Genomic DNA, 57264 nt, shown 5'->3' with positions numbered 1-57264 from the left:
GGATGTCGGTCAGCAGGTGATGGTTCTCACAAGCGTAATCGCCGTTGATCTTGTTGTAGCCGCACATGATCGAGGCGATGTTGCCGTTCTTGACCAGGGATTCAAAGCCCGGCAGATACAGCTCGCGCAGGGCGCGCTGATCGACGATCACGTTGAGGTAATGACGGTTGGCTTCTTGCTCGTTGGCGACGAAATGCTTGCTGCCGGCCTGAATGCCCTGGGCCTGGATGCCGTTGGCAATGGCAGGGCCGAGCACCGCACCGAGGAACGGGTCTTCGCCGCTGACGTGCTCGGCGCTACGGCCATTGAGCGGTGTGCGGTACATGTTCATGCCCGGAGACAGCATCTGCTGGCCGCCGGAAATGCGCGTTTCATAACCGATCGCCAGACCGAATTCCTTGGCGCGGTTGATGCTCCAGGTCGCAGCCAGCGCGGATTGCGCCGGGTACTGGGCGCCGAAGGTGGCGTTGTTGACGTGTACGCCCATCGAGGAGTCGTAGGCAACGGTGCCTTCCATGCCCCATTTGGCCAGGCGTGGAATCATGCGGCCGTCGTCGACGCGGGTGAAATTGATCTTTTCGGAGACGTTCATGTTGTCCAGTACCGCGCTGACGCGGGCTTCGACTTCATTACCGCTCACCGGTCCCGCCGCCAGAACCAGGCTGGCCTGGGAAACGCTGAGAGCCAGCAGGCTCAGTCCCAATGTGTGCTTGAGAGCGCTCATGGTTGCTGCTCCTGGTTCTGGTTCTGGGTCTCGGCCTGGTCCGGGGCATCGTCGATTGCCACCGGCGCGTCGAGCAATGCGGAGGAGGTTTTCGCCGCCGGCAATTCAACCTTATCCGCGCCGGTGATCTGCTCGCGCTTGGCGTCGATCTGGGTGCGTACTTGCTGGCTGGTGGCAGCCTGAGCAGAAGTTGAATCCGCAGCCATCACTGAAAAAGTGCTGGCGCAAAGAACTATCGCGCTGAAAACGGACAGCATGGGTCTAGTCATCGATCAATTCTCGATAAGGGGGTATTTGGAATAGGCACGGCGGATCAGGTGCAGGGACGTAATCTGGCCGAACACTAAGTGTGACCAAGGCATATGAAAGTTCAAAGCTTTAAAAAATATTTTTTGAAAATCGCTAAATGACGGCGGCGTCGGACAGATCTGCTTATCTGGATGCCTGGCAACCCCTACACGTATTGTCCAAATATGGCAAAGTGCGATAGTTAATAGCGTAAAAATAACAATATAAGCAATATATCGTCGATATAGCGAGGATATCGTGCTGACTTTACCCATCCTAAAAACCTAGTTGCAATTAGGTTTTAGCTTCTGGTAAGCTTGCCTCCTGCTTGATTCATGTCATATCCATAGTTCGTTTAGTTGCCGGGAAAACAATGGCAGAAGTCTAACTTCTGTAGCGCGAAAGCGTGCACGGTGAATAAGCGGATTTGAAACTGGAGTGGCGGCATCGGGTTGTCTCTGTACTCTTTAATAGCTCGCGCTGTACGCAGGGCTACAACTTCTCAGAAGTCATCATGTATGTCGTTATATACCGGCGTGGATATACCGACGGCCACTGCCTTGTGCGAGCGGTTGTCGGAAGTGGCGGGGTTGAAAGCTTCCGATATAGGCCGTGCCCGCAAGCTGTGCCTGGCCGAAACCGGCAGCGATGATGACCTGATCGCGATGCTGCTGCGCCTGGGTGCCGTGCGGGACGAGGAAGTCGCCAACGCCTGCGCATTTCTGCTCGGCGCACCGCGCCTGGACCTGGAAAACTGCGCCGAGCCTGTGGCGCTGGGCGGCGAGCGCTTTGCCCGGCACTACGGCGTGATCGGCCTCGATGACAACAGCGGCGCCATGGCCGTGGCATTCAACGCGCCGGTATCCGCCGACGCCGTGGAAGCGGTGCGCTATTTCTGCGAGCGTCAGGTCTCGCTGATGATCGGCACGTCCGCCGATGTGAACACCCTCATCGAACGTGTCTACGGTCAGGGCCGCAGTGAGATGGGCGCGCTGATCGAGTCGCTGGACGACGACAGCGGCTCGGATGACGACATCGAGCACCTGAAGGATCTCGCTTCCGAAGCGCCGGTCATTCGCCTGGTCAACCTGATCCTGCAAAAGGCGGTCGAATATCGCGCCTCGGATATCCATGTCGAGCCGTTCGAAAACCAGTTGAACGTGCGCTATCGCATCGACGGTGTGCTGGAGCACGGCGAAGCGCCGCCGGCCGGGTATGCCGCTGCGGTCATCTCTCGACTCAAGATCATGGCGCGCCTGGACATCGCCGAACGCCGCTTGCCCCAGGACGGCCGGATCATGCTGCGCATCCAGGGCCGCGAGCTGGATCTGCGGGTGTCGACGGTGCCCACCAGTTTTGGCGAGTCGGTGGTGATGCGTCTGCTGGATCGCCAGACCGTCAGCTTCGATTTCCCCAGCCTGGGTATCGACGGTGCGCGCTTGCAGACCTTCCTCGATTTGCTGGAAACACCCCACGGCATTCTGCTGGTGACCGGCCCCACTGGCTCGGGCAAGACCACCACGCTGTATACCGCCTTGTCCCGGCTCAATACCGACGAGCGCAAAATCATTACCGTCGAAGACCCGGTCGAGTATCAGTTGCAGGGCATCAATCAGATTCAGGTCAAGCCCGCCATCGGCCTGGACTTCCCGACCGTGTTGCGCTCCATCGTGCGTCAGGACCCGGACGTGATCATGATCGGCGAGATGCGCGACCTGGAAACCTGCCGCATCGCCATTCAGTCTTCGCTGACCGGCCATTTGGTGCTTTCGACCCTGCACACCAACAGCGCGGCGGCGAGTATCACCCGCTTGCTGGACATGGGCGTCGAAGGCTACCTGATCGCGTCCACCGTCAAGGGCATCCTGGCCCAGCGTCTGGTGCGCAGGCTCGACCCGGCTACACGCATCGCCTTCGATGCGCCGCAAGAGCTGATCCGCCTGCACGGCCTTGAGCAGTACACCGACGAACGCCCGATTCGCTTGTACCGCGCTGATCAGGATGCGGCCGGCGGTGGTTACCACGGGCGTAGCGCGATTACCGAATTGCTGGTGATGAACGAAGAGCTGCGCGGCCTGCTGATGCGCCAGGCCGATGCCGCGACGCTGGAGCAGGCGGCGCGCCGCTGCGGGCTGGTCACGCTTTATGAAGACGGCCTGCGTCAGGCGTTGAGCGGTATCACCTCACTCGACGAGGTGCTGCGCGTCACGCGCGGCGACTGACATGTCCCACTACCACTACCGAGCCCTCGACGCCCAGGGCGTTCAGCATCAGGGTCGCCTCGAGGCGGCTGGTGAACAGGCCGCCGCCCTGCAGTTGCAGCGCCGCGGGCTGGTGGTGCTGCGTTTGCATCAGGCGGCTGAAGGCAGCCTGCGCGGTCGCTCGGCCGCCTTGCTCAACGGCGCGGCGCTGGTCAGTTTCACCCAGCAGCTGGCGACTTTGCTGGGTGCCGGCCAGCCGCTGGAACGCTCGCTGGGGATCTTGCTGAAGCAATCCACCGACAAGCCGCGCCACGCGCTGATCGAGCGCATTCGGGACCAGGTCAAGGCCGGCAAACCGCTGTCCCAGGTGCTTGAAGAGCAGGGCGGACAGTTTTCCACGCTGTACATCAGCCTGGTGCGCGCCGGTGAAGCCGGTGGTGCGCTGGATGAAACCCTGCGCCAGCTCTCGGACTATCTGGAACGCAGCCAGAAGCTGCGCGGCGAGGTGATCAATGCGCTGATCTACCCGGCTTTTCTGGTAGCGGGCGTATTGGGTTCTCTGGGTTTGCTGCTGGCCTACGTGGTGCCGCAGTTCGTGCCGATCTTTCGCGACCTGGGCGTGCCGGTGCCGTGGATCACCGAGGTGATTCTGGCCCTGGGCGAATTCTTGAGTGGCTACGGGCTGGCGCTGCTGGGCGGAATCATCGGCCTGGCCTGGCTGGCCGTGCTGGCCCGGCGTAATCCGCAGCGGCGTCAGCGTCACGACCGGCGTCTGCTGCGCCTGCGTTCGTTCGGGCCGTTGCTGCAAAAGCTGGAGGCGGCGCGGTTGGCGCGAACCCTCGGCACGCTGCTGGGCAACGGCGTTGCGCTGTTGCAGGCGCTGGTCATCGTGCGCCATGTGAGCAGCAACCATGCCATCCGTATTCAGCTCGAGCAGGCCACCGACCGGGTCAAGGGCGGTGGCCGGCTTGCCGAGGCTTTCGGCGACGATCCGCTGTTGCCGGAACTGGCCTTGCAGATGATCGAAGTCGGCGAACAGTCCGGCCAGTTGGGGCAGATGCTGCTCAAGGTCGCCGAGGTGTTCGATGTCGAGGTCAAGCGCGGCATCGACCGCATGCTGGCGGCCCTGGTGCCGATTCTCACCGTGGTGATGGCCGCGCTGGTGGCGGTGATCATGCTCGCCATCATGCTGCCGCTGATGAGCCTGACCAGCAATATCTGAATTTCGAAACGAGGATTTTTTCGCCATGAACATGAGCCGTATCCGCTTCAAACCCGTGCGTCGTCAGGGTGGTTTCACCTTGCTGGAAATGCTCGCGGTAATCGTGCTGCTGGGCATCGTCGCCACTATCGTGGTGCGCCAGGTCGGCGGCAACGTCGACAAGGGCAAGTACGGCGCGGGCAAGGCGCAGCTGGCGAGCCTTGGAATGAAGATCGAAAGTTACGCGCTGGACGTCGGCTCACCGCCCAAGACCTTGCAGCAGCTCGCGGAAAAGCCGGGCAACGTTTCGGGCTGGAGCGGCCCTTACGCCAAGCCGTCGGACCTCAAAGACCCGTTCGGCCATGCGTTCGGCTATCGCTTCCCCGGCCAACACGGCAGTTTCGACCTGATCTTCTACGGCCAGGACGGCCAGCCGGGCGGCGAAGGCTACAGCGCCGACCTGGGCAACTGGGAGTAACCGGCTTGCATCACGCCCAGCGCCGCAGCCGTGGCTTTACCCTGTTCGAGTTGCTGGTGGTCATCGTGTTGATCGGCGTGGCGGCGGGCATCGTCGGCGTGGCCGTGAATCGCGGCATGCAGGCCAACGCCGAGCGCCAGGCGCTGAGCCATATCGTCGATGCGTTGCGGGCCGCGCGGGTGCAGGCGATCGTCAGCGGCCAGCCGGCCCGGACGCTGTTCGACCTGCGCCAACGCAGCGTGCAGGCGCCGGGCACGCGAGCCTTTCACTGGCCCCGCAGCCTGGACGTCGAACTGCACACCGCTGAACAACTGGGCGCGGCGTTCGAGTTCTATCCGGATGGCGGCGCCAGCGGCGGGCATATTCTGGTCAGCCGCGATCAGTCGCGTTGGCGGATCGATGTTTCCTGGCTGACCGGAGTCGTTGAGTTGCACACACTCCAATGAAGCGCCAGACCGGTTTCACCTTGCTGGAAATGCTCGCCGCGCTGACGGTGCTGGCCCTGTGCGTCAGCGTGCTGCTCGGTGCATTCGGCCAGAGTGCCCGCGCCATGCAGCAGGCGCAGCGCAGTGACCGCCTGAGCCTGGCGGCGCGTTCGCTGCTGGACGAACTGGGCGAGGGCGCCTTGCAGCCTGGATCGAGCACTGGCCGCTGGGACGGTCTGCCCTGGACGCTGGAGGTGCAGGACCAACCGGTGCCGCCCGGCGCGGTGCGTTTGCTGCGGCTGAACCTGACGATTCATGACGGCGCGCATCAGGTGCGGCTAAGCACCTTGCGCGCCCTTGGCCGCGGTGTGATGCGATGAAGCGTCAGGCCGGGTTCACGCTGCTGGAAATCCTCATGGTGCTGACCCTGCTCGGCGTGCTGCTGAGCCTGGTGGCCGGTGCGATTCTGGGGGCCAACCGCGCAGTGGCCAAAGCCCAGCGTTTCGCCGGGCAACTGGATGAAGTCCGCGCCGCGCAGAATTTCCTGCGCGTGGCGATCAGTCACGCGTTGCCCCTCGGCATCCCGGATGAGCAGCACCACAAGCCGGTGATCTTTCTCGGCGGCCCGGCGGCAATGACCTTCTACGGCCCGCTGCCGACATCCTTGGGCGGTGGATTGCATCAGCAACGGGTGCAATGGGCAGGCCAGCGCCTGCAAGTGGATTTCGCCCGATTGGGCGAGCACGGTACACAGCCGTTCGGTGAGCCCCAAGTGCTGCTGCGCCGGGTGCAACGCGTGCAGTTCAGCTATCGCGGCAGCGACCCCAAAGGCCAACCGACCGCCTGGCTGAGCGAATGGCCGTGGCCGTCGCGCCTGCCACGGGCGGTGCGCATCGATGCGTCGCTGGGTGGCGGTGCGAAGTGGGTGCTGCAACAGGTGGAGCTGCGGCTGGACCTGTCCGGCGAGGCCCATGCCAGTGATGGGCTGACGCCATGAGCGGCCAACGCGGCGCGGCGCTGCTGGTGGTGTTGTGGGTGCTGGCGTTGCTGGGCACCTTGCTGGCCGGCGTCGCCAGCCTGGTGCATGTGCAGAATCGGCAGGCCTTGTGGCAAAGCCAGCATACCCGCGCCCTGGTCATCGCCGAAGCGGGCGTGGCCCTGGCGGTGGAAGCCTTGACCCGCCGCGATCTTCGCGCCCGCTGGCGGCCCGATGGTCGTGAGCAGTTCCAGCGTTTCGATGACAGCGAGTTGCAGATCAGCGTGCGCAGCGAACGCGGCAAGCTGGACCTCAACAGCGCGCTGTCCGGCGACTTTGCCCGACTGTTTCAGGCCTGTGCTGCCGGACCCGGCCCGGCAAAGGCGCTGGCCCGGCAACTGGATCGGCGCCGTGCCGAGTCAACGCCGTTGCGCATGCTCGAAGAACTGCGCGAGCTGCCCGGCATGACTCAGGCGCTCTATCAATGCACCTTGCCTTACGTCACGGTCTGGTCCGGCGAAGACCGGCCGCTGCCGGACCTGGCCGCGCCGCTGTTGGCCCACGCCTTGAACATGCCGCCGGCCCGCGGGCTGCCAACCGACGGCGGCCAGACCTTTTCCATTTCCAGCCGTGCCCGCTTGCCCGGCGGCCATGACGCCACCTTGCAGGTGACCCTGATGTTGAACCCACCGAAGGAGGGCGCCAGACCGTATCGGGTCCTGCGCTGGCAAGAATGAACGATTTTATCTCCACCCGGTTTGCCGCACTGCGCACGCAACACCTGCGCCTGCTGCGGCACTGGACCGGCAGCCCGCTGCAACAGGCGTGGCGCGCCTGGCTCGAGGAACTGCACGGTCTGCTGCCGGCTGCGCTGCGTGTGCGCCTTGCCGCTCGGCGTGTCGCACGGGTGACCTGGCCGCTGCCGCACGCCTTCGCTGTGCCGTTGCCGCAGGTGCTGGTCCTCGACACGCGCCAGGTGCTGATCCAGCGCCTGAACCTGCCCCTGGCCGCGACCCGCGATCTGCCGCGCATGCTGGGCTATGAAATCGACAAGTACACCCCGTTCCCCCGTGATGAGGTGGCGTTCGCCGCCCGGGTCGAGAAGACCGTCGCCGGGCGCGCCCACGTGCTGCTGGTCAGTATCGCCCGCACCCGGCTCGACGAGATCCTCGACGCTTGCCGCGCCACAGGGCTGGTGCTCGCCGGGATCGACGCCTTGGGTCGCGACGGGCAAGCGCTGGGCGTCGATCTGCTCCCCGATGAGCTGCGGCCCCGACGCGGAGGGCAGTCGCGGCTTGACGGTTATCTGGCCTGGTTCTGTCTGGTTTTACTGCTGGCGCTGATGGTCATGGCGGTCAGTGCCCGTGAGGCCATGGTGCAAACCATGCGCACTGAAGTCGCGGCCCAGCGTGAACAGGTCAGGCAGCTGCAAACGTTGCGTCAGGAACTCAGCAACACCCAGGGCGCCGCCGGTTACCTGATGCGCTTGAAAGCGGCACGGCCGGGCGTCAGTGCGTTACTTACCGAGCTGACCTCCTGCGTGGGCAACGACACCTGGATCGAACAGCTGGAAGTCGGGGACGGCGCGGCTAAAGGCGAGGGCAGCGAACTGTCGTTTTCCGGGCAGAGCCGACACGCCAGCGCCCTGATCGGCCTGATGAAAAATTGCCCGTCTCTGGACAGCGTTCAGTTTCAGGGCGTCATCCAGCCAGACCCACAAACCGGCAAGGACCGCTTCTCTGTCCGTGCCCGACTCAAGGAGGACGCCCACCATGCGCCGACCATTGACCCGTCGTGAACGTCGCATCGCGGCGCTGGCGGTCCTGGCGTTGCTGCTGTGGATCATCTGGTCCCTGCTGATCGACAGCTGGTTCACCGGCCCCCTCGGCGAGTTGAATGCCGAAGCCGCCGGCTTGCGCGAACAGCAGCAGCGCTACGCAGGCCAGCTCGCTCAGTTGCCGGCACTCCAGGCCCAGCTGCAGCAGGCGCGCCAGGATCCGGCGCGGCGCAGCAGCCTGTTCGACGGCGACGACCCCAGCGCGGTGGCCGCCGACCTGATGCAGCATGCGGTCGACACGGTGAAGGCGCATTCGAGTACCAGCGCCGGCTGCGAAGTCACCCAGCGCATGCCCATGGTTCCCGAACCGGTTCCGGGCGAGGCCTGGCGACCGGTCAAGGTCAGCCTGACGCTGGAATGCGCCATCGAGCCGCTGCTGCGTGTGCTGCGGGATTTCGAGTACAGCCAGCCGTACCTGTTCGTCGACAATTTCACCGTGCGCCGTGCCGCCAGTGCCCCGGCGCTGGGCGGAGCCGGACGTCTGCAGGTCAGCCTGCTGCTGCGCGGTTACCTGCAAGCCGGTGCGGTAGCGGAGCCACGCCCATGACTCGCATGAGCCTGAGGTTTCGTGCCTCGACCCTTGCGCTTTCAAGCCTCGCGGCGCTGTTGATCGCGGCAGTGATCTGGCTCACCACCAGCATGAGTCAATCCGTCACATGGCTACCGGCCATACAAGCGCCTCACACTCCGCGCCCGTCCGGGCCGGTGGCGGCGATGCCCATGCTGGCTGATGAACAGTTGCAGGCTGCCTGGCAGCGCCCACTGTTCAGCCCTGACCGCAGCCCCGATCTCGCAAAGTCGGTCGCCGGTGCCACGCGTCTGGAGGGCTTGAGTCTGAGCGGTGTGATTCTGGACGGTTCAGCGCAATGGGCGCTGCTGCGCAACCAGGACAAGCACACCGTGAAACTCAAGGTGGGTGACACCCTCGACAACGGCTGGACCCTGAGTCAACTGACGGCGCGGGTCGCCACCTTCACCCGCCAAGGGCAGTCTCAAAGCCTGAGCCTGCCGGTGCTGCGCTTACCGCCGGCCACCTCACTGCACACACCTTCTTCCATTACACCTCCACTTCTATCGGCGCCATGAAAAATCACCTTTGCATTACCCCGGTCGCTTCATTGCGCCTGCCCCTGTTAGGACTGGCCGCCGCCATGGCGGTCAGCGGCTGTACCTTGCCCGGCCAGGCGCTGGACAACGATCCAGCCTTGCTCAACGAGGCGCTGGACGGCACCGGTGCCCAACGGCGTCCCGTGGCCGAGCCGGCAGCGGCCGACGTCGTTGCGACACCGGCCAGTCCCGCGCCGATCTCGATGCCGCCGCAGCGGCAGATCATCAGCGGCAGCCAGCGCTTCGTAAAGGCACCACGGCCCGCCGTTGCCGAGGCCCAAGCGGCGGAAGGCGATATCGTTTTCAACTTCACCGATCAGCCGATCGAAGCGGTGATCAACAGCGTGATGGGCGACCTGCTCAAGGAGAACTACAGCATCGCCCAGGGCGTGAAAGGCAATGTGAGTTTCTCGACGTCCAGACCGGTCAACAAACAGCAGGCGTTGTCGATCCTCGAAACCCTGCTGTCCTGGACCGACAACGCCATGATCCGCCAGGGCAACCGCTATGTGATCCTGCCGGCCAATCAGGCCGTGGCCGGCAAGCTGGTGCCGGAGATGCCCGTGTCGCAGCCGTCCAGCGGGCTGTCGGCGCGTCTGTACCCGCTGCGCTATATCTCGGCCACCGAGATGCAGAAGCTGCTCAAGCCGTTCGTGCGGGAAAACGCCTTCCTGCTGGTGGACCCGGCGCGCAACGTATTGAGCCTGGCCGGCACCGCGGATGAGTTGGCCAACTACCAGGACACCATCGACACCTTCGACGTGGACTGGCTCAAGGGCATGTCCATCGGTGTGTTCGGCCTGCAACGCGCTTCAGTCGGCGAACTGATGCCGCAACTGCAGAAACTCTTCGGTCCCGACAGCGGCATGCCGCTGGCCGGCATCGTGCGCTTCATGCCCAACGAGCGCACCAACTCCATCGTGGCAATTTCCGCCCAGCCTGAATACCTGCGCGAAGTCGGGGACTGGATTCGCACCATCGATGAAGGCGGCGGCAATGAGCCGCAGATGTACGTCTACGATGTACGCAACATGAAGGCCACCGACCTGGCCCGGTACCTGCGGCAGATTTACGGAAGCGGTCAGATCAAGGAAGAGACGGCGGCCAAGGTCGCGCCGGGCCTGCGCACCACCACGCTGTCGTCGGCGGCCGGCGGTTCGACTGGATTGGGCAGCAGTTCCAGCCAGGGGCTGGGCAGTATCGGCGCGCAGAACACCGGTAGCACGGCACAGGCGGCCGGCGACGACGAAGAATCCGAGCAGGGCGAGGACAGCGGCGAGTCCGGCGACGACAGCAGTGGCAGCCAGTCTTCGGCGAAAAGCCTGGATCAGAGCGTGCGCATTACCGCGCAGAAAAGCAGCAACCAGTTGCTGGTGCGCACGCGGCCGGCGCAGTGGAAGGAAATCGAATCGGCGATCAGAAGGCTCGACAACCTGCCGCTGCAGGTACAGATCGAAACCCGGATTCTGGAAGTCAAACTGACCGGCGAGCTGGACATGGGGGTGCAATGGTACCTGGGTCGCCTGGCCGGCAACTCCACCAGCACCACCGTCGCCAATACCGCCGGCAGCCAGGGCGCGCTGGGCGGTGGCGGAGCGGGGCTGGGTTCCACCGACTCGCTATTCTACTCGTTCGTCAGCAGCAACCTGCAAGTGGCGCTGCATGCCCTGGAAACCAATGGCCGCACCCAGGTGCTGTCGGCGCCGTCATTAGTGGTGATGAACAATCAGCAGGCGCAGATTCAGGTCGGCGACAACATTCCCATCAGCCAGACCACGGTCAACACCAGCACCTCGGACACCACGCTGAGCAGCGTCGAGTACGTGCAGACCGGGGTAATCCTCGACGTCATGCCGCGAATCAATCCCGGCGGCCTGGTGTACATGGACATTCAGCAGCAGGTCAGCGACGCCGATACCACGACCACCGACAGCAACGGCAACCCGCGCATCTCCACACGTTCAGTGTCTACGCAAGTGGCGGTGCAGAGCGGCCAGACCGTGCTGCTGGGCGGGCTGATCAAGCAGGACAATGCCGAATCGGTCAGCGCCGTGCCGTACCTGGGCCGAGTGCCGGGGCTGAAATGGCTGTTCGGCAACACCAGCAAGTCGAAGAACCGCACCGAGCTGATCGTGTTGATCACCCCGCGGGTCGTGACCAGCGCCAGCCAGGCCCGTCAGGTGACGGATGACTACCGCCAGCAGATGCAGCTGCTCAAGGCGCCGGGAATGGATACGCGGCTGCGCTAGGCAGCCGGGCTGCCCCCGCCAGACCCGCAGCGGCTGGCGAGAGCGATGCAACGGGCTGTCAGGTCTTGAACTTGCGTACCAGGCCGTCCAGTTCGTTGGACAACGCGGCCAGGCTGCTGGAGTCGGCGCGGGCCGAGTCGGACAGTTGCGCGATCAACTGCGCGTCGCCATGGATCTGGCTGATGTGGCGGTTGATGTCCTCGGCCACTTGATGCTGTTCTTCGGCGGCGGTGGCGATCTGGGTATTCATGTCGCGGATCACGTCCACCGACTCGCGGATCTGCCCGAAGCTGTTGCGCGCCTGGCCGATCTTGGTCACCGACTGCTGGGAAACATCCAGGCTGGCGTGCATCTGCTGCGCCACCGAAGCGGTGCGCTTGGCCAGGTTGCCCAACAGGCCGTCGATTTCGGCGGTGGAGTCGGCCGTCCGCTTGGCCAGCGCCCGCACCTCATCGGCCACTACCGCAAACCCGCGGCCCTGCTCACCGGCACGTGCCGCTTCGATGGCGGCGTTGAGCGCCAGCAGGTTGGTCTGCTCGGCGATGGACCGGATGGTGTCGAGGATCGACTGGATATCGTTGCTGTCTTTCTCCAGCTGGCTCATGTCCTTGGCCGAGCGGGCGATTTCCTCGCTGAGCTGGTCGACACTGCGCACCGCGTCGTCGATCTGGCGCTGGCCTTCTCGGGCCTGCTGCTGACCGCTGTCGGCACTGTCGGCGGCCTGGCTGCAGGAGCGGGCGACTTCGTTGGAGGTGGCGACCATCTCGTGAAACGCGGTCGACACCATGTCCACGGCTTCGCGCTGCCTGCCCGCAGCTTCGGCCATGTCGTTGGAGACGCGGATCGAACTGTGAGAGGCGTCGAGAATCTTGGCGGCGGCCTGGCCGATGTGCTGGATCAGGCTGCGAATGGCCGACAGAAACTTGTTGAACCAGCCGGCCAGTTGAGCGGTTTCGTCCTTGCCGCGCACGGCCAGGTTCTGGGTCAGGTCGCCTTCGCCCTGGGCAATGCCTTCCAGGCCGGTGGACACACTGTGGATCGGCCGCACGATGACGCGTGCGAAGCTGGCACCGACGATGGCGAACACCAGCGCCAGAATCGCGGCAATCGCGCCGATCAGCCAGGTCAGGCGGGTGGCGTCGGCCATCACTTCCTGCTGCTTGATCAGGCCGATGAAGTTCCAGCCCAGTTCATCTGAAGGGTAGACGTTGGCCATGTAGCGCTCACCGTTGAGCGTCACTTCCACCAGGCCGCTGGTGGTCTTGGCCAGCTCGGCGAAACCGTCGCCCAGTTCGCCCAGTTTCTTGAAGTTGTGTTCCGGTTGTTGCGGATCGACCAGCACCGTGCCGTTCTTTTCCATCAACAGCAGGTAACCGCTTTCGCCGAGTTTGATCTGCTTGACAATGGCGGTCAGCTTGCCGAGGGAAACGTCGATGTTCACCACGCCGCCGGGGCTGCCCAGGGTGTTGGGGATCGCGCGAATGGTGCTGACCAGTACCGAATCATCGCCGGCCCAATAGTAGGCGTCGCTGCGCACGGTCTTGCCGACGTTGGCCATGGCGGTCTTGTACCACGGCCGAACGCGCGGGTCGTAGTTGGCCATTTTCGGGTCTTCCGGGGTCATGACGTAGGTGCCGTTGACCAGGCCGTAGGACACGAAAGAATAGGCCGGGTGGGCCTTGGCAATGCTGGCGAAGAACTCGGTGGCCAGCTTGTCGTTTTCCGACTGGGCCGTCGGCGTGGCGCCCATGTAACTGCGGAAATCGCCGCCGGCACCGGAGATCAGCGGATGCGAGGCGATGAAGTTGACGTTCTGGCTGATACCGTCGAAGAACAGCTGCATGGCGTTGTCGACCTGGCGAATTTCACGTCCGCTGCTGTCGACGAATCCATCGGTGGCATCCTGGCGCAGGTTGACGATGACAATCGCTGCCACCACCAGAATGGGCAGGCACGCAATCACTGCGAACGCCCAGGTCAATTTCTGTTTGATATTCATTTGAGCTCCGCAATTGTGGCTACTGCCAAACGTATCGATCGCTGCGTGGACGCAGTCTGTTCACCCAAACGCTCGCCTGCGAGATGTCTGATGGTGTACCTAAGCCTTCGGCCCCGAACGGGTTATCTTTAAGCGCCCGACCGGCGTTTCGTCGTTTGTTTTCGGGGGTTTGCTCAGGGTCGATAACCGAGTTCTGCACTGATTTTTGCACTGTATTCGAGCAGAAGGCTCTGGAATCGGTGAGTGGCACCTTCAGGGTCCATGACGGCATCGGGTCCGGACAGGTTGATGGCGGCGACGACGTGCCCGCCGTGGTCCTTGATTGCGGTGGCAATCGCCGTCGAGTAGTCGGAACGATGCAGCACCCAGCCCCGCGCACGGTCCTGGTGCACCATGGCTTGCAGATCCGGCAATGTACGCGGTGCCGGCGCCGGATAATCGTCCAGGCGAATATGCTGATAGAGGCTGTTGAGCGCTTCATCGTCCAGGGCCGTGAGTAACATTCGGCCCATGGCCGTGCAGTGACAGGCGATGCGAGTGCCCACCGGGATATTGACTGACAACCGCTGCGCGGCGAAGGCGCGATACAGGTAGAGGCTGTCGGTCTGCTCGCGAATGCTCAGGTGGCAGGACAGGGACGTGCGGTCGCGCAGGCCGTTGAGGTGCGGCATCGCCACCTCGACGATGTCGCGACTGGCCAGGTAGCTGAACCCGTCGCTGATGACCCGCGCGCCCAGCTCGTACTGGTTGTGGCTCTTGTTCAGGTAGCCCATCCGGGTCAGGGTGAACAGAATTCGGTACACCGCCGAGGTGCTCACCGCCAGCCGCTCGGCGATCTCGTGAATGCTCAGCGAGCGGGTCTGCGCATTGAACATCCCCAGTACGCTCAGCCCACGGGCGAGTGCCGGGACGCTGTAGTCGGTTTCTTTTTCTGCGATGTCGGAGGTTGGCATGTGTGGCTCCTGATTCTCTTCACCAGCGGCCTGGTGGTGCCTGTGGGAGCCAGCCTGCTGGCGAAGGCGTAGTTCCAGGCGACCCGAATACTGCGTTCGCGCCGACCTCTTCGCCAGCAAGACGGAACGCCGCCTCGGTGCCCCTATATAAAGCGGTCACAGCTCAACCAGCTGCCCGTCAAACTCCGCCATGGCGTCCAGCACCGCTGCCTTGAAGTACTCCAGGGACATGCGGTCGAACAGCAGGTGGAAGGCAGGTTGGGCCGCAGTGCCGGTGTTGATCACGATCACGTTGATCCGCGCGGCGGAAGTCTGGGCTACAGCGCCCGGCGCGAATGCCTGGGGGCGCAGGTCTACTCCGCACAGCTTGGCCATCACCTGCGCGACACAGATGCCACTCAGACGCAGCCAGGCGTGGCTGTCTTCCCTTGGCAGCAGGTAGTTGGCCTGGTGGTCCAGCTCCCAGCGCGCTTCTTCATCGGCAATGCGCCGGCCGTTGTCCCTCAAACTGCCCAGGATCAGGTACTCGGTCTGCGAAAGGCGCGCCACCTGGCTGCCGTCGGCCTGTATCACCGCCCGATTGGGCGTGTCAGGCAACTCAAAGCCGCGTGCCGACAGATACTCGGCACTCTGCGCGCCGCGAAAACCGACCCGGGGCACGGCAGTCAGGTCGACCAGGGCGCACAGCTGCAACGCACTGAGCCCGACTGGATGTTCTGCAGTGAGACTGGACATGGTTCAAAGCTCCTGACGCTGGTTCTGGGGATCGAAGAAAGGCAGTTTCACCACCGTGGCCCGCACCACCACGCCGTCCTCGACACGGATCGGAATCTGCTGGCCGGGCTCGCTTTGATCGAACGCGGCGTAAGCCAGACCGATGATCTTGCCCAGGGTTTGCGAGTATTCGCAGGACGTGACATTGCCGCTGATGTCCGGCCCTTTGAGGACCAGATGGCCTTCCAGCGGCAGGGGACCGGCCTTGGGCAGAGTGAAGCCCACCAGTTTGCGGGTTTGCGGCTGCGCTTCGAGGATGTCCAACGAACGGCGGCCAACGAAGAACGGCTTGTTGCGACTCACCGCCCAGCCCATGTCGATCTCGGCGGGATGGGTCATGCCGTCGGTGTCCTGACTGATGATCATGTGGCCTTTTTCCAGGCGCAGCAAACGCTGGGTCTCGACGCCGAACGGGCGCAGGTCGAACGCCTTGCCGGCTTCCATCAATGCATCCCAAAGCTTGAGGGCATGCCGCGCCGGTACGTGGATCTCGTAGCCCAGCTCACCGACAAAGCCGACCCGCAGCAAACGTGCCTTGATCCCGGCCACGGTGCCTTGGCGCACCGCCAGGTAAGGAAAGCCTTCGGCGCAAAGGTCAAGATCGCTGCACACCTTCTCTAATACCTTGCGTGAATCCGGCCCGGCGAGATTGACGGCAGACATGGCAGCCGTGACGTTGGCGATGTCCACGTCCAGGCGCCATTGCGCATTCCACTTGAGCATCTGCTGATAAATCCGGTCCACGCCGCTGGTGGTCGCCGAGACGTAGAAGTGGTTGTCGGCAAAGCGCGCACACACGCCGTCGTCGATCACCACGCCCTGTTCGTTGGTCATCAACGCATAACGTGAGCGGCCGACCGGCTGCTCGAGGAACGCGAAGGTGTACATGCGATTGAGCAGCTCGGCGGCATCCGGGCCGCGCACGTCCAAACCACCCAACGTTGACACGTCGATAATGCCGACCTTGGTGCGCACGTGATGGGCTTCGGCCTGCATGCAGGCATCGCGCTCTGACGGCTTGCCGTAGAACGCCGGCCGTTGCCAGATGCCGGCAGGCATCATCTTCGCACCTGCTTGAAGATGGCGGCCGTGCATCGGTGTTTGCCGGTAGGGGTCGAAAGCTCGTCCGGCCACATGGGCCAGTTTCTCGGCTTCGAACGGCGGGCGGGCGGTGGTTACCCCGGTTTCGCTGACGCTGCGCTGGGTCGCCGATGCCACCAACCGCGCCGTGGGCAATGCCGAATGGCGACCTTGCGACGGACCCATGCCGACGGTGGAGTAACGCTTGACCAGCTGAATGTCGCGGTAGCCGATGCGGGTGGCGTTGACGATATCGGCGACCTGCAGGTCTTCATCGAAATCGACGAAATCCTTGCCCTTGGGATGTGGGAAGATCGGCCAGGCAAAGTTGACTCGGGCCTCAGCACGCATCGGTGCAGCCTGTGTGTCGGCCTTCAGGCCCAGCGCGGCGAGAGCTGCGGAGCTGGCGTTGATGGCATCGCCGAGCACGTTGTCCAGTGCATGAAAGCCATGGGCGGAACCGGCGACGCTCAGGTTCTGCGGCAGGCCGCTCAGGGTGAACGCCGAACTCTGATCGTCATAGCTCAGCTTGCCGCCGGCCTGGCACAGCAACTGATAGACCGGCATATAGCCGCCGGACATGCACAGCAGGTCGCAGTCCAGGGTCACGCCGGTGCCGGCGACCTGGCCTTGGCCGGTGATCTGCCGCAACTCGACGCCACTCACATGGCGCATGCCTTTTTCGTGCAGCGCTTCGTAGACCGTCGTGTTCAGATGCAGGCCAATCCCGCGCTTTTCCAGCGCCAGCTGCAAGGTGCGGTCGGCGGGCGTGGCACGCATGTCGACAACGGCCGCCACGTCGACGCCTTGTTCGTGCAGGTCCAGCGCCGCCAGATAGCCATCGTCGTTGCCGGTCAGGACCACCCCGCGCTTGCCGGGCTTGACCGCGTACAGCTTCATCAGGCGTTGCGCGGCGCTGGTCAGCATGACACCCGGCAGGTCGTTGTTGCGGAATACGACCGGCTGGTCGAATGACCCGCTGCATACCAGGCATTGGGTCGCGCGCACTTTGTACATGCGTTTGCCCTGAATCACCGGCAGGTAGTTGTCGGTGAACCAGGCGTTGCAGGTGGCTTGTCTGAGCACGCGGATATTGGCGTGGGATTCGACTGCATCCACTAGCTCGGCGCGCAATTGATTGGCACGAACGCCCTCGATATCGAAGCGCGCGTAGGTCAGCGACCCGCCGAGAATCGGTTGTTGTTCGATCAGCAGCACTTGGGCTCCGGCATTGGCGGCGCTGAGTGCGGCTTGCAGCCCTGCGGGTCCGGCGCCGATGATCGCCAGATCGGTGAACAGATAGGCCTTGTCGTAGTATTCCGGGACAAACTTCAGATCCAGCACACCCAGGCCGGCCTTCTTGCGAATCAGCGGTTCCCAGACTTTCCACATGCCTTTGGGCTTGTAGAACGAACGGTAGTAGAAACCCACGGGCATGAATTTGGAGAACTTGCCCAGCCACGCGTCCTTGTCGTTGTCCAGCGAACCGCTGAAATTCTGGCCCGTGGCCTCCAGGCCCTGGGTCAGGGCGAAAGTGTCGGCCAGTACATTGGGCTCGCGGGGCAGCTGGATCAGGCTGTTGGCGTCCTGGCCGGCCATGGTCAGCGGGCCGCGCGGGCGGTGGTATTTAAATGAGCGTGAGAGCAGGAATCGACCGTTGGCCAGCAACGCACTGGCGATGCTGTCGCCGTGCAGTCCTTGGTAGGGCTGGCCGTCGAAGCTGAACGCCAGCGGCTGGTTGCGGTCGATCAGCAGGCCCATCGGCGCGGGCAGGCGGGTTGGCGTGCTCATCCTGCGATCTCCCTGGAAGCGGCTGGGGCAAAGTCGACGCGGGCGGTGAACAGCTCGCGTGGGTCGAAGGTGCGAATGATCTCGTCGCTGCCGGTGTGGCGCTCGGCCAGGAACCAGTAGCTGGACGGGTTGTGCATCCACCACTCACGCACCACGCCCAGCGTGTCTTCACTGTTAAACACGTAGTCGGCCCATTCGGCGTCGGTGCAGGTCTGTGGGTCCGGCATGCGCTTGAACTCGCCGCCGTAGCTGAATTCGCTGATGTTGCGGGGCCCGTTGAGCGGGCAGGTCATGACTTTCATGTATGTTCCTTGCTCAGTGGCTGGCCGCGGTGGCGCCCATTTCGTTGACTTGCTCAAAGGTGGAAAAACGCTCCAGGCCGAACGGCTTGATCAGCTCCGGCACCTTGCCGCCGCTGGCCACCAACTCAGCCATGGTTTTGCCGCAGATCGGCGTGGCCTTGAAGCCCCACGTGCCCCAACCGGCGTCCAGGTAGTAATTCTTCACCGGCGACAGGCCCATGATCGGGCTGTAGTCGGGCGTCATGTCGGTAATCCCGGCCCATTGACGCATCAGCTTGGCGTTGGCCAGGAACGGGAACATCTCCACGGCATGGGCGAGCAGGCTTTCCTTGAGATCAAGGGTCGAGCGGGTGTTGAACAGCGGGTACGGGTCCGAGCCGCCGCCGAACACCACTTCGCCACGACTGGTCTGTTGCACGTAGCAGTGCAGGGCGGACGAACTCACCAGCGGGTCGAGAAACGGCTTGAACGGCTGGGTGACCATGGCTTGCAGCGGGAAGGTCTGGATCGGCGAGCGGATTCCGGCCTTCTTCATCATCTGCGAACTCATTCCGGCCACGGCCTGTACGGCGCAGCCGCATTGGATCGTGCCGCGATTGGTCTTGACCGCTGTGACGGTGCCGTTTTCGATCACCAGCTCCTGTACTTCAGTCAGCTGATGAATTTCCACACCCCGCTTGGCCGCCTGCCTGGCGTAACCCCAGGCCACTGCGTCGTGCCTCGCGGTGGCGCCGTCCATGTGCCAGAGTCCGGCGATCACCGGAATGTGGCCGGGGTCGAGGTTGAGGCTCGGCACCAGCTCGCGGATCTGCTGGCGGTCGATCATCTCGGTGCGCCCGCCGAAGTGCTTGTTGACCTCGGCGCGTTGGCGGAACGAGCGTACCGTGGCATCGGTGTGGGCCAGGGTCAGTTGGCCGCGATGGGAATACATGATGTTGAAGTCGAACTCGTTGGACAGCCCTTCGAACATCCGCACCGATTCGGCGTAGAACTTCACGCCGTCGCTGGTCAGGTAGTTGGAGCGGATCACCGCCGTGTTGCGCGCCGTGTTGCCGCCGCCCAGGTAGCCCTTTTCCAGCACCGCGATATTGCTGATGCCGTGGTACTTCGACAGGTAGTACGCGATCGCCAGGCCGTGGCCGCCACCGCCGATGATCACCACGTCGTAGGATGATTTCAGTTCCCTGGGCGCAGGCAGGTCCACGTCCACCGGGTATTGCGAGCTGAGCCCGTACTTCAATAGGTTGAAAGGCATACGGCCTCCGATTGGCTGCGTTGCACGAGCGCCTGCTGTCGGGCAGCAATGACGGTGTTTTGCATCAGGAATGCGATGGTCATCGGACCGACGCCGCCGGGCACCGGGGTGATGGCCGAGACCACCGGCAGGACGCTGTCGAAATCGACGTCGCCCACCAGACGGCTGCGACCGTTTTCGTCGATGCGGTTGATGCCGACGTCAATGACCACAGCGCCCGGTTTCAGCCAGTCGGCGCCGATCATGCGTGGCTTGCCGACGGCGGCGATCACGATGTCGCCCAGGCGGCACAGGGCTTTGGCGTCCACGCTGCGCGAGTGAACCACGGTCACCGAGCAATGGGCCTTGAGCAGCAGCGCGGCCATGGGTTTGCCGACGATGTTGGAACGGCCGATCACCACCGCGTGTTTGCCGGTCAGGTCGCCGCAGGTGTCTTCGAGCAACTGCATGCAGCCGCCGGGCGTGCAGGGCGTCAGCACCTCACGACCCTGGCTGAGGCCGCCGACGTTCTCGCTGTGAAACCCGTCCACATCCTTGCCCGGCGCAATGGCCTGCAACACGCGGGTTTCTGCTATATGAGCCGGCAACGGCAGTTGCACCAGAATGCCGTTTACCGAGGGGTTGGCATTGAGTTCGGCAATGAGCGCCAGTACCTGCGCTTCGGAGCTGTTTGCCGGGAGCCGATGTTCCAGCGAGGCAATACCGCTTTCTTCGGCACGCAGGATCTTGTTGCGCACGTAAACCTGGCTGGCCGGGTCTTCACCCACCAGAACCACCGCCAGGGCCGGTGCGATGCCGTCGGCCTTGAGCGCCTGAACTTCATCCTTGAGCCGCTGCAACACGCGGGCTGCGGCGGCCTTGCCATCGATCAGTCGGGTCGTATTCACCGGAAAATCACCGTTCTGTCCGTGTTGAGAAAGACGCGGTGTTCCAAGTGGTACTTCACCGCCCGGGACAGCGCGATGGTTTCGGTGTTGCGGCCGGCCGCCACCAGATCGTCCGGCAGGTAGACATGGTCGACCCGCTGCACTTCCTGCTCGATGATCGGGCCTTCATCCAGGTCGCTGGTGACGTAATGCGCCGTGGCACCGATCAGCTTCACCCCGCGCTCGTAAGCCTGGTGATAAGGCTTGGCGCCCTTGAAGCCGGGCAGGAACGAGTGGTGAATATTGATCGCCCGACCTGAAAGCTGACGGCACAGATCGTCCGAGAGGATTTGCATGTAGCGCGCCAGCACCACCAGTTCGGTGCCGGTTTCGTCGACCACCTTCATCAGCGCGGCTTCCTGTTCGGCCTTGGTGTCCTTGGTCACCGGCAGGTAGATGAAGCGAATGCCTTCCCGCTCCGCCATGGGCCGCAGGTCGAGGTGATTGGAGACGATGGCGGTGATGGTCATGTCCATCTCGCCCTTGTGGTAGCGGTAGAGCAGGTCGGTCAGGCAATGGTCGAACTTGCTGACCATCAGCAGCACGCGCATCGGCTGGCGCGTATCGTGCAGTTCCCACTCCATGGCGAAGTCACTGGCCACCGCGTCGAAACCGGCCTTGAGTCGTGCAATGTCACCGGCGTGGCCGTCGTTGAAGCGAAACACCGCACGCATGAAGAATCGGCCGCTGAACTCGTCATCGAACTGGGCCATTTCGCCGATGTAACAGCTGTTGCCGGCCAGATAGGACGTGACGGCGGCAACGATCCCGGATGTCGCCGGGCAGCTGATCTTCAGGATGAAATGGTTCTTTTCGTGTTGCATGGCTTGTCCTCGGAAAGTGGCGGCAGCGCTGCGCAGGGCGAAAGATTTGATCTGTGAATGGTCTTTTTGCAGGCAAATTAAAATTCCTGCTGAGAATTAAATATTCACGAAGGCTGTTTTATAGGCGAAAGAAAATCCAGCGTCCAGAGATTTCTGGAAACTTTCTTTATTGAAGGGAATATTTTTGAGGGATGTTCTGTATCAGGCAGCGAACGGCGATACGTTTACTGGCGGTGGCGGCGAGGCATTCAATGTCGAGGTGATCCGATAGAATCCCTCGCCAGCAAGACGGATCCCCGCCCGCTGGCTACAAGAATCATTCCCCCTGCGCACCGTAATTCATGATCGAAAGCATCCGAATCGGCACCTGCACCAGTTGCTCTGGACCGTGCGGAATGTCCCCGTCGAAAGTCAGGCTGTCGCCAGCCTCCATCCGATACAACTGATTGCCGTGGCGATAAATCAGCTCGCCCTCCAGCAAATGCAGGAACTCAGTGCCGGGATGGGAGAAGGTTGGAAACTCCTCGCTGGCGTCATCCATGGTCACCATGTACGCCTCGAAACTCTTCTTTGGGCCGCGAGTGTGGTTGAGCAGATGGTACGTGTGGCCTTTCTCGGTGCCACGCCGCACCACCTCCAGCCCCTCGTCGGCCTTGACCAGCAGCGCGCTGCTGCCTTGTTGGTCGTACTGGCTGAACAGTTTGGACATGGGCATGCCCAGCACGTCGCACAGACGGCTCAGGTTATCCAGGCTGGTGGAAACCTGAGCGTTCTCGATCTTGCTCAACATCCCCTGACTGATGCCGGCGATGCGCGCCACGTCGGACAGTTTCAGTTCCTGCGCCTGACGCTGCCGCTTGATCTGGATCCCGAGGTACTGCTCGAGCTTCAACTTCGGTGGAGATTCGGTTTCGTTGGTCATCGGCTGTGCACGTTTTCCGTTCGATAATTTTTATTTCGCACCACGAATGTGCAAATGGCGCTGCCGAACAGGGCAGGTCGCCGGTTTTATTCCCAAGGGGAAATCCAGTTTCCCATATAAACAGCAGAATTTCGCCTCTCTCTCGTATTCGACGTTTGGCATACCAAAGTGGCAAGGGCTTTGCATTCCTGTAGTGAAAGTAACTTTCCTGATCGGAATAACCGTCCGACAGGCTTCGCAGCCGGACTTCTTACCTTTCCCGTTCTGCTTTCATCTGGAGACCAGCCACATGTTGCCACCAGAAACACAGCGTCTGATCGAAGAGCACGGCATCAAGTATGTGCTCGCCCAGTTCGTCGACATTCATGGCTCGGCCAAGACCAAGTCGGTGCCGATCTCCGGTCTGGAGATGGTGATCGAGGACGGTGCCGGGTTCGCCGGGTTCGCCATCTGTGGCATGGGCATGGAGCCCCACGGTCCGGACTTCATGGCCAAGGGCGATCTGTCCTCCCTGACCCCGGTGCCTTGGCAGCCGGGTTACGGGCGGGTGGTGTGCATTGGCCATGTCGAAGGCAAGCCTTGGGCTTATGACAGCCGTTATGTCCTGCAAAAGCAGGTCGAGCGCCTGAGCGACCGTGGCTGGACGCTAAATACCGGGCTTGAACCCGAATTCAGCCTGTTCAAGCGCGACGGTGCCGGTTGCCTGCAACTGGTCGACGCCAGCGATGGCCTGGACAAGCCGTGCTACGACTACAAAGGCCTGTCCCGTTCCCGGGCCTTCCTTGAACGCCTGACCGAAGCGCTGCAGCCGGTGGGTTTCGACATCTATCAGATCGACCACGAAGACGCCAACGGCCAGTTCGAGATCAATTACACCTACAGCGATGCCCTTGAGTCGGCAGACCGGTTCACCTTCTTCCGCATGGCCGCCGGAGAAATCGCCAACGACATGGGCATGATCTGCTCGTTCATGCCCAAACCCGACCCCAGGCGCGCCGGCAATGGCATGCACTTTCACCTGTCGATCAGCAGCGCCGGCAACAAGAACCTGTTTCACGACGCCAGCGATCCGAGCGGCATGGGCCTGTCGAAAATGGCCTATCACTTCGCCGCCGGCCTGCTGGCCCACGGGCCGGCCTTGTGCGCCTTCTCCGCGCCCACCGTCAATTCCTACAAGCGCCTGGTGGTGGGTAACTCGCTGTCCGGCGCGACCTGGGCGCCGGCGTTCATCGCCTTCGGTGCCAACAACCGCTCGGCGATGATCCGCGTGCCTTACGGGCGCCTGGAATACCGCCTGCCCGATGCCGGTTGCAACCCGTATCTGGTCAGCGCCGCGATCATCGCCGCCGGCCTTGACGGCATCGACCGCCAGCTGGAAGTCGATCAGGTCTGCAACGAGAACCTTTACAAGCTGAGCCTGGAAGAGATCGCCGCGCGCGGCATCAAGACCCTGCCGCAATCGCTCAAGGAGGCCTGCGATGCGCTGGAAGCCGATCCGCTGTTCGCCGAAGTGCTGGGCAACGAGATCGTCGGCGAGTTCATCAAGCTCAAGCGCATGGAGTGGGTGGAATACAGCCGCCATGTCAGTGATTGGGAAGTGAAGCGCTACACCGAATTTTTCTGACCGCCGCTCTTTTTTCGACGTCCTGCGCGTGGCAGGGCGTTTCCGCCCAGGAGTTTTAGTTATGTGTGGAATCGTGGGTCTTTACCTGAAAAACCCGGCGCTGGAGTCCCAGCTCGGCAAGCTGTTCGAACCGATGCTCGAAGCCATGACCGACCGTGGCCCGGACAGCGCCGGGTTTGCGATCTATGGCGATGAAGTGGCCGAGGGCTGGGTCAAGCTGACCTTGCAGGCAACCACTGACGATTACGATTTCCAGAGCCTGATCGGGCAGCTGGAAGGTCGGCTGGCCGCGTCGCTGGACTGGTTTCAGAACGCCAGCGCCGTCGTGTTGAAGATCAATGCCGAGCAAGCTGCGGTGCGTGCGGCACTCGCCGACCTGGCACCTGAAGTGCGCATCATGAGCGCCGGCCAGAGCATCGAGATCCTCAAAGGCATGGGCTTGCCGCGGGAAATTTCCCAGCGTTTCGGGCTGGCCGCCATGAAAGGCAGCCACATCATCGGCCACACCCGCATGGCCACCGAAAGCGCCGTGACCATGGAAGGCAGCCACCCGTTTTCCACCGGTGCCGATCTGTGCCTGGTGCACAACGGCTCGCTGTCCAACCACTTCCGGCTGCGCCAGAACCTGCGCCGCGAAGGCATTCATTTCGAAACCGAGAACGACACCGAAGTGGCCGCCGGTTACCTGGCCTGGCGCCTGCAGCAGGGCGACACCCTCAAGCAGGCGCTGGATAAATCCCTGGAAGACCTGGACGGCTTTTTCACCTTCGCCATCGGTACCCGCAACGGCTTTGCGGTGATTCGCGATCCGATTGCCTGCAAGCCGGCCATCCTCGCTGAAACCGACGATTACGTCGCCATGGCCTCGGAATATCAGGCGTTGTCCAGCCTGCCGGGCATCGAGAACGCCAAGGTCTGGGAGCCGGTTCCGGCCACCATGTACATCTGGGAACGCGAGTCGGCTTAAGGAACGCACTTATGAAAACCATCGATCTGTCCATTTCCACCGTGCGTGAGCTGAATCAGGCGCTCCATGATCAAGTCAATAACGTACAGGACCGCGAGTGGGTGGTGACCCACGCTGACGGCGCCCACAACCTGGCGGTCGGCGTCAACGAAGCGGTGTCCATCGATATTCAGGGCCATGCCGGCTACTACTGCGCGGGCATGAACCAGAAAGCCTCGATCACCGTACACGGCAACGTCGGCGTCGGCTGCGCCGAGAACATGATGTCCGGCGCGGTGCGCGTGAAAGGCAGCGCGTCCCAGGCCGCCGGTGCCACGGCTCATGGCGGGCTGCTGGTCATCGAAGGCGACGCCGGAGCCCGCTGCGGGATTTCCATGAAAGGCATCGACATCGTGGTCGGCGGCAGCATCGGCCACATGAGCTGCTTCATGGGCCAGGCCGGTCGGCTGGTGGTGTGCGGCGACGCAGGCGATGCCTTGGGCGATTCGTTGTACGAAACGAAAATCTTCGTCAAAGGCAAGGTCGAGTCCCTGGGGTCGGACTGCATCGAGAAAGAGATGCGCGCCGAACACCTGGAAGAATTGCAGGAGCTGCTCAACCGCGCCGGCTTCAACGAGAAGGCTGCGGACTTCAAGCGCTACGGCTCGGCCCGTCAGCTGTACAACTTCAAAGTCGACAACGCCTCCGCGTACTGATTTCAGGAGCATTACCATGAGCGACCAGAACACCCCAAAAGCAGCTCCTGTCCTGCGCGAGTCGGCCACCTTCGACCGCCTGACGATCCAGGAAATCCAGCGCGCCGCCGAGACCGGCATCTATGACATTCGCGGTGGCGGCACCAAGCGCAAGCTGCCGCACTTCGATGACTTGCTGCTGCTTGGCGCCAGTGTTTCCCGTTATCCGTTGGAGGGCTATCGCGAGAAATGCGGCACGGACGTGATCCTCGGCAACCGTTTCGCCAAGAAACCATTGCACTTGAAAATCCCGGTGACCATCGCCGGTATGAGTTTCGGCGCGCTGTCGGCCAACGCCAAGGAAGCCTTGGGCCGTGGCGCGTCCATCGCCGGTACCAGCACCACCACTGGCGACGGCGGCATGACGCCCGAGGAACGCGGCCAGTCGCAGCATCTGGTTTACCAGTACCTGCCTTCACGCTACGGCATGAACCCCGACGACCTGCGCAAGGCCGATGCCATTGAAATCGTGCTGGGGCAGGGCGCCAAACCCGGTGGCGGCGGCATGTTGCTGGGCATGAAGGTGACCGAACGGGTTGCCGGGATGCGCACCTTGCCGGTCGGCGTCGATCAGCGCTCGGCGTGCCGTCATCCGGACTGGACCGGCCCGGACGACCTGGCGATCAAGATCGCCGAGATTCGCGAGATCACCGATTGGGAGAAGCCTATCTACGTCAAGATCGGCGCCAGTCGCCCGTATTACGACGTGAAGCTGGCGGTGAAGGCCGGTGCCGACGTGATCGTGCTCGACGGCATGCAGGGGGGCACCGCTGCGACTCAGGAAGTGTTCATCGAACATGTGGGCATTCCGATTCTGCCGGCGATTCCCCAGGCGGTTCAGGCGTTGCAGGAAATGGGCATGCACCGCAAGGTGCAGTTGATCGTCTCCGGCGGCATCCGCAATGGCGCCGACGTGGCCAAGGCCATGGCGCTGGGGGCCGACGCGGTCGCCATCGGCACGGCGGCGCTGATCGCGCTGGGTGACAACCATCCGCGTCTGGACGAGGAACTGAAGAAGATCGGCTCGGCGGCCGGCTTCTATGACGACTGGCAGAACGGCCGCGATCCGGCCGGGATCACCACCCAGGACCCGGAACTGGCCAAGCGGCTGGACCCGGTGGAAGGCGGTCGTCGCCTGGCCAACTATCTGCGGGTATTGGTGCTGGAGGCCCAGACCATGGCTCGGGCCTGCGGCAAGTCGCATCTGCATAACCTCGACCCCGAGGACCTGGTAGCGCTGACCGTGGAATCCGCCGCCATGGCCCGCGTGCCGCTGGCCGGTACGTCGTGGATTCCGGGTAGTCAGTACTAACCAGGTCCGCTTCTACACTCATGTTCGTTGCAATTGCTGTAGGAGCCACCTTGGTGGCGAATGCCTGCGTTTCGCCACCAAGGCGGCTCCTACAGTGCTGATTTCAAATGACGAGAGCCGCAAAGGCCGCATAACCAAAACCCATTGCTTTCTGCCAGACACTTTCCATTCCCGAAGCAGGAGCGTTGAACATGGTTAATCGTCTACCTGGAAAATCCCTTCTTTTATTACTCATGCTCTGCGCAGGCATCCCGCTGGCGCAGGCGGCCGAAACCCCGACGCTCAATACCGGCAGCACGGCTTGGATGGTAACCGCTGCCGTGCTGGTGCTCTTCATGTGCCTGCCGGGGCTGGCGTTGTTTTATGGCGGGCTGGTGCGGGCCAAGAAGATGTTGTCGCTGTTCACGCAATGCTTCGGCATTGCCGGGGTGGTGGGTGTGTTGTGGGTGATCTACGGCTACAGCATGGTGGTCGACAGCAGCAACATGGTCGCCGGTGAAGTCAGCTTCAACAGCTTCGTCGGCAGCCTGAACCGTGCGTTTCTGGCGGGCATGACGCCGGACAGTCTGGTAGGTGAGATCCCGGAGGGTGTGTTCGTGACTTTCCAGATGACCTTCGCGATCATCACGCCCGCGCTGATCGCCGGTGCCTTTGCCGAGCGCATGAAATTCTCTTCGGCCCTGGTGTTCATGGCGGCCTGGTTCACCCTGGTTTATGCACCGGTCGCGCACATGGTGTGGGGCGGGGCGGGCGCGCTGATGCACAACTGGGGCGTGCTGGATTTCGCCGGCGGCACCGCCGTGCATATCAACGCCGGTGTCGCAGCGTTGGCAGCGTGCATGGTGCTGGGCAAGCGCAAGGGTTATCAGAACACGCCGATGCCTGCCCATAACCTGAGCCTGACGATGGTCGGCGCGGCGATGCTGTGGGTCGGCTGGTTTGGTTTCAATATCGGCTCCGGCGGCGGCTTGAGCGGCACCTCCGGCGTAGTGATGATCAACACTCAGGTCGGCGCGTGCGCCGGGATTCTGGGCTGGATGTTCACCGAATGGTTCAAGGTCGGCAAGCCCAGCGCGTTGGGCCTGGCCTGCGGTGCGCTGGCCGGTTTGGTGGGGATTACACCGGCGTGCGCTTACGTGGGTGTCGGCGGCGCGTTGGTCATCGGCGTACTGTGCGGGGTGTTCTGCTACCTGAGCGTGACCGTTCTGAAACAGCGCCTGGGCTATGACGACAGCCTGGATGTGTTCGGCCTGCATGGCGTGGGCGGGATGATCGGTGCGGTATTGACCGGCGTGTTCTGCGTGCCGTCACTGGGTGGTCTGGTGCCCGACGTCAGCATGGGCGAACAGGTGATTGCGCAAATCAAGGGCGTGCTGTTCACCACGGTGTATTGCTTCGCGGTGAGCTGGGTGATTCTCAAGGTGGTCAAGGCTGTCATGGGCTTGCGAGCGCACGACACCGTCGAAGAGATGGGCCTGGATCTGGCCGAGCATAATGAGCGGGCATACAACCATTGAAGATGGCCGGTAGGAGCCAGCAAGCTGGCTCCTACCGATGTTCATTTAGCGAAATGCCGGGACCACATGCTTGATGAACAGCTCCAGAGACTTCTTCTTTTGCGCATGAGGCAGGCTGTTGTCGCACCAGAAGCTGAACTCATCGACGCCCAGTTCCTGGTAGTAGCGAATGCGCGGGATGATGTCCTCCGGAGTGCCGATCATGGTGTTCTTGCGGATGCTGTCCAGCTGGAATTCGGGACGCTCGGCGAACTTCTCTTCCGGGCTTGGCGCCAGGAAGCCGTTGACCGGCGTGGTCTTGTTACCGAACCAGGCATCGAAGGTGCGATAGAACTTCGAGATCGCCGTGGCGCCGACTTTCCAGCCTTCAGGCTCGTCTGCGCTGTGCACGTGGGTGTGACGCAGCACCATCAATTGCGGACGCGGCACGTTCGGGTTGTTGGCCAGCGCGGCTTCGAACTTGTTCGTCAGATCCACCACTTCCTCATCGCCCTTCATCAGTGGCGTGACCATTACGTTGCAGCCATTCTGTACTGCGAAGTTGTGGGAATCCGGGTCGCGGGCGGCGATCCACATCGGTGGCGCCTTGATCGGTTTGGGCACGCTGGTGGACGTGGGAAATTTCCATATCTCGCCGTCATGGGCGTAGTCGCCTTGCCACAGGGCACGGACGACCGGCACCATCTCGCGCAGTGCCTTGCCGCCTTCGGAAGCAGGCATGCCGCCGGCCATGCGGTCGAACTCGACCTGATAAGCGCCACGGGCCAGGCCCACTTCCATGCGCCCGTTACTGATAACGTCCAGCAAAGCGCATTCACCGGCGACCCGCAGCGGATGCCAGAACGGCGCAATGATGGTGCCGGCACCCAGGTGGATGGTGGTGGTTTTCCCGGCCAGATACGCCAGCAGCGGCATCGGGCTTGGGGAAATGGTGTATTCCATCGCGTGGTGCTCACCGATCCATACGGTACTGAAACCGCCTTGTTCGGCCATCAGCGTCAGCTCGGTCAGGTCTTCGAACAACTGACGATGGCTGACACTTTCGTCCCAGCGTTCCATGTGCACGAACAACGAAAATTTCATGACACTCACCTCGGTTCAATCATGGCGCCCAGGATCAGGCGCACGAGTTTTCAGTATGGATGCAGGCGCGGTTCAAGCCAGTTCCGGCAGCGCGCCCATCTGGCCGCGGCAGTACACCAGCGGCGCCGCAGGCTGTTCGGGCAGGATCAGATTCTTCACCGCACCGACCATGATCGCGTGGTCGCCGCCTTCGTACTCGCGCCACAACTCGCATTCGATGATAGCGGTGGCGTTGGCCAGCAAGGGGTTGCCCAGCTCACTCAGCGTCCAGGCGATACCGGCGGCCTTGTCCTTGCCTTTGCGGGCAAACGCGTAGGCTTCGGCCTGTTGCGTGCCGGACAGCAAGTGAATGGCGAAGCGTTTGTTCTTGATCAGGGTCGGGTAGGAATCCGAACTGTAGTTGGGGCAAAACAGGACCAGGGCAGGGTCCATGGACAGCGAGCTGAACGCACTGGCGGTCAGGCCGACCACGTCGCCGTCGTCGTTGAGTGTGGTGATGACCGTGACGCCGGAGGGAAACGAGCCCATGACGTTCTTGTAGGCAGTTGCGTCGATCATTTGCTACCTCTGCAGGCTGTGCCGGAGCGATGAATTATTGTTGTCTGATGGTATACCGTAATACTTTCAAGGCAAGCATTTTTTCGTCTGCCCGATGATCCACCTCCGTAGCCCTCGACCTGTAAGGGCCTGCACTGGACCCGAAGATGCGGCTCTTTTCGACCCTTGCGGTTGGCAAAGAAACACGACTGTCGGGGTTGCATTATTTTGGCATACCATAATATGGTGTAATCGACGCAGTGGATGACCTGATCGACTACCGGTGCTTATTATCCTGAGCGCCGGCAGCCCGATCCGGAGTCACTGCATGGTTTTGGCTCAGCACAACAACAATCAGGCGAGACAATGTTTTTTTCCTATCCCGATACAGTGGTGCACGCCACCACGCGCCGTGGCGCTTCTCAGTTGCATAGCAATTTTCTCCTGCCAGGACTCCAGGTCTGACGCCTGACTCCACCCGTGCGTGAAGCCTCGGGACTGCATGGCCATTGACTCAAGATCCTCGCGCTGCGGACAGGCGTTCGCGCACCCGGCTGATCGTCAAAGGCTGGCATGAACCGAAGCATTCGTTTTCCGGCATCTTGAAAAAGGTGCATGGCCATTGGTTTCGAGATCGTGAATATGTCCCAGAACAGCGCAGCCGCTCCCCTGATTGAAAACCATACCGTCGACTATGTTCCGCTTGCCGAGCGCCACGGCAAGGCGAGGGACCTGTTCACCCTGTGGTTCAGCACCAACATCGCGCCGTTGCCCATCGTCACCGGCGCGATGGCGATCCAGGTATTCCACCTCGACTTTTTCTGGGGGCTGCTGGCAATCATCGCCGGCAACCTGATCGGCGGATTCGTCATCGGCCTGGCGTCGGCTCAAGGGCCGCGCCTGGGCATTCCGCAGATGGTTCAGAGTCGCGGCCAGTTCGGACGCTACGGCGCGTTATTGATCGTGTTCATCACCGCGCTTATCTACGTCGGGTTCTTCATCTCCAACATCGTGCTGTCCGGCAAATCGATCCAGGGCATCGCGCCGTCGGTGTCGCTACCGACCGGGATCATCATCGGGGCATTGAGCGCCACCGCCATCGGCGTGATCGGCTACCGCTTCATTCATACCCTGAACCGCATCGGCACCTGGGTGATGGGCTCTGCCTTGCTCGCCGGCTTCAGCATGATCTTCCTTAATGATCTGCCCCAGGATTTCTTCCAGCGCGGCGGCTTCAATCTGTCCGGATTTCTGGCCACCGTCTCGCTGGGGATCATCTGGCAGATCAGCTTCTCGCCGTATACCTCGGACTATTCGCGCTACCTGCGCTGCGACATCGGCGTCAGCAAGCCGTTCTGGGCCACATATCTGGGCGCGACCCTGGGCACTATTCTGTCGTTCAGTTTCGGCGCCACCGCAGCACTGGCCACGCCCGAAGGCACCGAAGCGATGGCGGCGGTCAAGCAATCGACCGGCTTGCTGGGCCCGGTGCTGATGGTGTTGTTCCTGCTCAACATCATCAGCCACAACGCCTTGAACCTGTACGGTGCAGTACTTTCCATCGTCACCTCGATCCAGACCTTCGCTGGGCAGTGGACGCCCAGTGTCAGAGTGCGAGTGATCCTGTCCACGATCGTGCTGGCGGCCTGCTGCTTCATCGCACTGTCCGCATCCAGCGACTTCATCAGCCGGTTCATCGGCCTGATCCTGGCGCTGCTTATCGTGCTGGTGCCATGGGCATCGATCAATATCATCGACTTCTACCTGATCAAGCGCGGCGAGTACGACATTCAGTCGATCTTCCGGGCCGACGGCGGAATCTACGGCTGCTTCAACCCCCACGCGATCATCGCCTACGGCATCGGCATTCTGGTGCAGGTGCCGTTTGCCAATACCGCTGTATGGGTAGGCCCGTACGCCAACTATATAGAAGGAGTGGACCTGTCCTGGCTGGTCGGCCTGGCGGTGACTTGCCCGCTTTACTACTGCCTGGCGACTCGTGGCAAGACTCAAACCGTTAAAGCCGCGCGCTTGCGCTACAGCGACTGATCGGCCTGCCTTGAAGCCGAAACGCCCTGGGCCTGAGCCTGGGGCGTTTTCGTTCGGCTCAATGCCACGCAAAATAACGACGGCTTGTGCCGTCGTCAAAACCAGAGGAGGTGTGAAGCGGTTGCCGGTTAGAACAGCGAAATCGGATAGTCCACAATCACGCGGTATTCGTCCGTACTGCGTTGCGCTTCGGTGCGGAACGAGCCGAAGCGCAAAGCGGCATTCAGGCCTTTGGCCGGGCCGGATGCGAAGGTGTAGGCCAGCGTCAGGTCTCGCGCCCACTCCTTCATGTCGCCTGCGGCGGATTTGATGTTGTCGCCGCGCTGATACATGCTCTTGAAGGTCCAGCCCGGCAGGTTTATGCCTTTGAGGTCATAGCCGTAACGCAGCTGCCAGGTGCGCTCACCGAAGTGGAGTCGGCCTCGACACTGGCCACCGCCGTGGCGGAGCATTTCGGTTCCACGGTACTGCCCGAATCCGCAGCCCGGGCGATGCGGCAGGTTCAGGATGTGCACCTGAGCTGCATCGTCGAACCGGAAATCGAAGCGCCATTGGCACTGTGCCTGTCCGGCCACCTGCCGCTGTCGGTGCCTGGGCAGGCGGTGAAAGCGATTTTGCTGGAGCTGATCGCAGAAATGCGCGGCACGCTGGAGTCTTCGCAGCTTTGATGTAAGAGAGTGAGGAAACAGACAGCCCCTTCGCCAGCAAGCTGGCTCCTACAGAACTGCGGCATACTTCAGGCCTGTAGGAGACAGCTTGCTGGCGAAGGCGGATGCAAGATCACTGCAGGCAGCTGTGGTGCATGTCTCAATGCGCACCAGCCGCCTTATTCAGGTCGCTGTCGAGCCATTCGGTGTAGATGCAGGCATCCGCCGCGGCCCAGCGTACCCGCGCTTGATCGCCGGTTTTCAGCGGCATGCCGGTGGCGGACAGGGCTTTTACCGTCATTGCCGTGCCGCTGGCAGTCACGACCGAGCAGGTCTGGCTTTCCCCGAGGAAAAGCACTTCGGTGACCGTCGCGTTGACTTCGTTCCAGCCGGCTTCCAGCGGCATACTGCTGGCCTGCTCGACACTCAAGGCCAGCGCTTTTTCCGGACGCACCATCAACAGCACATCCTGTTCGGTGCTCAGCCCCGAAGTCAGGCGTATCGCCAGCGGTTTGCCTTCAAAACTCGCCACGCCGTTGCCCTGGGCCTTGAGCTTGAGGAAATTCGAGTTGCCGAGAAAGGACGCAACGAACGCGTTGGGCGGGTTCTGGTACAGGTCGTAGCCGCTGCCCAGCCCGACGATCTTGCCGTGACTGAAAATCGCGATGCGCTGGGACAGGCGCATGGCTTCTTCCTGATCGTGGGTCACATAGACGATGGTGATGCCCAGCCGACGATGCAGCTGGCGCAGTTCATCCTGCAGGTCTTCGCGCAGCTTCTTGTCCAGCGCGCCGAGGGGTTCGTCCATCAGCAAAATGCGTGGCTCGTAGACCAGTGCCCGGGCGATGGCGACGCGCTGTTGCTGTCCACCAGACAGCTGCGAAGGGCGGCGGTGGGCGAACTGCTCCAGCTGCACCAGCTTGAGCATCGCATCGACCCGCTTGTCGCGCTCGGCGGCCGCCAGTTTGCGGATTGCCAGCGGAAACGCGATGTTATCGCGCACCGACAAGTGCGGGAACAGCGAGTAACGCTGGAACACCATGCCGATATCGCGCTTGTGCGGCGGCACGTTCACCAGCGACTTGCCACCGACCAGGATTTCCCCGGAGCTGGGCGTCTCGAAACCGGCCAGCATCGACAGCGTGGTGCTCTTGCCCGAGCCGCTGGAACCGAGAAAGGTCAGGAATTCACCATCCTGAATGTCCAGGGAAATATTGTCGACGGCGGCGAAATCGCCATAGTGCTTGTTGAGATTGCACAGGCTGACCAGGGGCTTCCGGTCCTGCTGCGCGGGGTCTTTGATCACGGCACTCATGAGGTACTCCTGGCTTCGTTGCGGCGGCGCAAGGACGCGGCGATGAACATGACCAATACCGACAATGCGATCAGCAGTGTCGAGGCGACGGCGATGACCGGGGTCAGGTCCTGACGCAACGTGGTCCACATTTTCACGGGAAGGGTTTGCAGGGTAGGGCTGGCCATCATCACACTGAGCACCACTTCATCCCACGACACCAGGAAGGCGAACAGCGCACCGGCGATCATGCCCGGCCGAATACCGGGGAAGGTCACCTTGAACACGGCCTGCAGGCGCGATGCACCGCAGATCACGGCGGCGTCCTCGATGGACTGATCGAACAGCTTGAGCGAGTTGATGATCGAAATGATGGTGAACGGCAGCGCCACGATCACGTGGCTGACCACGAACGAGAACAGCGTGCCGGTATAGCCCAGCTTGAGAAACAGCGCGTAGACCGCGACGGCGATAATGACCAGCGGCACGATCATCGGCAGGGTGAACACGCCGTACAGCAGGTCACGCCCCGGAAAACGCCCGCGCACCAGGGCAAACGCGGTGGGCAGGCCCAGCGCGACCGCGGCGATGGTCGTCAGAATCGCCACTTTGAAGCTGGACATCGCCGCGTCCATCCACTCCGGATTGGAGAAGAACTGCTGATACCACTTCAGGGTCCAGCCCGGCGGCGGGAACACCAGCCACTGGGACGAGCCGAACGACAGCAGCACGATGAACAGAATCGGCAGCAGCAGAAACAGCGCGATCAACCCGGTGGTCAGATACAGCCCCGTCCGCAGACCGGGGCTCATGGCATTGGGAGTCAGGAGCATGGCGGCTTACCTCGCGTTACTGGCGCCAACCGGGGATTCCGGCTGGAGCTTCAGGTAGAAGTAGAACAGCACCAGTGTGATCACGATCAGCAACGCGGCAGCGGCACTGGCCAGGCCCCAGTTGAGGAACGACTGCACCTGCTGGACGATAAACTCCGGCAGCATCATGTTCTGCGCACCACCGAGCAGCGCCGGGGTGACGTAGTAACCCAGGGACATGACGAATACCATCAGCCCGCCGGAAAACAGCCCCGGCCGACACAGCGGCAGGAATACCCGGAAGAAGTTGGTCCGCGGGCTGGCGCCGCAGATCGAGCCGGCCTGCAACACCATCGGATCGATGGCCGCCATGGTCGCCTGCAACGGCAGGACGATGAACGGGATCATGATGTAACTCATGCCGATCACCACGCCGGTCAGGTTGTGCACCATCTCCAGCGGCTGATCGATGATGCCCATCGCCATCAGCGCCTTGTTGATGACACCGGACGCCTGCAGCAATACCAGCCAGGAGTAGGTACGCGCCAGCAGGCTGGTCCACATCGACAGCAGCACGATGTTCAGAATCCAGCGGCCCCAGCCACGCGGCACCAGCGTGATCACCCAGGCCAGCGGAAACCCCAGCAGCAAGCTGAACAGCGTGACCAGGCCGGCCACCGAAAAGGTATTGAGCAGCACGCGTGAGTACGCCGAATTGGCGAACAGCTGTTCGTAGTTGCCCAGCCCTGGCGTCGGTTCCAGCACGCCACGCAGCAGCAGGCCGATCAGCGGCGCGAAGAAGAACAGGCCCAGGAAAATCAGCGCCGGCAGCAGATTGCGGCTGCCGCGCCAGCGGGTGGACAGAGAAGGGGTTGGCTGCACGCTCGCCGCCGGGTTGGAAACCGCGCCGGCGGCGCTGGAAGCACCACCGGCAGGTTTGGTTGGAGCGGACGCCACGCTCGGCATTTTTACTTGACCAGCCATTCGTTCCACCGTGTCGCGATGGCCGGGCCGTTCTTGGCCCAGTATGCGAAGTCGAGAGTGATCTGGTCCGGTGCGTATGCGGTGGGCAGGTTAGGCGCCAGGGTCGAGTCAAGGCGTTGCACGCTGTCCAGGTTCACCGGGGCATAGGCGCTGAGGTTGGAGAAGTCGGCCTGGCCTTTGGCACTGGTGGCCTCGGCAATGAACTTCATGGCCGCGTCCTTGTTCTTGGCGCCCTTGGGGACGACCAGGAAATCGGCCATGACCAGGTTCTGCTTCCAGCTCACGCCGACCGGCGCGCCGTCCTGTTGCAGGGCGTAGACCCGGCCATTCCACATCTGGCCCATGGACGCTTCGCCCGAAGCCAGCAGCTGTTGGGACTGCGCACCGCCGCCCCACCAGACGATGTCTTTCTTGATGGTGTCGAGTTTCTTGAACGCGCGATCCAGGTCCAGCGGGTAAAGCTTGTCGGCCGCCACGCCGTCAGCCAAAAGCGCCAGTTCCAGCACGCCGGGGCTCGGCCATTTGTACAGGGCGCGCTTGCCGGGATAGGTCTTGGTGTCGAACATCGCAGCCCAGTCCGCCGGCGGTTTGCCGCCGACCTTGCCTTCGTTGTAGCCCAGCACGAAGGAGAAAAAGAATGAGCCTGCGCCATGATCGGAGACGAAGCGCGGGTCGATCCGTTCGCGCTTGATGGTGTTGAAATCCAGCGGTTCCAGCAAACCTTCACTGGCGGCGCGCAGGGCAAAGTCGGCTTCGACGTCAACGACGTCCCATTGCACGTTGCCGCTTTCGACCATTGCCTTGAGCTTGCCGTAGTCGGTAGGACCGTCCTGCACGACGGTGATCCCGCTGGCCTTGCTGAATGGCGCCGCCCACGCCTGCTTCTGGGCATCCTGGGTGGTACCGCCCCAGCTGACGAAATTGACGCTCTCGGCCGCCAGGGCGACGGTGCTCGAAAAGGCCAGCACGCCTGCCGCCAGAACCGCCGTTGCACGTTTATTCAACACCATTTTCACGCCCTCATTTGTTGTGGTTTGAGCGGGCTTTTCTGGCCCGCTTAATCGGGAGCAGTAGGTCCATGGGACCGGCGAAACTGGGGACCGCGTCAGGGGCTGTTATTTGTGCTGTCCCTGGCGGGCGCACCTGACATATTCCTGCGGTCTACGGGATGTCATATTATGGTATTCCAAACTTTGTGCAAGGGTTTTACGGTGCCCGATTCTCCTTGTGTGAACGGTCGATCAGCCGACAAACGGGATGCTTTCCACCACGTGCAGGTCGTAGCCGGTCAGACCCGCGTACTTGAGCGGTGGCCCGAGGTGGCGCAGCTTGCCGACGCCCAGATCCTGCAGGATCTGCGCGCCGGTACCCACTTCAGAATAGATCCGCGATTGCGACCGGGTGTACTGGCGCGGCGGGCGGGTCAGTTGCGGGATGCGTTCCAGCAATGCCTGGGACGACTCATGATTGGCCAGCACCACCACGACGCCGCGGCCTTCTTGGGCGACCCGTTCCAGCGCGGCCCACAGCGTCCAGTTGGCGGGACCGGTGTACTGCGCGCCGACCAGGTCGCGCAACGGGTCGACCACATGCACTCGCGCCAGCGTCGGATCTTCACGGCGAATGTCACCCATCACCATGGCCATGTGCACGCCGCCTTCGATGCGATCCTCGTAGCTATACAGCCGGAAAGTGCCGTGGACGGTGGGCAGTTCCCGCTCGCCGATACGTACCACGGTGTGTTCGTGACTGAGGCGGTAATGAATCAGGTCGGCGATGGTGCCGATGCGGATGCCGTGTTTTGCTGCGAAGCGCTCCAGGTCGGGACGCCGGGCCATGGTGCCGTCGTCGTTCATGACTTCGACGATCACTGACGCAGGGGTAAAGCCGGCCAGGCGCGCCAGGTCGCAACCGGCTTCGGTATGGCCGGCGCGGGTCAGCACGCCGCCGTCACGGGCGCGCAACGGAAAAATATGCCCCGGCTGCACCAGATCGTCCGCGCAGGCGCCCGGATCGACGGCTGCGGCGACGGTGCGGGCGCGGTCCGCCGCGCTGATGCCAGTGGTCACGCCGGTGGCGGCTTCGATGGACACGGTGAACGCAGTGGCAAAGGCGCTGCCGTTGCTGGGCACCATCTGTTCAAGGCCCAGGCGTTGGCAATGGTCGTCAGTCAGGGTCAGGCAGATCAGGCCGCGGGCTTCCCGGGCCATGAAACTGATGGCATCCGGCGTGCAGCGATCGGCCGCAAGCAACAGGTCGCCTTCGTTCTCGCGGTCTTCATCGTCGACCAGCAGGACCATTTTGCCCTGACGGTAATCGTCAAGGATGTCTTCGATGCGATCAAACGCCATGCTTGGGATCTCGCTGTGATGAATGACAAAATCGTGGTATACCATAAGACAGAATATTTCACACATTCCCATTGATTGAAACAGTGAGATCGCGATGAAGGCCTATTGGATTGCACACGTGGACGTGACTGAACCCGATCAGTACAGCGGCTATCTACAGCGCGCGCCGGCGGCATTCAGCCTGTACGGCGGCCGGTTTCTGGCTCGGGGAGGGCGCTCGCAAGCGCTGGAAGGACGGGCGACGCCGCAGCGCACCGTGGTGATCGAATTCGATTCCTATGAGCAGGCCGTAGCCTGCTACCAGTCACCGGAATATCAGGAAGCGTTGGCGCATCGACGGGGCGCGGCGGAGGCGGAAATCGTGATCGTTGAGGGGTTCGAGCCGTAACAAGGCGCCATGCAGGAGCGGACCGGGCGGCGCTCCGCTCCCACGAAGTCCGCTGCTACAGGCTCAGCGAATGAAATGCACCTTCCCGGTGTCATCATTGCCGATGTAGATGCCGTACACGCCGGCCTGGCGCTCGGCGATATAACGCTCCAGAATCTGGCGAATGGCGGGGTAGTAGATGCTGTCCCAAGGGATGTCCTGGGGCGCGAAGAACTTGTAGTCGAGGGTTTCCGGGCCGAACTGGCCGGTGACTTCCAGGGCGATGGCGCGGAACACGATGTACACCTCGCTGATCTGCGGCACGCTGAAGATCGAATACGGCGAGACGATCTCCGCGCGCACGCCGCTTTCTTCCCAGACTTCGCGCAGCGCCGCCTGCTCAGTGGTCTCGCCGCTTTCCATGAAGCCGGCCGGCAGCGTCCAGGTGCCGGGTCGCGGCGGGATCGCGCGCTGACACAACAGGTACTTGCCTTCCTGCTCGATGATGCAGCCGGCAATGATCTTCGGGTTGACGTAGTGGATATACCGGCAGCCGCCGCACATCAGCCGTTGGTGGGTATCGCCCGGTGGCGTGCAGAGCGCCAGGCCGGCGCTACCGCATTGGGGGCAGAAACGCGGCGCGGGCATGTCAGCGACCTATGCGCGGTTCTTTCAGCGCGACGGGGGCCACGATATCGCGTACCTGGGCATCGTCGTCCTGCTTGGACTTCAGATACTCCAGCGCCACACGGGCGGCATTGCGCACGTGGTCCACCGACGCTTCGTGGGCGGCCAGCGGGTCGCCGCTCTTGATCGCTTCGACGATGCGCTCCATTTCCTGATTGCTGGCGCCGCGACGGTTCTCTTGAGAAACGGAGGTGGCACGCAGGTAACTGATGCGCGCCTGCAACTGGCGCAGCTGGGTGGCGGCCACATGATTGCCCGAGCCTTCGAGCAGCACGTCGTAGAAACCCTGCACCGAGTCGATGACCTGCTGCAGCTCGCCTTCCTTCAGCGACTGGCGGTTTTCTTCCAGGGCCTTTTCCAGGGCACGAATGTCCTTGGGCTTGGCGCGCAGGGTGAACAGCTGGACGATCAGGCCTTCCAGCACGCAGCGCAGCTCGTAGATATCGCAGGCGTCTTCCAGGGTGATGATCGCAACTCGAGGCCCCTTGGCGTCGGCAAATTCCACCAGCCCTTCGGATTCCAGATGGCGCAGCGCTTCGCGCACCGAGGTGCGGCTCACACCCAGGCGGTCACACAGGTCTCGCTCGACCAGACGGTCACCGGGCAGCAGTTGAAAGTTCATGATCGCGCTGCGCAGTTTATCCAGCACGATTTCCCGCAAGGTGACGGGGTTTCGGTTGACCTTGAAGTTGTCGTCGAGTGGCAGGCGTTTCATCAGGTTTGCTCGGAGAAGGGCTGTCTTGGTAGTAACCGCGCCCGGATTACACCCGGACGGGTTGACGTCGGCAGCCCGGCGCTACGCGGGCTGCTGCATGTCCGGGTCGCACAAGCCCGGATCGGGGGCGAGTTTATCACGCTGACTGCCCAGTCCACCAAACAGCCCGCGTCAGGCCAGGCCGGGCAGGGCGCCGAGCTTGCCGCGGTGGTAGATCATCGGCGTGATCGGCGTCTGCGGCAGGATCAGGTTTTTCACCGCCCCAACGATAATAGCGTGATCGCCACCATCGTATTCGCGCCACAGTTCGCATTCTATGATCGCGGTGGCCTTGCTCAGCAAGGGATTGCCCAGGTCGCTGAGCTGCCACTCGATGCCTTTGGTCTTCTCCTTGCCCTTGCCGGCGAACGCATAGGCTTCGGCCTGCTGGTCGGCGGAGAGGAGATGAATGGCGAACTGCTTGCTCTCGCGCAGCACCGGATAGGTGTCGGACGCATAGTTGGGGCAGAACAGCACCAGCGCCGGGTCGATGGACAACGCGCTGAAGGCGCTGGCGGTAATGCCCGTCAGGTTGCCCTCTGCGTCCAGCGTGGTGACGATCGTGACGCCCGAAGGAAAGGACGCCATGACTTCTTTGTAAATGCCGGGTTCGATCATCGCAGTTACCTCTTAGCGCATCACAAATGGATCGGGCATGGGGGCCTGCGACAGGTTGATCCACACCGTTTTCAGTTCGGTATAGGCCAGCACCGAATCGATGCCGCTCTCACGCCCGTAACCGCTGTTCTTGAAGCCACCGATGGGCGCCATCGCCGAGACGGCACGATAGGTATTGACCCAGATGATCCCGGAGCGAATGTCACGGGCCAGGCGATGGGCGCGGCCCAGATCGCGAGTCCAGATGCCGGCGGCGAGGCCGAACTGGGAGTCGTTGGCAATCGCCAGAGCTTCGGCTTCGTCCTTGAAGCGGATCACCGACGCGACCGGGCCAAAGACTTCTTCCTGCATGATCTTCATCGAATTGCGGTCGCATTCGAACAGGGTCGGCTCGTAGAACCAGCCTTCGCCGGTCATCGCCGCACGCTTGCCGCCCAGGCGCAGACGGGCACCTTCGGCAACCGCATCGGCCACCAGGCCTTCGACCACGGCCAGCTGTTGAGCGGTAGCCATCGGCCCCATCTCGGTGTGTTCATCCTGCGGGCTACCGATGCGGATACGGCTGGCGCGCTCGACCAGACGCTCGACGAACTCATCGTAGATCTCGTCCTGCACCAGGAGCCGGGAGCCGGACACGCAACTCTGCCCGGAAGCGGCGTAGATTCCGGCCACCGCGCCATTGATCGCGCTGTCCAGATCGGCGTCGGCAAAGATGATGTTGGGCGACTTGCCACCCAGCTCCAGCGACAGCTTGGCGAAGTTCTCGGCACTGCTGCGCACCACATGCCGTGCCGTGGCCGCGCCGCCGGTAAAGGCAATCTTGCGTACCAGCGGATGGCGGGTAAGGGCGGCACCGGTGGTCGGCCCGTAACCGGTGACCACGTTCACCACGCCGGGCGGAATTCCGGCTTCCAGCGCCAGCCGCGCCAGTTCCAGCAGGGTCGCCGAAGCGTGTTCGGAAGGCTTGAGCACGATGGTGTTGCCCGCCGCCAGGGCCGGGGCCAGTTTGATCGCGGTCAGGTACAGCGGGCTGTTCCAGGGAATGATCCCGGCGACCACGCCCATCGGTTCGTGAACCGTGTAGGCAAACAGATCAGGCTTGTCCAAAGGCAGGGTGCCGCCTTCGAGCTTGTCGGCCAGGCCGGCGGTGTAGTGAAAGAACTCGGGCAGGTAGCTGACCTGGCCACGGGTTTCGCGGATCAGCTTGCCGTTGTCGCGGCTTTCCAGCTGGGCCAGTTGTTCCTTGTTCTCGGCAATCAGATCGCCCAGACGGCGCAGCAACTTGCCGCGAGCGGTGGCGGTCAGGCCGCGCCAGGCCGGGCTTTCGAAGGCCCGTTGCGCAGCCTGCACCGCACGCTCGACGTCGGCTTCATCGGCGTCCGGCAACTGCGCCCAGGGCTGGGCCAGCGCCGGGTTCAGGCTGTCGAAGGTCTTGCCGGACAGGGCATCGACCCATTCGCCGTCGATGCACATCTGGAAGCGGGTCAGGCTCATGCAACAATCCCCTTGATCGAGTTATGGACGGCGGCCGACTTGTCGAGGAAATCCAGCAGCACCTGGTTGACCAGACGCGGCGATTCCACCGGCATCATATGCCGCTGCTCGGGCAGTATCGCCACTTCCGCGCCGCGAATGCGCATGGCCAGCTGGCGGGCCATCTCAGGCGTGGAACCGGGGTCCAGCTCGCCGGTGGCAATCAGCGTCGGCACCTGAATATCGCCGAGATCGTCGGCGCGGTACATATCCTGGGTCGCGAACAGTTTGTAGGTGGTCAGGTAACCCTGTGGATCATTGCCGGCCAGGTCCTGGCGGATCGCCGCGATCTGTGCCGGATTGGCCGCCTGATATTCGCGGCTGAACCATCGCGACAAGGCCTCGGCGGCATTGGCGTCAGGGCCATGTTCAGCCGCCTGGCTGGTGCGGGCAATGACGCTCGCACGTTGTTCGGGGCTGCGGTTGAACACGCTGTTGAGCACCACCAGGCCGGAAAGCCGGTCACTGAAGTGCAGGGCGAATGCTCGCGCCACCAGACCTCCCATGGAAAACCCGATGACCGTGGCCTGGGCGACTCCCAGATGATCGAGCAATTCGACCAACTGGTCGGCGTAGCCAAGCAGGTCGGTTTCCGGGGCCGGGCGCGGACTGGCGCCATGGCCCAGCATGTCATAGGCAATGACGTGGTAATGCGGGGCCAGGCCGACGATCTGTCCGCCCCACATTTCCTTGTTCAGGCCCACCCCGTGAATCAACACCACAGGATGGCCTTGGCCGGTCGCCAGGTAACTGGTTCCGGCCGGGGTGCGTTCAGCAGTGAGCTGAATCATGGAACACTCCTGCGCAGGCATGAGGAAGAGGTCGGTTTACTGGGCTTTTTCAGCAGCCAGTTCTTCCAGATCGATATAGCGGTTGCCGATACGCGGGTGCAGACGACCGCCATTGGCAGCGCCGAGCACGACGATGATCTCGTCGGCGCGAGGGGAGTCCTCGATCTGCATTTCCAGGGTGATGTAGTGCGAACGCAGGCCTTCGTCGTCCTTGTGCATCATTGGAATCTGGATGGAAGTGCCGGGGCCGCCGCGCTTGTTGGTGAAGCTCAAATAGCTTTTGGCTTGAACCGCTTCACGGTAGTGGTTGCCGAAACGCAAGGTGTGAATCACAGCGGAGGCGTGCTCGATTTCGCCCTCGGCGCCGACCACGGCGGCTTTGCCGTAGGCTTCGATCTTGTCGGCACCGCCGATGGCGGCGGTGAGGCGCTTGACCATCAGCTCGCCCAGCTCCGAGCAGTTGGCGCGGATTTCAGGCTTGAGGTCTTCAACGAAACCGCGACCCAGCCAGGGGTTCTTGATCACCACCGCCAGGCCGACCATGGTGACCGGCTTGTCGGCCGCCTTGCCGCCTTCGATGAAGGTTTCTTCGGTGTAATTGACGATTTTGCGAATTTCAAAGCTCATGGTCGACTCCCGGTTCGAGCGCTATTGTATTTCGTCTGATGGTATACCATAAGATCGGACATGCAAGAGCTTTGTGTCGGGATGTTGAAATATTCCACGGTGGCCACGCGGACCGTCTCGCCTTATAGCGCCTGCACGTATCGGATCAGAGGCAATGCGATGCCGTCGTCTTCGAACACCCGCGGGCGGGTCGTTTGCCGAATGAAGCCGGCGGCGACATAGAAGCGCTCCGCCCGCTGGTTTCCGTCCAGTGCCCAGAGCGTAACCTGGCAATGTCCTGAGGCAACCAACGCCTGGCGCGATGCCTGCCAGAGCAGCCGTCCGCCACCCTGACCCCATACCTGCGGATGCAGGTACAGCGAATAAAGCTCGCCGGTTAAAGGTGGCGCGTCGTCGTCACGACTGGAACCGAAGGAACTCCACCCGACAATCTCACTGTCGCGCTCCGCGACCCAGGCATCGAGTCTGCCGTTCGCCAGCGCGGACTCGATGAAGGTCGCGCGCCGCTGGACCGTGTTCCCCAAGGCCAGCAGATAGGTCGGCGACAGCAGGTCTCGGTAGGCCGCTTGCCAACTGGCGATATGAACCTTGGCGATTGAAGTGGCGTCGGCAGGCGCGGCAAGGCGGATCGAGAGCGGCGTAGTAACAGGTACAGGCACAGGCGAGATTTCCTTGATAAGCAGTTATTCATTTGAACCAGGGAAACATATAAGTCGGATGGCGCCATCGGCAATGAACAAACGAACCTATGCTTAGTCTGTTTTGTACAACTGTTGCCCTGCCAACAGCAGAACCACAAGTTGCCCATGCGCCATGCGGTGTATTCGCCTGAATGGCAGCGAAACAGCAGGCTTGAACCTGGCACGATAGATGCTCTGGTCTCCTTGAGCGCGACTATATGAATAGAGGCTCCTTATCTTTCGTATATGTCGGGGAGCGTCATTCATGGGTTTCAAGTTGTGCAGCAAGTCTGTTTATCCTGGCAATGCACTGGCGTTGTTCACCGCCACGGGGCTGGCGCTCGGCGTGCCTGTCCACGCGCTGGCTGACGACGCCAGGCTGTCCACGGTGACCGTCACCGGTGCAGCGCAAAGCGAAGCGCAGAAAGCCAAAGTCGAGCTGGATAAAACACCGGGCACCACGGCAGTGGTAGACATGAAAGAGGTGGAGAAAGGCCGTGCCTCCAACGCCGAGGACGTGCTGGCCCTGCAGCCCGGCGTATTCGCCCAGGCCACCAGCGGCACGGGCGCCAACAAGATTTCCATTCGCGGCTCGGGCTTGAATACCTTCTATCAAGGCTACGCGCTGGGCATCAAATTCCTTTATGACGGTTTGCCCATCACCGGCCCCGGCGGCACTCAGGAAGACCTGCTGAACATGGCCGCGGTCGATCACACCGAAGTGCTGTACGGGGCCAATGCCTTCAAACACACCGCGTTATCCCTGGGTGGGGCGATCAACTTCGTCAGCCGCACCGGGCGCACCGCGCCGGGCAATTACGCGCGCTTCGAAGTCGGCAGCTTCGGGTATCGCAAGCAGCAACTGAGCACCGGCGGCGTGGTGGGCGACAGCGACTACTACGTCAGCGTGCTGCACAACGAACGAGACGGCTATCAGGACAACACTGAAACCAAGGGCCGCGACCTGATCGCCAACTTCGGCCACGTGTTCAGCCCCAAGCTACAGACGCGCTTTTTCCTGCGCTATCGCGAAGAACAGCTCACCAACGGCGCGACCCTGACCAAATACCAGCTCAAGCATGATCCGCGCAGCAACACGGTGCCGGCCGGGCGCAAGAAGGACGGCACCACGCTGCTGGGGAGCAACACCACCTACACCTTCGATGATGAATCCACGCTGGATGTGGGCCTGGGCTACAACGATTACCCGTTGTACAACGGCTGGCGCACCTCCACCACGCCACAGGACTGGCGTTCCAAGGACACCAGCGTGGTGCTGCGCTATCGGCGTGCCCACGATGAACTATTCGGCCTGCCCAGCGACTCCACCGTGACCTTCAGCAACACCCTGGCGTATCTGGGTGACGTGAAATCCCGCAATCCCGCCACCCACCAGTTGCTGCAATACACCAAGTACACCGGCTCCCGGGATACGGTCTTTGCCTTGGGCAACGAGCTGCAATTGAACGACAAGACCTGGCTGTCCACCGGCTTGTCGTTCATCAATATCAAGCGCAAGGCCGAGATCAAGTACACCACAGGCGTTAACACCAGCGAGTTTCCGGACGGGGTGAATTACGACACCTGGGACACCGCGCCGCGCATCGGCCTGCGCTATGAGCTGACCCCGGACATTCAGCTGTTCGGTAACGTCAGCCGCTCCATCGATCCGCCGGTCACCTGGCAGCTGGGCAGTACCGGTTCGCCCTTCATCCGCAACGTGCAGCCGCAGAAAGCCACCACCGCCGAGCTGGGCGTGCGGGCCAGTGTCGGCATCTTCGACGGCAGCCTGACGTTCTACCGCTCCTGGATCGACGACGAAATACTCTCGGTAGTGGTTCGTCAGGCTTCGGCGACCCAAGACCAGTTGGTTGCGTCGTCCAATGCCAGCCCGACCATCCATCAGGGTGTCGAGGCCGGGCTCAGTGCCTTGCTGTGGGAAGGGGACAACGGCGACACGCTCAACCTGCGTCAGGCCTACACCTTCAACGATTTCTACTACCGCAACGACGACACCTTCGGTGGCAACCAGCTGCCGAGTCTGCCGCGCCATGTCTATCAGGCCGAGTTGCAATATCAGCAGGCCAAAGGGTTCTACGCCCAGCTGAACCTGCGTTCGGCCTCCAGCTATTTCGTCGACTACGCCAACACCCTGAGTGCGCCGTCCTACACCATCCTCGGTGCGCGCCTGGGTTATGAAGCGCCGAGCAAACGCTGGGACGTGTTCCTCGACATGCGCAACCTGACCGACGAGCGCTACGCCACCGCTGCCAACACCACCTACGACGCCCGGGGCAATGACTCGGCCAATTTCTATCCGGGCGACGCGTTCAACGTCACCACCGGTGTCGCGTTTCGCTTCTGACCGCTGAATAAAACCATCCGGCCGACGCCCGGCGCCCCGCACACCGCGGGGGCGTCGGCGGCGTGCGGCCGTCTGCCGATCTGATCAACAGGAGTTGCCACGCGTGATCCGAACCTATTCCCCGAACGCCGCCCATCCTTGTCACGGTTTCGCATTGAGCGCACTGACCGTGGCGTTGCTGTCCTGCGGCCTGGATGCGACGGCTGCCGAGCCAAACGCCGCGCAGGACATTCGCCAGCTCAGTACCGTAGTGGTTCAAGGCCGGCAATTGAGCGACAGTGAACAAGCCCAACAACGCCTCAATGAAGTACCCGGCGGCACCGCGCAGGTGGAGGCCGCCAGCGTGGAAAAACGCCGCACCGCCACCAACCAGGACGTGCTGGCGTACCAGCCCGGCGTCTACGCCCAGGCAGTGGGCGGCGGTGACGGGATCAAGCTGTCGATTCGCGGCTCGGGCATCAACAAGGGCGTCAACTACTTTCGTTCCGGCGTGTACCTGATGTTCGACGGCCTGCCGGTCAGCGGCCCCGGTGGCACGCCCTACGAGCTGTTCGAGCCGCTGGGCCTGGCGCGCACTGAAATCCTGCGCGGTGCCAATGGTTTCGATTACGGCTCGCTGACCCTGGGCGGTGCGATCAACTATGTGACCCGCACCGGTTACGACGCTTCGCCGTTGGAAGTGCGCTACGAGGCCGGCAGCTACGGTTACCAGAAGCGCCAGATCGCCTCTGGCCAGGTGCTGGGCGACCTGGACTATTACGTGAGCCTCACCGACTCGGATCAGGACGGCTACCAGAACCACACGACCAGCTCCAGCAAAGGCTTTGCCGGTAACGTCGGTTACCGCTTCAGCCCGGATCTGGAGACCCGTTTCTACCTGCGCTACCGCGAGACCGACAACGAAACCGGCGGCCTGCTGACCCGTGACGAAATCGCGCACCACAATCGCCGTGCCAACGCCACCAGCCTGAGCCAGGACGCCTCGCGCATCCAGCCCGGCTCGACCTGGTTGGCCAACAAGACCACCTTGCGGCTGGACGACAGCTCGCGGCTGGAGCTGGGCGCGGTGTATCACAACTATCCCATCGATGTGCGCGGCGGCGTGAACCGCGCGGTATGGGGCTACCGCGACGTGTCCGGCACCGTCCAGTACATCCGCGACGACGATCTGTTCGGCCACGCCAGCACCACGCGCCTGGGCCTGTTGAGCACCCGGCATTTGCAGGGCGACGGCTTCCAGCGCACCACGGTCAGAATTCCCAGCGGCGCGACGGCCGGCTTGCAGCCCGGCACCCTGGTGCGCAACGCCGAGTACGAAGGCAGCGACAACGTATTCCACGCCAGCAACGACCTGGAACTGGTGCCTGACCTGTGGCTGACCACCGGCCTGTCGATGATCTACACCAACCGGGAAACCGAGGTGGATTACCCGGTCACCAACAGCCGCTACAAAAACAACGACTGGGACTACGCCCCGCGCCTGGGCCTGCGTTACGACTTCAACCCGCATGCGCAGGTGTACGCCAACGTCAGCCGCTCGGTGGAACCGCCCAGCGACTGGCAGATCCTCAGCACGCCGCCCAGCTTTACCAGCGGCCCGGCCACGGGGCTGGCGCGGGAGGGCGTCGACCTGCAAAACCAGACTGCCACCACCTTTGAACTGGGTGGCCGTGGCCAGATCGACAATCACAAGTGGACCTTGAGTTACTACTATTCGCGGGTCAATCACGAGCTGCTGTCGGTGGAAGTGCAGGCGGCCAGCGCCACCACAGCGGCGATCACCGCCGAGTCCAACGCCAGCGCCACTGTCCATGAAGGCGTCGAGGCGGGTCTGGAATCCCTGCTCTGGCAGGGCAGCGACACCAACAGGCTGACCTTGCGCCAGGCCTACACCTACAGCCATTTCCATTACGTGGACGACGACCGCTTCGGCGCCAACGAGCTGCCGGGCATTCCCGAGCATTACTACCAGGGCGAGCTGCAATACGACTTCAACAACGGGGTGTACGTGGGCGTCAACGCTCAGATCGGCTCGAAGATGGCGGTGGATTACGCCAACTCCTACTACACCAGGCCGTACCAGGCGTTCGGCGCGACCCTGGGCTGGAACTCGCCCAAGAAGACCTGGCAAACCTACGTCGACCTGCGCAACCTGGGTAACGAGCGCTACACCACAGTGATCAGCCCGGCGTACGACGACGGCGGTGTGGATCGGGCGCGTTCGTATCCAAGCGACGGCTTCGGTGTCTACGGCGGCGTGAGTTATCGCTTCAACTGATCTAACCACGCAATGGCAAGTTATAAGCAGCATCAAGTGTTCAGTGCGCAACAGTGGCCGGACACTTGATGCTGTTTTTATACATTCAATGTGTTTCATGTCCGGTATTAACCCCCGAACGCTGCCATTGGAAGCTGGCACGAAGCGTGCACTTGCTTATATCTGGGCAATACCTGATCCAGACATATTAAAAACACAGAGTTTGACTATACGAATAGAAACTCGCCTTTTTATTTATTAGGTGGGAGCAGTACCTTGAAGTCGTTGAACCTCGCAAAGCGCAATACCCGACCGCGGCACTTATCCGTCGGCTATGTCGAACTGGCCTCCAGCCTCGGCGCCTGCCTGCTGATGAACACCGGTTTTGCTGCGGCTGCAACCGAAGAACAGCGTTTGCACACCGTGACCGTGCAGGCAGCCAAGGCCACCCCGGTGGAGGCGGCCAGACAGCAACTCAAGGACATTCCCGGCGGCACCAGCCTGGTGGACCAGGCTGAGGTGGCAAAAGGGCGCTCGGCCACTCTGGAAGATACCCTGGCCTATCAGCCGGGCGTTTATGCCCAGGCCGCGGGCGGCAATGACGCGATCAAGATTTCCATCCGTGGCTCGGGGGCTAACACCTCGCCGGGCTACTTTCGCGAAGGCACCAAGTTCCTGTTTGACGGCATCGCCCTGACCGGCGCCGGCGGCACGCCTTACGAGCTGCTGGACGGCCAGGGCTTGCAGTACACCGAGATCCTGCGTGGCGCCAACGCCTTTGAATACGGCGCGTTGTCCCTGGGCGGCGGGATCAACTTCATCACCCACACCGGCTATTCGGCGCCGGGCAGCAAAATCAAGCTGGAAGGCGGCAGTTTCGGCTGGCAGAAACAGACCCTCAGCACCGGCGGCGTGGAAGGCGATGCGGACTATTTCGTCAGCGTCGATAACGGCCGGCGCGAAGGGTATCAGGACTACACCTTCACCAAGGCCAAGGGCGTGGTCGGCAACTTCGGCTACCGTTTCAGCCCCAAACTGCAAACCCGGCTGATCGTTCGCTACCGCGAGGAATACCACGAGAACGCCGGCGCCCTGACCCTGGCGCAGCTCAAGCGCGACAGCCGCCAGACCAACGCCGCAACCCGCACCAGCCGTGGCGATTCCACCAAGCGCGGCTCGACCTGGGTGGCGAGCAAGACCACCTATACCTTCAATGACGACGCCACCCTGGAATTGGGCCTGGCGTACCACGACTATCCGCAGATCCTCAATCGCCAAAGCAGCGTCAATCCCAACTACTGGGACTGGAGCGATATCAACGCTTCGCTCAAGTACACCCGCCGGGACCAGCTGTTCGGTCTGGAAAGCACCACGACCCTGGGCGCCACCAGCACCCGTCATCTCGACGCCGGCGCCAAGACGTATCTGGGCGATCGGGACAACGGCATCCTGCAAAAGGACGTGCGCTACGACGGTTCGTTCGACAACGTTTTTACCCTCGGCAATGACCTGGCGCTGACCGAGCGGCTCTACCTGAGCACCGGTTTGTCAGCCATCAACATCAAGCGTGACATTGATGTGAAGTTCAGCGACCGCCCCAATACCACGGCGTTTCCCAGCCGCTACCAGTATGACGAGTGGTCCCTGGCGCCACGGGCCGGACTGCGTTACGAGCTGACCCCGAACCTGCAGGTATTCGGCAACGTCAGCCGCTCAATCGACCCGCCCAGTTCGTGGTCGATTTCCAACTCCGGCGTTGCCAACAACTACGCCAAGACTCTGGTTCCGCAAACCGCCAACACCGTGGAACTGGGAATTCGCGGCCAGTCCGAGCGCTTCGAGGGCAGCCTGGTGCTGTACCGCTCGTGGATCAAGAACGAGTTGCTGACCACCCAGATCGCTCCGGCGACCGGTACGACTGCCGCGATCGTGTCCACCTCCAACGCGACGCCGACCATTCATCAGGGCGTCGAGGCCGGGCTGACCACCAAACTGTGGCAACGCGCCAACGGCGACGTGCTGACCTGGCGCCAGGCCTACACCCTCAACGATTTCTACTACCGCAACGACCCGCTGTTCAGGCGTAACGAACTTCCCGGTTTGCCGCGGCACATTTATCAAGCCGAGTTGCAGTACCAATACGCCAACGGTTTCTACGCCGGGGTCAACCTGCGTTCAGCCTCCAGCACACCGGTGGACTACGCCAACAGCGTGAGCGCTCCTTCCTACACGATTTTCGGAGTGCGCCTGGGCTACGACGCGCCCAGCAAGAAGTGGCAGGCCTATGTCGACCTGAAGAATCTGGGTGACAAGGATTACGTGACCGCCATCGTGCCGGCCTATGACGTCAAGGGCCAGGACACCGCCGCGCTGTATCCGGGGGACGGCTTCGGCGCGTTTACCGGTGTGACGTACAGCTTCTGATGATCGCCGACGGAGGACAGGGCTGCCTTATGAGCCGACAGTTATCAATGCTTTGCCGCAGCCTGCTGGCAGTGGGGGTGATCGGCCTGCCCGGTTGCTCACCCAGCGGCGACGGGCAGCGGCCGGTGCAGGTTCAGGTGGCGGACGGCCAGGTGAACGGCGACCTGATCAGCTATCCGACCGGCGACTTCCATGAAGCGGCGCCCGGCAAACGTGGCGGTACTTTACGAGTCTCCACCGCAACCGATACCGGCACCTTCGACGTGCATTCGATTTCCCACGGCAACGTGCAGTGGCTGGGCCGCCTTCTGTATGACGGCCTGGTGTACCAGGACGAGCAGGGCGGCGTTTCGCCGTGGTTGGCCAAGTCGTGGGACATCTCCGAAGACGGCAAGACCTACACCTTCCATTTGCGCGACGACGTGACGTTCAGCGACGGCAGCCCATTCAACGCCCAGGCAGTGAAAATCAACCTGGAACATATGCGCGACCCGGCGACCAAATCCCCGCTGGCGGCGGCTTACATCGCGCCCTACGACAAGGGACGGGTAGTGGACGAATACACCTTCGAAGCCACGTTGCGCGAACCGTACTCGCCGTTTCTCGATGTACTGGCCCAGTCGTGGCTGGGCATGATCTCGCCGAAGCAGATTCTCGAAGCACCCAAATCCATCGCCGAACACCCGATCGGCTCCGGCCCGTTCGTGCTGCAAAGCTACACCCGCGAGCAGGGCGCGGTGTTCACCCGGCGTAACGGCTACAACTGGTCGCCGCCGGTCACCCGCCATCAGGGCGAGGCTTACCTGGACCGCATCGAACTGAGCATCGTGCCCGAGGCGATGATTCGCTTCACTTCGCTGGACGCCGGTCAGTCGGACCTGACCCTGGATGCGCCGCCGCAGAACGCCAGGGCCATCCGTGAATCGTCCGACCTGACCCTGCGCAGCCGGATTCGCAAGGGCAATCCGTTTCGCAGCCTGACCTTCAACGTCGAGCAGGCGCCGTTCGATGATGTGCTTGTGCGCCGTGCCGTGGCCAAGGGCATCGACCGCGAAGGGCTGGCGTGGATCATCGGCTTTGGCGAGTACCGGGTGAAGACCGATTTCCTGGCCGCCAACACCCGTGACTACGACCCGACGTTCAAGGACACGCTGGCCTACGACCCCAAGGCTGCCAACCAACTGCTGGATCAGGCCGGCTGGACCGGGCGCGACGCCCAAGGCTATCGAACCCGTGACGGGCAGCGGCTGAGCGCTGAATTGCTGGCCACTGAAAGCGCCAGCTTCTCCAGCAGCGTGGCGGTTGCACTGCAGGCGGACCTGAAAAAGCTCGGCTTCGAGCTGCGCATCGAGTTACTGCCGCTGGCCCAGGTCACCGACCGGCGTTACGCGGGCCAGTTTCAGGTCATGGGCGGCGGCTACTGGCACACCAATACGCCCGATGGCCTGTACATCCTCTATCACAGCGATTCCATCACCTCGGAAAAACGCATCGGCCAGAACGGCGGGCGCTTCCGTGACACCGAGCTGGACCGGGTGTTGTCCGAAGCGCGGCGCAGCCAGGACCCCGTGCGAGTCGCCGCGCTGTACAGCGCGGCCCAGCAACGCCTCACCGAACAGGTGCCGGTCGTGCCATCGTTTGAAAGTCATGTACTGGTGGCGTACCGCAACCGGCTCAAGGGCGTGATCTTCGACACCTCCCATAACACGGTTTTTCTGCCCAGCCTGTGGCTGGAACCGGAGGCGCCATGAAGCGCATCGCATCCAATGTTTGCTGGCGCCTGCTGGCCGGGCTGGGCGTGCTGTGGGGCGCGGCGACGCTCACGTTCCTGGCGATCAACCTCAGCGGCGGCGACACGGCCCTGGCGATTCTCGGCGGTCCGGAGTCGATGCCCACGCCGGAGATGATCGCCCGCGTGCGCCTTGAGTACGGACTCGACCAGCCGCTGATCGTGCAGTACGGCCAGTACGTACTGCGCCTGGCCCAAGGTGATCTGGGCGAGTCGTATCGGCTGCGGATTCCAGTCACCCGAGCGATCGGCGCGCAGATCGGCGCCACGGTGCAGCTGTCGGTCTGCGCGGCGGTGCTCGCAGTGCTGTTGGCGGTGATCAGCGCCATCACCACCGCCAAGCGCAGCCCTTGGGTGCGTTCGCTGGTGTCGGGCAGCGAACTGGTGCTGTCTTCGGCGCCGTCGTTCGTGATCGGCATTCTGTTGCTGCTGGTGTTCGCCTTTCACTGGCACGTGCTGCCGCCTTCGGGCTCGGGCAGCTGGCAATCACTGATCCTGCCGACCCTGGCGCTGGCGTTGCCCATCGCGGCGGTGCTGACCCAGGTGCTGCGTCAGGAACTGGAAGACATTCTCGACCAACCCTTTATCGCCATGGCTCGCGCCCGAGGCCTGTCGGAAACCGGCGTGCGCCTGCGCCATGCCTTGCGCCACGCCCTGGTGCCGCTGATTACCCTGGCCGGTTTCGTCTTCGCCAGCCTGTTGGGCGGCGCGGTGGTAGTGGAGTTGTTGTTTTCCCGGCAAGGCATCGGGCGCCTGATGCTCGATGCGGCCAACAGCAAGGACGTGCCCATGGTGCTGGGCATCACGTTGCTGGCGGCGGCGATCTATGTGGCGGTGAACCTGGTGGTGGACCTGATCAACCATTGGGTGGACCCGCGCGTGAAACAGGCATGACGACATTCTTCACGGCTGCCCGGCAGCCCGACGATGCAAGGAACGGATATGAGCGTTGAACAACCTGTCGGCGGCCTGCCGCTAAACCCTGTCCATAACCCGGAATACGCTCGCCTGCGAGCGCCTTTCGCCGAGATTTTCGAACGTATCGCCGACACGGCCCTGGCCCGTGAACAGAACCGCGAGCTGGCTCACGACGCCGTGTCCTGGCTGCGCGATGCCGGGTTCGGGGCGTTGCGCGTGCCCAAGGCGCAAGGCGGTGGCGGGGCGAGCCTGCCGCAGTTGTTCGAACTGCTGATCGAACTGGGTGAGGCCGACTCCAACCTGCCGCATATCCTGCGGGCGCATTTCGGCTTCGTCGAAGGGCGCCTGTCCAAGGGCGAAACCGAGTCCCAGGCGCAGTGGTTTCCCAAGGTGGTCGCCGGCCAATTGTGGGGCGCAGCCATGGCCGAGCGCAGCGACACCAGCAAGAACAGCGTTACCCTGACGCCGGACGGCGAGGGCGGCTGGCGGCTCAATGGCACCAAATTCTATTGCACCGGCACGCTGTACGCCGACTGGATCGCCGCTGCGGCGCTGGCCGATGAAGATTTCGTCAGCGTGGTGGTGCCCACCGATGCGCCGGGCGTCAGTCGCGATGATGACTGGGACGGCTTCGGCCAACGCTTGTCCGGCAGCGGCACCACCCGTTTCGACAACGTTCGCGTGCCCCAGCAGTACGTGCTGCGCCGCTATGCCATGGGCGAGCAGCGGGGCGAATCTTACATCTCAGCGTTCTACCAGTTATTCCACCTGGCGACCCTGGCCGGCATCGCCCGTGCCGTGCTGCGTGATGCCACCGAATTCGTTCAGGGCCGCACCCGCGCCTTCGGTGTGCCGGGGCAGTCCAGCCCCAAGGACGATCCGCTGGTGCAGCGGGTGGTCGGGCGCTTGTCGAGCCTGGCGTTTGCTGCGCAGTCGCAAGTGCTGGCGGTAGCGCAGGTGCTGCAGAACGTACACGACGCTGAACTGGCCGGGCAGGCGCTGGAAGCCCATTACACCCAGGCGGAAGTCACCGCGTTTCAGGCCCAGCAGATCGTGCTGGAGCAAGTGCTGGAAGCCACCACCTTGCTGTTTGAAGTCGGCGGCGCATCGGCCACCAGCCAGACCCGACGCCTCGACCGGCACTGGCGTAACGCGCGCACCCTGGCGTCCCACAACCCGGCGATCTATCGCGAGCGGGCGTTGGGCAATTACTACCTCAACGGCGTCAGCCCCAATGCCGCGTGGCGTGCCTTGCAACAGGCACAGGTCGCCGGGCAGGCCAGCGGAACCGCCGCCATCCACGACGAAGCCAGCGCCGTCTGACCCCACAGCCATAAGGATTTCCCATGAGCAGCAACCGGCAAATGAGTATTGGCATGAACATCCTGGGCTTCGGCTCGCATTCCGCCGCATGGCGGGTGGGTGAAGTGCCGCCCGACGCCTATCTGGATGCCGAGTACTACTGCAACATCGCGCGCATTTCCGAGCGCGGCACGCTGGACGCGATCTTTCTCGCCGACGGCCCGGCGCTGGGCGGCGACGTCGCGACCCAACCCGCAGGCCGTCTGGAACCCACCGTGTTGCTCACCGCCGTGGCATTGGCGACGCAGCGCATCGGCGTGATCGCCACCGCCTCCAGCACCTATAACGATCCGTTCAATCTGGCCCGGCGTTTTTCTTCCCTGGACCATATCAGCAGCGGTCGCGCCGCATGGAACGTGGTGACCAATGCCGGCGACGCCGCGGCACAGAACTTCGGTCTGGCCGGCGCGCCGCTGCATGTGGATCGTTATGCGCGGGCCGACGAGTTCATCGACGTGACCCTCAAGCTGTGGGACAGCTGGGAAGACGACGCGATCATCGGCGATGCGATCAATGGCCGCTTCGCCGACCCGCGAAAGGTGCATACCCCGGATTTCGTAGGCAAACATTTCTCGGTCAAAGGCCCGCTGAACTTGCCGCGCACGCCCCAGGGTCGGCCGGTGCTGGTGCAGGCCGGTTCGTCCGAGGGCGGCAAATCCCTGGGCTCGCGCTATGCCGACGCCATCTTCACCACCCAGACCACGCTGGAAGACGGCCAGGGTTTCTACACGGAAATGAAGAATCGCGCCCGCCAGTGGGGGCGCAATCCCGAGCACCTGAAGATCATGCCGGGGCTGTCCACGGTCATCGGCAGCACCGAAGAAGAAGCCAACGCCCGGTTCGACCGGCTCAACGACTATTACGGCGAAGAAGGTTTGCTGTATCAGGTAGCGGCGCGAGTCGGATTGAATGTCAGCGAACTCGACCCGGACCAGCCATTGCCCTGGGAGCGGATCGGCCCGGTGGAATCCTTCGAGCGCGGCTCCCATGGCTTTCTCGAAGCGCAGCTGAATCTGGCGCGTCGGGAAAACCTGACCATTCGCCAGCTGTCGCGGCGGATTCTGGTCGGCCATCGCCTGCTGGTGGGCACTCCGGAGCAGGTCGCCGACACCCTGGAGCACTGGTTCCTGGCAGGCGCCGCCGACGGCTTCAACATCATGCCGGACATGTTTCCGTCCGGCGTGGAGATCTTCGTCGATGAAGTGGTGCCACTGCTGCGCCAGCGCGGCGTGTTCCGCCACGAATACAGCGGCCACACCCTGCGCGATCACCTCGGTCTGCCGTACCCGGCCAGTCAGTACAGCAGCGCCTCCAAGGCCCGCAGCGCCTGAACCCTTTTCATTTCTGAACGGATCGTTTCGATGAACTATCGCACCCTTGGCAACACCGACCTCAACGTCAGCCTGCTCGGCCTGGGCACCATGACCTGGGGCCACCAGAACAGTGAACAGGACGCTCACGGCCAGCTGGACCTGGCACTGGAGCACGGCATCAATCTGGTGGACACCGCCGAGATGTACCCCACGCCGACCCATGCCGACACCTGGGGCAGCACCGAGCGTTTCATCGGCAGTTGGCTGGCGCGCAGCGGACGGCGTCAGGATATCGTGCTGACCAGCAAGATCATCGGCCCGCCGCGCCAGCCCGGTTCCGGCAGCCATATCCGCGACGGCCTGACTCGCCACGACCGGGCCAATATCACCGCCGCCCTGGAAGGCAGTCTCAAGCGTTTGCATACCGATTATCTGGACCTGTACCAACTGCACTGGCCGGACCGCACCACTAATATCTTCGGCCAGCGCGAATACCCGTATGTGGAAGACCGCTACAGCGTGGCCATCGAAGAGTCGCTGCAGGTGCTGGCCGAAC

General features: G+C 62.6%; 52 protein-coding genes and 2 pseudogenes (2 of these 54 only partly in view). 27 read left to right on the top strand and 27 right to left on the bottom strand.

Annotated features, from left to right (window positions below; all coding sequences use genetic code 11):
* Together EGJ27_RS03530 and EGJ27_RS03525 are read right to left on the bottom strand one after the other, a co-directional pair.
* Positions 1-724: the 5' end (the start) of a glycoside hydrolase family 3 protein gene (locus EGJ27_RS03530; protein WP_125829314.1), read on the bottom strand. Its footprint begins 1967 nt before the window's first position; the window shows 724 of its 2691 coding nt (coding positions 1-724); its start codon is at positions 722-724; the stop codon falls past the left edge of the window.
* Entirely contained in the window at positions 721-930 is a 210-nt protein-coding gene (locus EGJ27_RS03525) for a hypothetical protein (RefSeq protein ID WP_371920825.1), read from the bottom strand. Before EGJ27_RS03525 ends, EGJ27_RS03530 begins: the two co-directional genes overlap by 4 nt.
* A gap of 600 nt (positions 931-1530) precedes the next feature.
* Between EGJ27_RS03525 and EGJ27_RS03520 the strand changes: the two genes are divergently transcribed.
* From EGJ27_RS03520 to gspD, 11 genes are read left to right on the top strand one after another with little or no spacing between them, the layout of a single operon-like run.
* Entirely contained in the window at positions 1531-3234 is a 1704-nt protein-coding gene (locus EGJ27_RS03520) for a GspE/PulE family protein (protein ID WP_125829313.1), read from the top strand.
* A gap of 1 nt (position 3235) precedes the next feature.
* Positions 3236-4435, top strand: a complete 1200-nt coding sequence (gene gspF / locus EGJ27_RS03515; protein WP_125829312.1) for a type II secretion system inner membrane protein GspF — start codon at positions 3236-3238, stop codon at positions 4433-4435.
* Between the two features lie 25 nt (positions 4436-4460).
* Complete coding sequence (gene gspG, locus EGJ27_RS03510; protein WP_125829311.1) at positions 4461-4892, top strand: type II secretion system major pseudopilin GspG; 432 nt, start codon at positions 4461-4463, stop codon at positions 4890-4892.
* A 5-nt stretch (positions 4893-4897) separates the two neighbouring features.
* Entirely contained in the window at positions 4898-5338 is a 441-nt protein-coding gene (locus EGJ27_RS03505; RefSeq protein ID WP_125829310.1) for a type II secretion system protein, read from the top strand.
* A complete protein-coding gene (locus tag EGJ27_RS03500; protein WP_125829309.1) occupies positions 5335-5697 on the top strand; it encodes a type II secretion system protein in 363 nt (120 codons plus the stop codon). The genes EGJ27_RS03505 and EGJ27_RS03500 overlap by 4 nt, the downstream gene beginning before the upstream one ends.
* Complete coding sequence (locus tag EGJ27_RS03495) at positions 5694-6314, top strand: prepilin-type N-terminal cleavage/methylation domain-containing protein (RefSeq protein WP_125829308.1); 621 nt, start codon at positions 5694-5696, stop codon at positions 6312-6314. The genes EGJ27_RS03500 and EGJ27_RS03495 overlap by 4 nt, the downstream gene beginning before the upstream one ends.
* Positions 6311-7030, top strand: coding sequence for a type II secretion system protein GspK (locus tag EGJ27_RS03490; protein WP_125829307.1), 720 nt, complete (start codon positions 6311-6313; stop codon positions 7028-7030). Before EGJ27_RS03495 ends, EGJ27_RS03490 begins: the two co-directional genes overlap by 4 nt.
* The gene (locus tag EGJ27_RS03485) at positions 7027-8091 is read left to right on the top strand and encodes a PilN domain-containing protein (RefSeq protein ID WP_125829306.1); all 1065 of its coding nucleotides are present in this window, start codon (positions 7027-7029) and stop codon (positions 8089-8091) included. Before EGJ27_RS03490 ends, EGJ27_RS03485 begins: the two co-directional genes overlap by 4 nt.
* Positions 8066-8677 (top strand): type II secretion system protein GspM, encoded by a 612-nt coding sequence (gene gspM, locus EGJ27_RS03480; RefSeq protein ID WP_125829305.1) that lies wholly within the window; start codon positions 8066-8068, stop codon positions 8675-8677. Before EGJ27_RS03485 ends, gspM begins: the two co-directional genes overlap by 26 nt.
* Entirely contained in the window at positions 8674-9216 is a 543-nt protein-coding gene (locus EGJ27_RS03475; protein ID WP_125829304.1) for a type II secretion system protein N, read from the top strand. The genes gspM and EGJ27_RS03475 overlap by 4 nt, the downstream gene beginning before the upstream one ends.
* The gene (gene gspD / locus EGJ27_RS03470; protein ID WP_125829303.1) at positions 9213-11486 is read left to right on the top strand and encodes a type II secretion system secretin GspD; all 2274 of its coding nucleotides are present in this window, start codon (positions 9213-9215) and stop codon (positions 11484-11486) included. Before EGJ27_RS03475 ends, gspD begins: the two co-directional genes overlap by 4 nt.
* A 58-nt stretch (positions 11487-11544) precedes the next feature.
* Here the strand turns inward: gspD and EGJ27_RS25270 are convergent, their stop codons facing one another.
* From EGJ27_RS25270 to EGJ27_RS03425, 10 genes and pseudogenes are all read right to left on the bottom strand, one after another.
* On the bottom strand, positions 11545-12273 hold the full coding sequence (locus EGJ27_RS25270) for a methyl-accepting chemotaxis protein (RefSeq protein WP_371920834.1): 729 nt from the start codon (positions 12271-12273) through the stop codon (positions 11545-11547).
* Positions 12274-12402: 129 nt separating this feature from the next.
* Positions 12403-13236, bottom strand: a pseudogene (locus tag EGJ27_RS25265) (cache domain-containing protein); the annotation flags it as partial.
* A 422-nt stretch (positions 13237-13658) separates the two neighbouring features.
* Positions 13659-14438 (bottom strand): IclR family transcriptional regulator, encoded by a 780-nt coding sequence (locus EGJ27_RS03460; RefSeq protein ID WP_125829301.1) that lies wholly within the window; start codon positions 14436-14438, stop codon positions 13659-13661.
* Positions 14439-14594: 156 nt separating this feature from the next.
* Positions 14595-15173 carry a sarcosine oxidase subunit gamma gene (locus EGJ27_RS03455; RefSeq protein ID WP_125829300.1) on the bottom strand — a complete coding sequence of 193 codons (579 nt, stop codon included), beginning with the start codon at positions 15171-15173 and terminating at the stop codon, positions 14595-14597.
* 3 nt (positions 15174-15176) lie between these two features.
* Positions 15177-18083: a 2Fe-2S iron-sulfur cluster-binding protein gene (locus EGJ27_RS03450; protein WP_125829299.1), complete on the bottom strand. Its 2907-nt coding sequence runs from the start codon at positions 18081-18083 to the stop codon at positions 15177-15179.
* Complete coding sequence (locus EGJ27_RS03445; protein WP_125829298.1) at positions 18080-18385, bottom strand: sarcosine oxidase subunit delta; 306 nt, start codon at positions 18383-18385, stop codon at positions 18080-18082. The genes EGJ27_RS03450 and EGJ27_RS03445 overlap by 4 nt, the downstream gene beginning before the upstream one ends.
* Before the next feature lie 13 nt (positions 18386-18398).
* Entirely contained in the window at positions 18399-19640 is a 1242-nt protein-coding gene (locus tag EGJ27_RS03440) for an FAD-dependent oxidoreductase (protein WP_125829297.1), read from the bottom strand.
* A complete protein-coding gene (gene folD / locus EGJ27_RS03435) occupies positions 19622-20527 on the bottom strand; it encodes a bifunctional methylenetetrahydrofolate dehydrogenase/methenyltetrahydrofolate cyclohydrolase FolD (RefSeq protein ID WP_125829296.1) in 906 nt (301 codons plus the stop codon). Before folD ends, EGJ27_RS03440 begins: the two co-directional genes overlap by 19 nt.
* Positions 20524-21390, bottom strand: coding sequence for a formyltetrahydrofolate deformylase (gene purU, locus EGJ27_RS03430; protein ID WP_125829295.1), 867 nt, complete (start codon positions 21388-21390; stop codon positions 20524-20526). Before purU ends, folD begins: the two co-directional genes overlap by 4 nt.
* A gap of 316 nt (positions 21391-21706) precedes the next feature.
* Complete coding sequence (locus tag EGJ27_RS03425; protein WP_125829294.1) at positions 21707-22312, bottom strand: cupin domain-containing protein; 606 nt, start codon at positions 22310-22312, stop codon at positions 21707-21709.
* 289 nt (positions 22313-22601) lie between these two features.
* Between EGJ27_RS03425 and glnT the strand changes: the two genes are divergently transcribed.
* From glnT to EGJ27_RS03400, 5 genes are all read left to right on the top strand, one after another.
* Entirely contained in the window at positions 22602-23936 is a 1335-nt protein-coding gene (glnT, locus tag EGJ27_RS03420) for a type III glutamate--ammonia ligase (RefSeq protein WP_125829293.1), read from the top strand.
* Positions 23937-23997: 61 nt separating this feature from the next.
* Entirely contained in the window at positions 23998-24903 is a 906-nt protein-coding gene (locus EGJ27_RS03415; protein ID WP_125829292.1) for a glutamine amidotransferase family protein, read from the top strand.
* 11 nt (positions 24904-24914) lie between these two features.
* Positions 24915-25598: a protein glxC gene (locus EGJ27_RS03410; protein WP_125829291.1), complete on the top strand. Its 684-nt coding sequence runs from the start codon at positions 24915-24917 to the stop codon at positions 25596-25598.
* Positions 25599-25614: 16 nt separating this feature from the next.
* Entirely contained in the window at positions 25615-26949 is a 1335-nt protein-coding gene (locus tag EGJ27_RS03405) for an FMN-binding glutamate synthase family protein (protein WP_125829290.1), read from the top strand.
* Positions 26950-27140: 191 nt separating this feature from the next.
* Entirely contained in the window at positions 27141-28466 is a 1326-nt protein-coding gene (locus EGJ27_RS03400; protein ID WP_125829289.1) for an ammonium transporter, read from the top strand.
* Between the two features lie 45 nt (positions 28467-28511).
* Here the strand turns inward: EGJ27_RS03400 and EGJ27_RS03395 are convergent, their stop codons facing one another.
* Both EGJ27_RS03395 and EGJ27_RS03390 read right to left on the bottom strand, forming a co-directional pair.
* Complete coding sequence (locus tag EGJ27_RS03395) at positions 28512-29549, bottom strand: LLM class flavin-dependent oxidoreductase (protein ID WP_125829288.1); 1038 nt, start codon at positions 29547-29549, stop codon at positions 28512-28514.
* 72 nt (positions 29550-29621) lie between these two features.
* The gene (locus EGJ27_RS03390) at positions 29622-30107 is read right to left on the bottom strand and encodes a flavin reductase family protein (RefSeq protein WP_125829287.1); all 486 of its coding nucleotides are present in this window, start codon (positions 30105-30107) and stop codon (positions 29622-29624) included.
* A gap of 621 nt (positions 30108-30728) precedes the next feature.
* On the opposite strand from EGJ27_RS03390, the gene EGJ27_RS03385 reads away from it, so the two are divergent.
* Entirely contained in the window at positions 30729-32135 is a 1407-nt protein-coding gene (locus tag EGJ27_RS03385; protein ID WP_125829451.1) for a cytosine permease, read from the top strand.
* Positions 32136-32263: 128 nt separating this feature from the next.
* Here EGJ27_RS03385 and EGJ27_RS03380 read toward each other — a convergent pair whose 3' ends face one another.
* Complete coding sequence (locus EGJ27_RS03380; RefSeq protein ID WP_125829286.1) at positions 32264-32587, bottom strand: OprD family outer membrane porin; 324 nt, start codon at positions 32585-32587, stop codon at positions 32264-32266.
* On the opposite strand from EGJ27_RS03380, the pseudogene EGJ27_RS03375 reads away from it, so the two are divergent.
* A pseudogene (locus tag EGJ27_RS03375) lies at positions 32537-32803 on the top strand (nitrogen assimilation transcriptional regulator); the annotation flags it as partial. The gene EGJ27_RS03380 and the pseudogene EGJ27_RS03375 overlap by 51 nt on opposite strands.
* A 139-nt stretch (positions 32804-32942) precedes the next feature.
* On the opposite strand, the gene EGJ27_RS03370 reads toward EGJ27_RS03375, so the two are convergent.
* The 5 genes from EGJ27_RS03370 to ribBA all read right to left on the bottom strand — a co-directional run bounded on the left by EGJ27_RS03370 (position 32943) and on the right by ribBA (position 38223).
* The gene (locus EGJ27_RS03370) at positions 32943-34097 is read right to left on the bottom strand and encodes an ABC transporter ATP-binding protein (protein ID WP_125829285.1); all 1155 of its coding nucleotides are present in this window, start codon (positions 34095-34097) and stop codon (positions 32943-32945) included.
* Positions 34094-34909 (bottom strand): ABC transporter permease, encoded by an 816-nt coding sequence (locus EGJ27_RS03365; protein ID WP_125829284.1) that lies wholly within the window; start codon positions 34907-34909, stop codon positions 34094-34096. The genes EGJ27_RS03370 and EGJ27_RS03365 overlap by 4 nt, the downstream gene beginning before the upstream one ends.
* 6 nt (positions 34910-34915) lie before the next feature.
* Positions 34916-35872: an ABC transporter permease gene (locus EGJ27_RS03360; RefSeq protein WP_125829283.1), complete on the bottom strand. Its 957-nt coding sequence runs from the start codon at positions 35870-35872 to the stop codon at positions 34916-34918.
* Entirely contained in the window at positions 35857-36882 is a 1026-nt protein-coding gene (locus tag EGJ27_RS03355; RefSeq protein WP_125829282.1) for an ABC transporter substrate-binding protein, read from the bottom strand. The genes EGJ27_RS03360 and EGJ27_RS03355 overlap by 16 nt, the downstream gene beginning before the upstream one ends.
* A 231-nt stretch (positions 36883-37113) precedes the next feature.
* Positions 37114-38223 (bottom strand): bifunctional 3,4-dihydroxy-2-butanone-4-phosphate synthase/GTP cyclohydrolase II, encoded by a 1110-nt coding sequence (ribBA, locus tag EGJ27_RS03350; protein WP_125829281.1) that lies wholly within the window; start codon positions 38221-38223, stop codon positions 37114-37116.
* 94 nt (positions 38224-38317) lie between these two features.
* Here ribBA and EGJ27_RS03345 point away from each other — a divergent pair, with 94 nt between their 5' ends.
* Positions 38318-38611: a DUF1330 domain-containing protein gene (locus EGJ27_RS03345; protein ID WP_125829280.1), complete on the top strand. Its 294-nt coding sequence runs from the start codon at positions 38318-38320 to the stop codon at positions 38609-38611.
* A gap of 63 nt (positions 38612-38674) precedes the next feature.
* On the opposite strand, the gene EGJ27_RS03340 is transcribed toward EGJ27_RS03345, so the two are convergent.
* The 7 genes from EGJ27_RS03340 to EGJ27_RS03310 all read right to left on the bottom strand — a co-directional run bounded on the left by EGJ27_RS03340 (position 38675) and on the right by EGJ27_RS03310 (position 44259).
* Complete coding sequence (locus EGJ27_RS03340) at positions 38675-39238, bottom strand: NUDIX hydrolase (protein WP_125829279.1); 564 nt, start codon at positions 39236-39238, stop codon at positions 38675-38677.
* Position 39239: 1 nt separating this feature from the next.
* On the bottom strand, positions 39240-39992 hold the full coding sequence (locus EGJ27_RS03335; RefSeq protein WP_125829278.1) for a GntR family transcriptional regulator: 753 nt from the start codon (positions 39990-39992) through the stop codon (positions 39240-39242).
* 171 nt (positions 39993-40163) lie between these two features.
* Positions 40164-40649, bottom strand: a complete 486-nt coding sequence (locus EGJ27_RS03330; RefSeq protein ID WP_125829277.1) for a flavin reductase family protein — start codon at positions 40647-40649, stop codon at positions 40164-40166.
* A gap of 12 nt (positions 40650-40661) precedes the next feature.
* On the bottom strand, positions 40662-42143 hold the full coding sequence (locus EGJ27_RS03325; protein WP_125829276.1) for an aldehyde dehydrogenase: 1482 nt from the start codon (positions 42141-42143) through the stop codon (positions 40662-40664).
* Positions 42140-42973: an alpha/beta fold hydrolase gene (locus EGJ27_RS03320; protein WP_125829275.1), complete on the bottom strand. Its 834-nt coding sequence runs from the start codon at positions 42971-42973 to the stop codon at positions 42140-42142. Before EGJ27_RS03320 ends, EGJ27_RS03325 begins: the two co-directional genes overlap by 4 nt.
* A 36-nt stretch (positions 42974-43009) precedes the next feature.
* Positions 43010-43600, bottom strand: coding sequence for an amino acid synthesis family protein (locus EGJ27_RS03315; protein ID WP_125829274.1), 591 nt, complete (start codon positions 43598-43600; stop codon positions 43010-43012).
* A gap of 122 nt (positions 43601-43722) precedes the next feature.
* Positions 43723-44259 (bottom strand): GNAT family N-acetyltransferase, encoded by a 537-nt coding sequence (locus tag EGJ27_RS03310; RefSeq protein WP_158619330.1) that lies wholly within the window; start codon positions 44257-44259, stop codon positions 43723-43725.
* 286 nt (positions 44260-44545) lie between these two features.
* Here EGJ27_RS03310 and EGJ27_RS03305 point away from each other — a divergent pair, with 286 nt between their 5' ends.
* From EGJ27_RS03305 to EGJ27_RS03270, 8 genes are all read left to right on the top strand, one after another.
* Positions 44546-46645, top strand: coding sequence for a TonB-dependent receptor domain-containing protein (locus tag EGJ27_RS03305; protein WP_125829272.1), 2100 nt, complete (start codon positions 44546-44548; stop codon positions 46643-46645).
* Positions 46646-46820: 175 nt separating this feature from the next.
* Positions 46821-48923, top strand: a complete 2103-nt coding sequence (locus EGJ27_RS03300) for a TonB-dependent receptor family protein (RefSeq protein WP_371920833.1) — start codon at positions 46821-46823, stop codon at positions 48921-48923.
* Positions 48924-49274: 351 nt separating this feature from the next.
* On the top strand, positions 49275-51326 hold the full coding sequence (locus EGJ27_RS03295; RefSeq protein ID WP_125829449.1) for a TonB-dependent receptor domain-containing protein: 2052 nt from the start codon (positions 49275-49277) through the stop codon (positions 51324-51326).
* A 29-nt stretch (positions 51327-51355) separates the two neighbouring features.
* Positions 51356-53077 (top strand): ABC transporter substrate-binding protein, encoded by a 1722-nt coding sequence (locus EGJ27_RS03290; RefSeq protein ID WP_256672639.1) that lies wholly within the window; start codon positions 51356-51358, stop codon positions 53075-53077.
* Positions 53074-54009: an ABC transporter permease gene (locus tag EGJ27_RS03285; RefSeq protein WP_125829271.1), complete on the top strand. Its 936-nt coding sequence runs from the start codon at positions 53074-53076 to the stop codon at positions 54007-54009. The genes EGJ27_RS03290 and EGJ27_RS03285 overlap by 4 nt, the downstream gene beginning before the upstream one ends.
* 48 nt (positions 54010-54057) lie before the next feature.
* Positions 54058-55356 carry an acyl-CoA dehydrogenase family protein gene (locus EGJ27_RS03280; protein WP_125829270.1) on the top strand — a complete coding sequence of 433 codons (1299 nt, stop codon included), beginning with the start codon at positions 54058-54060 and terminating at the stop codon, positions 55354-55356.
* A gap of 23 nt (positions 55357-55379) precedes the next feature.
* Positions 55380-56726, top strand: a complete 1347-nt coding sequence (locus EGJ27_RS03275) for an LLM class flavin-dependent oxidoreductase (protein WP_125829269.1) — start codon at positions 55380-55382, stop codon at positions 56724-56726.
* Between the two features lie 30 nt (positions 56727-56756).
* Positions 56757-57264: the start of an NADP(H)-dependent aldo-keto reductase gene (locus EGJ27_RS03270; protein WP_125829268.1), read on the top strand. 545 nt of this gene lie beyond the right edge of the window; the window shows 508 of its 1053 coding nt (coding positions 1-508); it begins with the start codon at positions 56757-56759; the stop codon falls past the right edge of the window.

The organism is Pseudomonas sp. v388 (assembly GCF_003935425.1).
GTDB lineage: Bacteria > Pseudomonadota > Gammaproteobacteria > Pseudomonadales > Pseudomonadaceae > Aquipseudomonas.
This window is presented reverse-complemented; position numbering and strand designations above follow the sequence as displayed.

What these genes read in the sequence shown, in the direction of transcription:
- EGJ27_RS03525 (WP_371920825.1), bottom strand. Translation starts at nt 930, where the DNA reads ATGGCTGCGGATTCAACTTCTGCTCAGGCTGCCACCAGCCAGCAAGTA.
- EGJ27_RS03520 (WP_125829313.1), top strand. Translation starts at nt 1,531, where the DNA reads ATGTCGTTATATACCGGCGTGGATATACCGACGGCCACTGCCTTGTGC.
- gspF (WP_125829312.1), top strand. Translation starts at nt 3,236, where the DNA reads ATGTCCCACTACCACTACCGAGCCCTCGACGCCCAGGGCGTTCAGCAT.
- gspG (WP_125829311.1), top strand. Translation starts at nt 4,461, where the DNA reads ATGAACATGAGCCGTATCCGCTTCAAACCCGTGCGTCGTCAGGGTGGT.
- EGJ27_RS03500 (WP_125829309.1), top strand. Translation starts at nt 5,335, where the DNA reads ATGAAGCGCCAGACCGGTTTCACCTTGCTGGAAATGCTCGCCGCGCTG.
- EGJ27_RS03495 (WP_125829308.1), top strand. Translation starts at nt 5,694, where the DNA reads ATGAAGCGTCAGGCCGGGTTCACGCTGCTGGAAATCCTCATGGTGCTG.
- EGJ27_RS03490 (WP_125829307.1), top strand. Translation starts at nt 6,311, where the DNA reads ATGAGCGGCCAACGCGGCGCGGCGCTGCTGGTGGTGTTGTGGGTGCTG.
- EGJ27_RS03485 (WP_125829306.1), top strand. Translation starts at nt 7,027, where the DNA reads ATGAACGATTTTATCTCCACCCGGTTTGCCGCACTGCGCACGCAACAC.
- gspM (WP_125829305.1), top strand. Translation starts at nt 8,066, where the DNA reads ATGCGCCGACCATTGACCCGTCGTGAACGTCGCATCGCGGCGCTGGCG.
- EGJ27_RS03475 (WP_125829304.1), top strand. Translation starts at nt 8,674, where the DNA reads ATGACTCGCATGAGCCTGAGGTTTCGTGCCTCGACCCTTGCGCTTTCA.
- gspD (WP_125829303.1), top strand. Translation starts at nt 9,213, where the DNA reads ATGAAAAATCACCTTTGCATTACCCCGGTCGCTTCATTGCGCCTGCCC.
- EGJ27_RS25270 (WP_371920834.1), bottom strand. Translation starts at nt 12,273, where the DNA reads ATGGTGTCGACCGCGTTTCACGAGATGGTCGCCACCTCCAACGAAGTC.
- EGJ27_RS03460 (WP_125829301.1), bottom strand. Translation starts at nt 14,438, where the DNA reads ATGCCAACCTCCGACATCGCAGAAAAAGAAACCGACTACAGCGTCCCG.
- EGJ27_RS03455 (WP_125829300.1), bottom strand. Translation starts at nt 15,173, where the DNA reads ATGTCCAGTCTCACTGCAGAACATCCAGTCGGGCTCAGTGCGTTGCAG.
- EGJ27_RS03450 (WP_125829299.1), bottom strand. Translation starts at nt 18,083, where the DNA reads ATGAGCACGCCAACCCGCCTGCCCGCGCCGATGGGCCTGCTGATCGAC.
- EGJ27_RS03445 (WP_125829298.1), bottom strand. Translation starts at nt 18,385, where the DNA reads ATGAAAGTCATGACCTGCCCGCTCAACGGGCCCCGCAACATCAGCGAA.
- EGJ27_RS03440 (WP_125829297.1), bottom strand. Translation starts at nt 19,640, where the DNA reads ATGCCTTTCAACCTATTGAAGTACGGGCTCAGCTCGCAATACCCGGTG.
- purU (WP_125829295.1), bottom strand. Translation starts at nt 21,390, where the DNA reads ATGCAACACGAAAAGAACCATTTCATCCTGAAGATCAGCTGCCCGGCG.
- EGJ27_RS03425 (WP_125829294.1), bottom strand. Translation starts at nt 22,312, where the DNA reads ATGACCAACGAAACCGAATCTCCACCGAAGTTGAAGCTCGAGCAGTAC.
- glnT (WP_125829293.1), top strand. Translation starts at nt 22,602, where the DNA reads ATGTTGCCACCAGAAACACAGCGTCTGATCGAAGAGCACGGCATCAAG.
- EGJ27_RS03415 (WP_125829292.1), top strand. Translation starts at nt 23,998, where the DNA reads ATGTGTGGAATCGTGGGTCTTTACCTGAAAAACCCGGCGCTGGAGTCC.
- EGJ27_RS03410 (WP_125829291.1), top strand. Translation starts at nt 24,915, where the DNA reads ATGAAAACCATCGATCTGTCCATTTCCACCGTGCGTGAGCTGAATCAG.
- EGJ27_RS03405 (WP_125829290.1), top strand. Translation starts at nt 25,615, where the DNA reads ATGAGCGACCAGAACACCCCAAAAGCAGCTCCTGTCCTGCGCGAGTCG.
- EGJ27_RS03400 (WP_125829289.1), top strand. Translation starts at nt 27,141, where the DNA reads ATGGTTAATCGTCTACCTGGAAAATCCCTTCTTTTATTACTCATGCTC.
- EGJ27_RS03395 (WP_125829288.1), bottom strand. Translation starts at nt 29,549, where the DNA reads ATGAAATTTTCGTTGTTCGTGCACATGGAACGCTGGGACGAAAGTGTC.
- EGJ27_RS03390 (WP_125829287.1), bottom strand. Translation starts at nt 30,107, where the DNA reads ATGATCGACGCAACTGCCTACAAGAACGTCATGGGCTCGTTTCCCTCC.
- EGJ27_RS03385 (WP_125829451.1), top strand. Translation starts at nt 30,729, where the DNA reads ATGTCCCAGAACAGCGCAGCCGCTCCCCTGATTGAAAACCATACCGTC.
- EGJ27_RS03380 (WP_125829286.1), bottom strand. Translation starts at nt 32,587, where the DNA reads ATGCTCCGCCACGGCGGTGGCCAGTGTCGAGGCCGACTCCACTTCGGT.
- EGJ27_RS03370 (WP_125829285.1), bottom strand. Translation starts at nt 34,097, where the DNA reads ATGAGTGCCGTGATCAAAGACCCCGCGCAGCAGGACCGGAAGCCCCTG.
- EGJ27_RS03365 (WP_125829284.1), bottom strand. Translation starts at nt 34,909, where the DNA reads ATGCTCCTGACTCCCAATGCCATGAGCCCCGGTCTGCGGACGGGGCTG.
- EGJ27_RS03360 (WP_125829283.1), bottom strand. Translation starts at nt 35,872, where the DNA reads ATGGCTGGTCAAGTAAAAATGCCGAGCGTGGCGTCCGCTCCAACCAAA.
- EGJ27_RS03355 (WP_125829282.1), bottom strand. Translation starts at nt 36,882, where the DNA reads ATGGTGTTGAATAAACGTGCAACGGCGGTTCTGGCGGCAGGCGTGCTG.
- ribBA (WP_125829281.1), bottom strand. Translation starts at nt 38,223, where the DNA reads ATGGCGTTTGATCGCATCGAAGACATCCTTGACGATTACCGTCAGGGC.
- EGJ27_RS03345 (WP_125829280.1), top strand. Translation starts at nt 38,318, where the DNA reads ATGAAGGCCTATTGGATTGCACACGTGGACGTGACTGAACCCGATCAG.
- EGJ27_RS03340 (WP_125829279.1), bottom strand. Translation starts at nt 39,238, where the DNA reads ATGCCCGCGCCGCGTTTCTGCCCCCAATGCGGTAGCGCCGGCCTGGCG.
- EGJ27_RS03335 (WP_125829278.1), bottom strand. Translation starts at nt 39,992, where the DNA reads ATGAAACGCCTGCCACTCGACGACAACTTCAAGGTCAACCGAAACCCC.
- EGJ27_RS03330 (WP_125829277.1), bottom strand. Translation starts at nt 40,649, where the DNA reads ATGATCGAACCCGGCATTTACAAAGAAGTCATGGCGTCCTTTCCTTCG.
- EGJ27_RS03325 (WP_125829276.1), bottom strand. Translation starts at nt 42,143, where the DNA reads ATGAGCCTGACCCGCTTCCAGATGTGCATCGACGGCGAATGGGTCGAT.
- EGJ27_RS03320 (WP_125829275.1), bottom strand. Translation starts at nt 42,973, where the DNA reads ATGATTCAGCTCACTGCTGAACGCACCCCGGCCGGAACCAGTTACCTG.
- EGJ27_RS03315 (WP_125829274.1), bottom strand. Translation starts at nt 43,600, where the DNA reads ATGAGCTTTGAAATTCGCAAAATCGTCAATTACACCGAAGAAACCTTC.
- EGJ27_RS03305 (WP_125829272.1), top strand. Translation starts at nt 44,546, where the DNA reads ATGGGTTTCAAGTTGTGCAGCAAGTCTGTTTATCCTGGCAATGCACTG.
- EGJ27_RS03295 (WP_125829449.1), top strand. Translation starts at nt 49,275, where the DNA reads ATGAACACCGGTTTTGCTGCGGCTGCAACCGAAGAACAGCGTTTGCAC.
- EGJ27_RS03290 (WP_256672639.1), top strand. Translation starts at nt 51,356, where the DNA reads ATGAGCCGACAGTTATCAATGCTTTGCCGCAGCCTGCTGGCAGTGGGG.
- EGJ27_RS03285 (WP_125829271.1), top strand. Translation starts at nt 53,074, where the DNA reads ATGAAGCGCATCGCATCCAATGTTTGCTGGCGCCTGCTGGCCGGGCTG.
- EGJ27_RS03280 (WP_125829270.1), top strand. Translation starts at nt 54,058, where the DNA reads ATGAGCGTTGAACAACCTGTCGGCGGCCTGCCGCTAAACCCTGTCCAT.
- EGJ27_RS03275 (WP_125829269.1), top strand. Translation starts at nt 55,380, where the DNA reads ATGAGCAGCAACCGGCAAATGAGTATTGGCATGAACATCCTGGGCTTC.